The sequence below is a fragment of the Mesorhizobium sp. M6A.T.Cr.TU.016.01.1.1 genome (assembly GCF_003952585.1).
GTDB lineage: Bacteria > Pseudomonadota > Alphaproteobacteria > Rhizobiales > Rhizobiaceae > Mesorhizobium > Mesorhizobium mediterraneum.
Genome location: NZ_CP034452.1, coordinates 3,077,538 through 3,133,029, shown reverse-complemented (window position 1 = coordinate 3,133,029; position 55,492 = coordinate 3,077,538). Strand labels below are relative to the sequence as shown.

General features: G+C 62.7%; 56 protein-coding genes and 1 pseudogene (1 of these 57 running past the window's edge). 25 read left to right on the top strand and 32 right to left on the bottom strand.

Going from position 1 to position 55,492, the window contains the following annotated elements:
• The 5 genes from EJ075_RS15140 to EJ075_RS15120 all read left to right on the top strand — a co-directional run.
• On the top strand, positions 1-397 hold the end of the coding sequence (locus EJ075_RS15140) for a methylated-DNA--[protein]-cysteine S-methyltransferase (protein WP_126104891.1). 482 nt of this gene lie to the left of the window's left edge; 397 of the gene's 879 nt are visible here — the last part of the coding sequence; its start codon lies off the left edge, out of view; it ends in the stop codon at positions 395-397.
• A 159-nt stretch (positions 398-556) separates the two neighbouring features.
• Positions 557-1,465, top strand: a complete 909-nt coding sequence (locus tag EJ075_RS15135; protein WP_126104890.1) for a ribokinase — start codon at positions 557-559, stop codon at positions 1,463-1,465.
• Positions 1,466-1,474: 9 nt separating this feature from the next.
• Positions 1,475-2,923 carry an amidase gene (locus tag EJ075_RS15130; RefSeq protein WP_126104889.1) on the top strand — a complete coding sequence of 483 codons (1,449 nt, stop codon included), beginning with the start codon at positions 1,475-1,477 and terminating at the stop codon, positions 2,921-2,923.
• 109 nt (positions 2,924-3,032) lie between these two features.
• Positions 3,033-3,647 (top strand): LysE family translocator, encoded by a 615-nt coding sequence (locus EJ075_RS15125; RefSeq protein ID WP_126104888.1) that lies wholly within the window; start codon positions 3,033-3,035, stop codon positions 3,645-3,647.
• Positions 3,648-3,754: 107 nt separating this feature from the next.
• A complete protein-coding gene (locus EJ075_RS15120) occupies positions 3,755-4,072 on the top strand; it encodes a hypothetical protein (protein WP_245458157.1) in 318 nt (105 codons plus the stop codon).
• 491 nt (positions 4,073-4,563) lie between these two features.
• Here the strand turns inward: EJ075_RS15120 and EJ075_RS15110 are convergent, their stop codons facing one another.
• Entirely contained in the window at positions 4,564-5,505 is a 942-nt protein-coding gene (locus EJ075_RS15110) for a nucleoside hydrolase (protein ID WP_126104885.1), read from the bottom strand.
• A gap of 143 nt (positions 5,506-5,648) precedes the next feature.
• Between EJ075_RS15110 and EJ075_RS15105 the strand changes: the two genes are divergently transcribed.
• Entirely contained in the window at positions 5,649-6,074 is a 426-nt protein-coding gene (locus EJ075_RS15105) for an Hsp20 family protein (protein WP_023797450.1), read from the top strand.
• A gap of 63 nt (positions 6,075-6,137) precedes the next feature.
• Positions 6,138-6,395, top strand: coding sequence for a DUF1150 family protein (locus EJ075_RS15100; protein WP_095488403.1), 258 nt, complete (start codon positions 6,138-6,140; stop codon positions 6,393-6,395).
• Between the two features lie 82 nt (positions 6,396-6,477).
• On the opposite strand, the gene ptsN is transcribed toward EJ075_RS15100, so the two are convergent.
• From ptsN to lptC, 6 genes are all read right to left on the bottom strand, one after another.
• A complete protein-coding gene (ptsN, locus tag EJ075_RS15095) occupies positions 6,478-6,942 on the bottom strand; it encodes a PTS IIA-like nitrogen regulatory protein PtsN (protein WP_095488401.1) in 465 nt (154 codons plus the stop codon).
• Between the two features lie 250 nt (positions 6,943-7,192).
• Positions 7,193-7,777, bottom strand: a complete 585-nt coding sequence (gene raiA, locus EJ075_RS15090) for a ribosome-associated translation inhibitor RaiA (RefSeq protein WP_095488399.1) — start codon at positions 7,775-7,777, stop codon at positions 7,193-7,195.
• A gap of 268 nt (positions 7,778-8,045) precedes the next feature.
• On the bottom strand, positions 8,046-9,572 hold the full coding sequence (gene rpoN / locus EJ075_RS15085) for an RNA polymerase factor sigma-54 (protein WP_126104884.1): 1,527 nt from the start codon (positions 9,570-9,572) through the stop codon (positions 8,046-8,048).
• Positions 9,573-9,762: 190 nt separating this feature from the next.
• Entirely contained in the window at positions 9,763-10,581 is an 819-nt protein-coding gene (gene lptB, locus EJ075_RS15080) for an LPS export ABC transporter ATP-binding protein (protein WP_095488396.1), read from the bottom strand.
• Complete coding sequence (locus EJ075_RS15075) at positions 10,581-11,189, bottom strand: LptA/OstA family protein (protein WP_095488394.1); 609 nt, start codon at positions 11,187-11,189, stop codon at positions 10,581-10,583. Before EJ075_RS15075 ends, lptB begins: the two co-directional genes overlap by 1 nt.
• Complete coding sequence (lptC, locus tag EJ075_RS15070; protein ID WP_095488392.1) at positions 11,176-11,889, bottom strand: LPS export ABC transporter periplasmic protein LptC; 714 nt, start codon at positions 11,887-11,889, stop codon at positions 11,176-11,178. Before lptC ends, EJ075_RS15075 begins: the two co-directional genes overlap by 14 nt.
• Before the next feature lie 318 nt (positions 11,890-12,207).
• Here lptC and sppA point away from each other — a divergent pair, with 318 nt between their 5' ends.
• From sppA to EJ075_RS15015, 11 genes are all read left to right on the top strand, one after another.
• Entirely contained in the window at positions 12,208-13,161 is a 954-nt protein-coding gene (gene sppA / locus EJ075_RS15065; RefSeq protein ID WP_095488475.1) for a signal peptide peptidase SppA, read from the top strand.
• A 69-nt stretch (positions 13,162-13,230) separates the two neighbouring features.
• Entirely contained in the window at positions 13,231-13,515 is a 285-nt protein-coding gene (locus tag EJ075_RS15060) for an integration host factor subunit beta (RefSeq protein ID WP_023797441.1), read from the top strand.
• Between the two features lie 80 nt (positions 13,516-13,595).
• The gene (locus EJ075_RS15055) at positions 13,596-13,928 is read left to right on the top strand and encodes a lipopolysaccharide assembly protein LapA domain-containing protein (protein ID WP_126104883.1); all 333 of its coding nucleotides are present in this window, start codon (positions 13,596-13,598) and stop codon (positions 13,926-13,928) included.
• 136 nt (positions 13,929-14,064) lie between these two features.
• Positions 14,065-15,045 (top strand): ornithine cyclodeaminase family protein, encoded by a 981-nt coding sequence (locus EJ075_RS15050; RefSeq protein ID WP_126104882.1) that lies wholly within the window; start codon positions 14,065-14,067, stop codon positions 15,043-15,045.
• Between the two features lie 208 nt (positions 15,046-15,253).
• A complete protein-coding gene (locus tag EJ075_RS15045; protein ID WP_126104881.1) occupies positions 15,254-15,736 on the top strand; it encodes a DUF1772 domain-containing protein in 483 nt (160 codons plus the stop codon).
• Between the two features lie 89 nt (positions 15,737-15,825).
• Complete coding sequence (locus EJ075_RS15040; RefSeq protein ID WP_126104880.1) at positions 15,826-16,869, top strand: class I SAM-dependent rRNA methyltransferase; 1,044 nt, start codon at positions 15,826-15,828, stop codon at positions 16,867-16,869.
• Between the two features lie 2 nt (positions 16,870-16,871).
• Entirely contained in the window at positions 16,872-17,729 is an 858-nt protein-coding gene (locus tag EJ075_RS15035) for an RNA methyltransferase (protein WP_126104879.1), read from the top strand.
• Between the two features lie 8 nt (positions 17,730-17,737).
• Positions 17,738-18,238 carry a signal peptidase II gene (gene lspA, locus EJ075_RS15030; RefSeq protein WP_126104878.1) on the top strand — a complete coding sequence of 167 codons (501 nt, stop codon included), beginning with the start codon at positions 17,738-17,740 and terminating at the stop codon, positions 18,236-18,238.
• 52 nt (positions 18,239-18,290) lie between these two features.
• Positions 18,291-19,280, top strand: coding sequence for an MDR family oxidoreductase (locus EJ075_RS15025; protein ID WP_126104877.1), 990 nt, complete (start codon positions 18,291-18,293; stop codon positions 19,278-19,280).
• A 110-nt stretch (positions 19,281-19,390) separates the two neighbouring features.
• Positions 19,391-21,679, top strand: a complete 2,289-nt coding sequence (locus EJ075_RS15020; RefSeq protein ID WP_126104876.1) for a PAS domain-containing hybrid sensor histidine kinase/response regulator — start codon at positions 19,391-19,393, stop codon at positions 21,677-21,679.
• Positions 21,680-21,856: 177 nt separating this feature from the next.
• Positions 21,857-22,732 (top strand): GNAT family N-acetyltransferase, encoded by an 876-nt coding sequence (locus tag EJ075_RS15015; RefSeq protein WP_164547281.1) that lies wholly within the window; start codon positions 21,857-21,859, stop codon positions 22,730-22,732.
• 134 nt (positions 22,733-22,866) lie between these two features.
• Here the strand turns inward: EJ075_RS15015 and grpE are convergent, their stop codons facing one another.
• Positions 22,867-23,502 carry a nucleotide exchange factor GrpE gene (grpE, locus tag EJ075_RS15010; protein ID WP_095488372.1) on the bottom strand — a complete coding sequence of 212 codons (636 nt, stop codon included), beginning with the start codon at positions 23,500-23,502 and terminating at the stop codon, positions 22,867-22,869.
• 238 nt (positions 23,503-23,740) lie between these two features.
• On the opposite strand from grpE, the gene EJ075_RS15005 reads away from it, so the two are divergent.
• Together EJ075_RS15005 and EJ075_RS15000 are read left to right on the top strand one after the other, a co-directional pair.
• A complete protein-coding gene (locus EJ075_RS15005; protein ID WP_095488370.1) occupies positions 23,741-23,977 on the top strand; it encodes a hypothetical protein in 237 nt (78 codons plus the stop codon).
• Positions 23,978-24,125: 148 nt separating this feature from the next.
• Complete coding sequence (locus tag EJ075_RS15000) at positions 24,126-25,148, top strand: fatty acid desaturase (protein WP_095488368.1); 1,023 nt, start codon at positions 24,126-24,128, stop codon at positions 25,146-25,148.
• A gap of 202 nt (positions 25,149-25,350) precedes the next feature.
• Here EJ075_RS15000 and EJ075_RS14995 read toward each other — a convergent pair whose 3' ends face one another.
• From EJ075_RS14995 to cysG, 5 genes are all read right to left on the bottom strand, one after another.
• The gene (locus EJ075_RS14995) at positions 25,351-25,887 is read right to left on the bottom strand and encodes a DUF934 domain-containing protein (protein ID WP_126104875.1); all 537 of its coding nucleotides are present in this window, start codon (positions 25,885-25,887) and stop codon (positions 25,351-25,353) included.
• Between the two features lie 187 nt (positions 25,888-26,074).
• Complete coding sequence (locus EJ075_RS14990) at positions 26,075-26,839, bottom strand: phosphoadenylyl-sulfate reductase (RefSeq protein ID WP_126104874.1); 765 nt, start codon at positions 26,837-26,839, stop codon at positions 26,075-26,077.
• The gene (locus EJ075_RS14985; protein WP_126104873.1) at positions 26,814-28,484 is read right to left on the bottom strand and encodes a nitrite/sulfite reductase; all 1,671 of its coding nucleotides are present in this window, start codon (positions 28,482-28,484) and stop codon (positions 26,814-26,816) included. Before EJ075_RS14985 ends, EJ075_RS14990 begins: the two co-directional genes overlap by 26 nt.
• A gap of 46 nt (positions 28,485-28,530) precedes the next feature.
• Positions 28,531-28,836 carry a DUF2849 domain-containing protein gene (locus tag EJ075_RS14980; RefSeq protein WP_095488360.1) on the bottom strand — a complete coding sequence of 102 codons (306 nt, stop codon included), beginning with the start codon at positions 28,834-28,836 and terminating at the stop codon, positions 28,531-28,533.
• Complete coding sequence (gene cysG / locus EJ075_RS14975) at positions 28,833-30,287, bottom strand: siroheme synthase CysG (RefSeq protein WP_126104872.1); 1,455 nt, start codon at positions 30,285-30,287, stop codon at positions 28,833-28,835. The genes EJ075_RS14980 and cysG overlap by 4 nt, the downstream gene beginning before the upstream one ends.
• Before the next feature lie 439 nt (positions 30,288-30,726).
• Here cysG and EJ075_RS14970 point away from each other — a divergent pair, with 439 nt between their 5' ends.
• Positions 30,727-31,176 carry a host attachment family protein gene (locus EJ075_RS14970; RefSeq protein ID WP_095488474.1) on the top strand — a complete coding sequence of 150 codons (450 nt, stop codon included), beginning with the start codon at positions 30,727-30,729 and terminating at the stop codon, positions 31,174-31,176.
• 9 nt (positions 31,177-31,185) lie between these two features.
• Here the strand turns inward: EJ075_RS14970 and EJ075_RS14965 are convergent, their stop codons facing one another.
• Complete coding sequence (locus EJ075_RS14965) at positions 31,186-31,377, bottom strand: hypothetical protein (RefSeq protein WP_126104871.1); 192 nt, start codon at positions 31,375-31,377, stop codon at positions 31,186-31,188.
• Between the two features lie 5 nt (positions 31,378-31,382).
• Between EJ075_RS14965 and ybaL the strand changes: the two genes are divergently transcribed.
• Positions 31,383-33,161 carry a YbaL family putative K(+) efflux transporter gene (ybaL, locus tag EJ075_RS14960; protein ID WP_126104870.1) on the top strand — a complete coding sequence of 593 codons (1,779 nt, stop codon included), beginning with the start codon at positions 31,383-31,385 and terminating at the stop codon, positions 33,159-33,161.
• 96 nt (positions 33,162-33,257) lie between these two features.
• Here the strand turns inward: ybaL and EJ075_RS14955 are convergent, their stop codons facing one another.
• Positions 33,258-34,067 (bottom strand): helix-turn-helix transcriptional regulator, encoded by an 810-nt coding sequence (locus EJ075_RS14955; protein ID WP_126104869.1) that lies wholly within the window; start codon positions 34,065-34,067, stop codon positions 33,258-33,260.
• A 243-nt stretch (positions 34,068-34,310) separates the two neighbouring features.
• On the opposite strand from EJ075_RS14955, the gene EJ075_RS14950 reads away from it, so the two are divergent.
• Positions 34,311-35,231: a zinc-binding dehydrogenase gene (locus EJ075_RS14950; protein WP_095488350.1), complete on the top strand. Its 921-nt coding sequence runs from the start codon at positions 34,311-34,313 to the stop codon at positions 35,229-35,231.
• A 20-nt stretch (positions 35,232-35,251) separates the two neighbouring features.
• Here EJ075_RS14950 and EJ075_RS14945 read toward each other — a convergent pair whose 3' ends face one another.
• The 9 genes from EJ075_RS14945 to EJ075_RS14905 all read right to left on the bottom strand — a co-directional run bounded on the left by EJ075_RS14945 (position 35,252) and on the right by EJ075_RS14905 (position 43,432).
• Complete coding sequence (locus tag EJ075_RS14945; protein ID WP_027153080.1) at positions 35,252-36,004, bottom strand: SDR family oxidoreductase; 753 nt, start codon at positions 36,002-36,004, stop codon at positions 35,252-35,254.
• A 103-nt stretch (positions 36,005-36,107) separates the two neighbouring features.
• Entirely contained in the window at positions 36,108-38,363 is a 2,256-nt protein-coding gene (locus tag EJ075_RS14940; RefSeq protein ID WP_095488348.1) for a transglycosylase domain-containing protein, read from the bottom strand.
• A gap of 453 nt (positions 38,364-38,816) precedes the next feature.
• Entirely contained in the window at positions 38,817-39,206 is a 390-nt protein-coding gene (locus tag EJ075_RS14935) for a hypothetical protein (RefSeq protein WP_095488347.1), read from the bottom strand.
• 198 nt (positions 39,207-39,404) lie between these two features.
• On the bottom strand, positions 39,405-40,469 hold the full coding sequence (locus tag EJ075_RS14930; protein WP_245458156.1) for a hypothetical protein: 1,065 nt from the start codon (positions 40,467-40,469) through the stop codon (positions 39,405-39,407).
• A gap of 9 nt (positions 40,470-40,478) precedes the next feature.
• Entirely contained in the window at positions 40,479-40,625 is a 147-nt protein-coding gene (locus EJ075_RS14925; RefSeq protein ID WP_126104868.1) for a hypothetical protein, read from the bottom strand.
• Positions 40,626-40,651: 26 nt separating this feature from the next.
• Positions 40,652-40,906, bottom strand: coding sequence for a GlsB/YeaQ/YmgE family stress response membrane protein (locus EJ075_RS14920; RefSeq protein WP_126104867.1), 255 nt, complete (start codon positions 40,904-40,906; stop codon positions 40,652-40,654).
• Positions 40,907-41,011: 105 nt separating this feature from the next.
• Complete coding sequence (locus EJ075_RS14915) at positions 41,012-41,257, bottom strand: hypothetical protein (RefSeq protein ID WP_126104866.1); 246 nt, start codon at positions 41,255-41,257, stop codon at positions 41,012-41,014.
• A gap of 52 nt (positions 41,258-41,309) precedes the next feature.
• On the bottom strand, positions 41,310-41,930 hold the full coding sequence (locus tag EJ075_RS14910; RefSeq protein ID WP_126104865.1) for a ribonuclease D: 621 nt from the start codon (positions 41,928-41,930) through the stop codon (positions 41,310-41,312).
• Positions 41,931-42,046: 116 nt separating this feature from the next.
• A complete protein-coding gene (locus EJ075_RS14905; protein ID WP_126104864.1) occupies positions 42,047-43,432 on the bottom strand; it encodes a M20/M25/M40 family metallo-hydrolase in 1,386 nt (461 codons plus the stop codon).
• Between the two features lie 403 nt (positions 43,433-43,835).
• On the opposite strand from EJ075_RS14905, the gene polA reads away from it, so the two are divergent.
• On the top strand, positions 43,836-46,802 hold the full coding sequence (polA, locus tag EJ075_RS14900; protein ID WP_126104863.1) for a DNA polymerase I: 2,967 nt from the start codon (positions 43,836-43,838) through the stop codon (positions 46,800-46,802).
• 32 nt (positions 46,803-46,834) lie between these two features.
• Positions 46,835-46,995, top strand: a pseudogene (locus EJ075_RS34125) (precorrin-3B synthase); the annotation flags it as partial.
• A gap of 31 nt (positions 46,996-47,026) precedes the next feature.
• Here the strand turns inward: EJ075_RS34125 and EJ075_RS14895 are convergent.
• The 8 genes from EJ075_RS14895 to EJ075_RS14860 all read right to left on the bottom strand — a co-directional run bounded on the left by EJ075_RS14895 (position 47,027) and on the right by EJ075_RS14860 (position 55,176).
• On the bottom strand, positions 47,027-47,431 hold the full coding sequence (locus EJ075_RS14895) for a Fur family transcriptional regulator (RefSeq protein WP_023675234.1): 405 nt from the start codon (positions 47,429-47,431) through the stop codon (positions 47,027-47,029).
• Between the two features lie 264 nt (positions 47,432-47,695).
• The gene (mgrA, locus tag EJ075_RS14890) at positions 47,696-48,742 is read right to left on the bottom strand and encodes an L-glyceraldehyde 3-phosphate reductase (RefSeq protein ID WP_126104862.1); all 1,047 of its coding nucleotides are present in this window, start codon (positions 48,740-48,742) and stop codon (positions 47,696-47,698) included.
• Between the two features lie 149 nt (positions 48,743-48,891).
• A complete protein-coding gene (locus EJ075_RS14885; RefSeq protein WP_126104861.1) occupies positions 48,892-50,055 on the bottom strand; it encodes a Gfo/Idh/MocA family oxidoreductase in 1,164 nt (387 codons plus the stop codon).
• An 11-nt stretch (positions 50,056-50,066) separates the two neighbouring features.
• Positions 50,067-50,813, bottom strand: a complete 747-nt coding sequence (locus EJ075_RS14880; RefSeq protein ID WP_126104860.1) for a sugar phosphate isomerase/epimerase — start codon at positions 50,811-50,813, stop codon at positions 50,067-50,069.
• A gap of 67 nt (positions 50,814-50,880) precedes the next feature.
• The gene (locus EJ075_RS14875) at positions 50,881-51,990 is read right to left on the bottom strand and encodes an ABC transporter ATP-binding protein (protein ID WP_126104859.1); all 1,110 of its coding nucleotides are present in this window, start codon (positions 51,988-51,990) and stop codon (positions 50,881-50,883) included.
• Positions 51,991-52,001: 11 nt separating this feature from the next.
• Positions 52,002-52,937: a carbohydrate ABC transporter permease gene (locus EJ075_RS14870; RefSeq protein ID WP_126104858.1), complete on the bottom strand. Its 936-nt coding sequence runs from the start codon at positions 52,935-52,937 to the stop codon at positions 52,002-52,004.
• Positions 52,930-53,823, bottom strand: a complete 894-nt coding sequence (locus EJ075_RS14865) for a sugar ABC transporter permease (protein WP_126104857.1) — start codon at positions 53,821-53,823, stop codon at positions 52,930-52,932. The genes EJ075_RS14870 and EJ075_RS14865 overlap by 8 nt, the downstream gene beginning before the upstream one ends.
• A 114-nt stretch (positions 53,824-53,937) precedes the next feature.
• Positions 53,938-55,176, bottom strand: a complete 1,239-nt coding sequence (locus EJ075_RS14860; RefSeq protein WP_126104856.1) for an ABC transporter substrate-binding protein — start codon at positions 55,174-55,176, stop codon at positions 53,938-53,940.
• Between the last annotated feature and the right edge of the window lie 316 nt (positions 55,177-55,492).

The following is a 55,492-nucleotide window of genomic DNA, read 5'->3' as shown; positions in this document are numbered from 1 at the left end:
CTTCGCCGACATGTCCAGCCGCTGGCCGAACGCAAACTATGTCGAGGACATGGCTGCGACCGCGCCCTATGCCGCGCGCATCTTCGATCCGGCGCTGTGGCGCGCCGACCAGCCGCTGCGCGTCGTCATGATCGGCACCGACTTCCAGGTTCGCGTCTGGGAAGCCCTGCTGCGCATCCCGATGGGCAAGGCCTGCACCTATTCCTCGATCGCCGCCCGCATCGGCGCACCGAGCGCCAGCCGGGCGGTGGGTGCCGCAGTCGGCGCCAATCCGATGTCGTTTGTGGTGCCGTGTCACCGGGCTCTCGGCAAGTCCGGCGCGCTCACCGGCTACCACTGGGGCCTGACTCGCAAACGCGCCATCCTTGGCTGGGAAGCGGGACAGGTCGCGCCTTGAAATAGTTCACGGCCTCGTGCGCTGATACCCGAACAGACCTTGCGACACCGGCGAGACGCTTTCGCCGGTGTTTTTCGTTAACCCGCGAAATGACTGCCCGCTCTGGAAAGCAGCTGTCTTCCGGGCTAGCTTCCCGCGCAGTCAGCAGGGAGGCACCACTTGATAATCGTTGTCGGCTCGATCAACCTCGACCTTATCGCCAATGTCGACCGCTTGCCCGCACCTGGCGAGACGGTTCGGGGTTCCGGATTCACCACCGCTCCCGGCGGCAAGGGCGCCAACCAGGCGCTGGCTGCCGCACGCGCCGGCGCCAAGGTGCGCATGGTCGGCGCGGTCGGCAAGGACAACTTCGCCACTGAAGCCCTGGCTCTGTTAAGAGAGGGCAAGATCGACCTGTCCGGTGTCGGTGAAACATTCGCCTCGACCGGCACGGCATTGATCATGGTCGCCGACGACGGCGAGAACGTCATTGCCGTGGTGCCGGGCGCCAATGATTCGGTCGTGACGGGCGATCTTTCCAAGGCTTTCATGAAAAAGGGCGATGTCGTGCTCTTCCAGCAGGAGATCCCGCTGCACACCGTCGATGCCGCACTGGACGCGGCACGGGCGGCAGGCGCGATCACCGTGCTCAACACGGCACCCTTCCGTGCAGAGGCGACCGCCTTCCTCGGCAAGGCCGACTATGTCGTCGCCAACGAAACCGAATTCGATCTCTATGGCGAGGCGCTGTCGCTGAGCGGTCGCGATCGCCCGGCGCGGATGCGCGATTACGCCGGGAAGACCGGCCGCACAATCGTCGTCACGCTCGGCGGTGACGGCGTTCTGGCTGCCACGCCAGCCGATCTTCTGATGGTTCCGGCGCTGAAGATCACTCCGGTCGACACGGTCGGCGCCGGCGACACGTTTTGCGGCTATTTCGCCGCCGGCCTGTCGTCCGGCCTGCTGCTCGAACAGGCGCTCGCCCGTGCTGCAGCCGCTGGTTCGCTCGCTTGCCTGAAGCCCGGCGCCCAGCCGTCGATCCCGCAGGCGAAGGAAGTCGACGCGGCGCTACAAAAATCCGCCAGCTAGGTGAGAGCCATGCGTCCTGCCACGAAACACGCCGCGCCGCCTGCCGGCGATATCTGCCGCCGGTCCGCCGTGGACCTTGCCGCCGCGATCCGGCGCCGGCGTCTGTCCGTGCGCGAGGTGGTGACGGCATTCCTCGACCGGATCGAAGCAGTGAACCCGCTGGTCAACGCCATCGTCTCGCTGCGGGACCGTGCCGACATCTTGCGCGAGGCCGACCAGGCGGACGCGCATCTGGCGCATGCAGGGCATACCGGACCCCTGTTCGGCCTGCCGATTGCCATCAAGGATCTCGCACAGACCAAGGGCCTCAGGACCAGCTTCGGCTCGCCGATCTTCGCCGATTTCGTGCCGCAAGAGGATGACTTCTTCGTCGAACGCGTCCGCAAGGCCGGCGCCATCATCATCGGCAAGACCAACGTTCCCGAATTCGGCCTTGGCTCCAACACCTACAACGCCGTGTTCGGCCCGACGCTTAACGCTTTCGACCCGGCCTTGACCGCCGGCGGTTCGAGCGGCGGCGCGGCGGTCGCGCTGGCGCTCGACATGGTGCCTGTCGCCGACGGCAGCGACTTTGGCGGCTCGCTGCGCAACCCGGCGGCTTACAACAATGTCTTTGGCTTTCGCCCGTCGCAAGGACTGGTCCCGGCGGGCCCGGACCTCGACGTCTTTCACGCACAGATGGGCGTCGAAGGGCCGATGGGCCGCAGCGTGCGCGACATGGCGCTGCTGCTAGACGAGCAGGCCGGCTACGACCCTCGCGCGCCGCTCTCACATCACAAGCACGGCTCGTTCCTCGAAGGGCTGCAAACGGCGGCGGCCGGCGGCCGCATCGCCTGGTTCGGCGATCTTGGCGGCCATCTGCTGGTTGAACCCGGCATCCTTGATCTTTGCGAGGCCGCTCTCGGCCGCTTCGCCGAAATATCCTTTCAGACCGAAGCGCTGGTGCCGGATTTCGACTTCGAAGCCCTATGGCAGGCCTTTGTGACGCTGCGCCAGGCGAGCGGCGGTTGTGCGCTCAAGGCGCATTACGACGATCCCCTGAAACGCAGACTTCTGAAGCCGGAGGCCGTGTGGGAGGTGGAACATGCGCTGCGCCTCACGGCGCCGCAGATCCACGCTGCCACGGTGAGGCGCTCGTCGTGGCACAAAACCCTGCTGTCGCTCTTCGACCGCTTCGACCTCATTGCGCTGCCGACCGCGCAGGTCTTCCCCTTCGAAGTCTCCACCCACTGGCCGACACAAGTGGCCGGGCGTGCCATGGACAGCTATCACCGCTGGATGCAGGTTTCAGCGCTCGCCACGCTGGGCGGCTGCCCTGCGGTCAACGTACCGGCGGGCTTCGATGCCAGAGGCAGGCCGATGGGCATGCAATTGATCGGGCGGCCGCGCGGCGACATGGCCGTGCTGAGAGCAGCAGCGGCCTATGAGACGACGCTGCCGTGGCAGGCCGGGGCCTAAATCCAGGTCAAGGCTGCCAACGACATATGTTCCCGGCTTGCACCGGCGTTGCTGTCATGCATTGATCACGGTCGGCCGCGTCGCAAGCCGGATATTGTCGAGGAAAACCATGTCGCTGGAACTCTACGCCACCTATGTCGTTGCCTGCATCGTCATTATCCTGGTGCCTGGACCGACGGTCACGCTGATCATCGCCAACAGCATCCGCCACGGCTCCCGCGCCGGCCTCGCCAACGTCGCCGGCACCCAGGCCGGGCTGGCCATCATGATCGCCATTGTCGGCATCGGATTGACTTCGCTGATCGCGGGCATGGGCCATTGGTTCGAGTGGGTCAGGCTGATCGGTGCCGCCTATCTGATCTGGATGGGCGTGCAGATGTTCCGCTCCAAGGGCAAGCTGAACGCCGACGGATCGGCGAAGACACCGCGCGGCGGCTTCTTCCTGCAGGGCCTGCTGGTGGCGATCAGCAATCCCAAGACGCTGGTATTCTTCGGCGCCTTCTTTCCGCAGTTCATCGCCCCTGAAGGCAATTACGCGCTGCAGATCGGCGTCATGGGTCTCACTGCCATGATCTTCGCCGCCGTGTCGGATTCGACCTACGCGCTGGCCGCCGGTCGTGCCGGACGCCTGCTCTCGGCCGGCCGCGTCAAGCTGCTGTCGAGGATCAGCGGCAGCTTCCTGGTCGGCGGCGGCCTGTGGCTGGCATTTTCAAAGGCGAAGTAACAGCCGCGAGCCCGGCGTCACGAACAGTAATATCGCCGGAGCAAAAAGGCTGATTGAAAGTCAGCCTTCGTGCCACCACATGAATCTGCACTGAGGGATTCATGTCTATGCCGTGGACTTATGCGGATTTGAAAAGGAACGCGTTTGGCGTAATCCTGCTCATCACTTTGTTCGCGGTGATGGTTCCGTCGGCTCTGAACAAATGGGCGAATGACGCAAGCCCGATCCGGTCGGTTGACCCGATCGACGCTACGATCAAAAGTGTTCAGTGGGGCAAAGGACGCGGCGCTGTTTATGTACTTTTTCTCGAAAACGGTTCGCCGGTTCTTATCGATGACGATCGTCCGCACCTGATCGGCTCGCGCGTCAGCATTGAACGCGTCACGCGCGACAACGGTTCGATCTCCTACCGGTTTACAAGTTGAGCAGCGGCCTGTGGCTGGCGTTTTCAAAGGCGAAGTAAGCGCCACCCTTCCTTTCGGAGAAAGATGCTATTGAAGAAGGCATTTACTGTACCCAAATATAGTGGATGGGTCCAACGAGGCTTTCTCTTAGAAATCGGCTGCTTCTACTTCAAGAGGAGTTTCGCGACAAAATAGTTGGCGTAACTTTCTTTTGCGCGCTCGTTCTTATGGCCGCTATACCGTTTCTGACAAGGCCGAACAGCCCGATTGTTGATACCCAACGTGTGAAAGGCGTCGTCCAAAGCACTAGGACGACGCCTATAAATCCGAAACTTTCGATCGGCCGGGGATTTCGTTATAGATATGAAATCCGTCTCTACGACCGCGATGCACCGGTATTTGTCGATGGTGAGGTTGGGAGGCCCCATATGATTGGTTCGGAAGTTTCGATCGAGCGACAGCATCGCGAGACCGGCACCGAAACATACCAATTGCTCAATGAGTGAGCGGCCCTAAAGCCGCCCCAGCCTTTCCAGCAGCAGCGCGAAAAACGCATCATGGTCGATGTCGCGCATCACCATGGCGTTCTTCGGCTGCTTGGTCACGCCCCACCAGTCGATCACGGTCATACCCATGGTAAGCTCGGAGGCGGTTTCCACGGTGACGTTGCAGTCGCGGCCCCCGAACAGTTCCGGCTTCAACAGATAGGCGATGACGCAAGGGTCATGCAGCGGGCCGCCATCGGTGCCGTATTTCTCCTCGTCGAAGCGCTCGAAGAATTCCAGCATCTCCGCCGTGGCCGTGCCGACCCTTGTGCCGAGCTTGCGAAAGGCCTGGGTGCGCTTGGCCGTGGTCAGCGCCTTATGGGTGACGTCGAGCGGCATCATGACGATCGGGATGCCGGATTTGAACACGACATCGGCGGCATGCGGGTCGACATAGATGTTGAATTCGGCGGTCGGGGTGACATTGCCGCCTTCGAAGAAGCCGCCGCCCATCAGCACGATTTCCTTGATGCGCGGCGCGATCTTCGGCTCGCGGATCAGCGCCAGCGCGATGTTGGTGAGCGGTCCGAGCGCGCAGAGCGTGATCGCGCCGCTCTCTTCCTTCATCAGCGTCTCGACGATGAAATCGACCGCATACTGGTCCTGCAGCTTCATTGTCGGCTCGAGCAATTGCGGCCCGTTGAGGCCGGTCTCGCCATGCACCTCCTCGGCGGTGACGAGTTCGCGCGCCAGCGGCCGGATGGCGCCGGCATAGACCTTGATGTCAGGCCTGCCGGCCAGTTCGCAGATCTTGCGTGCATTCTTTTCGGTGAGCCTCAGCGGCACGTTGCCGGCAACGGCGGTCATACCGACGATCTCCAGCTCGGCGCTGCCAAGCGCCAGCAATATGGCGACGGCATCATCCTGGCCGGGATCCGTGTCGATGATGATCTTGCGGGATTGGGACATTTCAATTCCTTGTTTGGGGAGTCTTTTTGGGCGGGGCTTTCGACGGCTTGAACTTGACCGCGGGGCGGACCATATCAAGACCATCGGGAAAAATGCCATCCGGGTTTTTCCGCTTTATGTCGCTCTTGAGAGGACAGTGTAACATGAGCCGAATGACGCCTTTCTCCAGCCCGCTTCTTCTGGGTTTCGACGCCATGGAAAAGACCCTGGAACGTCTGGCGAAGTCGGGTGACAGCTACCCTCCCTATAACATCGAGCGCCTCAGCGGTGCCGACGGCAAGGCCGAAAGGCTGCGTATCACGCTCGCTGTCGCTGGTTTCGCCGAAAACGATCTCGATGTGACCACGGAGGAGAACCAGTTGGTCGTGCGCGGCCGTCAGAACGACGATACCGAGCGCGAATTTCTTCATCGCGGCATTGCCGCGCGCCAGTTCCAGCGCTGTTTCGTGCTGGCCGACGGCATGCGGGTGATCGCGGCGGAGCTGAAGAACGGCCTTTTGTCGATCGATCTCGATCGGCCCGAGTCCGAACGGCTGGTACGGAAAATAAACATATCGGTGAAAGACTGATCTTCACCGATGGCTCTCATGCGAGGCGGCCTTGAGCGGCGTCCTCGCGCCAAGGAGGCTTAAATGACCAGAACTGACGAAAATCTCATCATGACCAGCGGCGAATTCGCCCATCTCGGCGAAGGCACGGTCGCCTATCTCAGGAAAGTGTCGAGCGACGATCTGCGCGGCCGTTTCCCGGGCCTCGGCGAAATCGCGCCCGGCCTGGAACTGTGGGCCCTGTTTGCCGCCAATGGCCAGCCGATCCTGCTTTCGGACGCTCGCGACCGGGCGCTGGCCGGCGCCCTGGAAAACGACCTGACCCCCGTCGCCATCCACTAAATTAACAATACGGCACAGCGATCTGGTTGGAACGGACAGGGCCGCCCACGGCGGCCCTTCAACGGATCTGATCAAAAAAAGCTCAGGCCGCGTGCGAGGCCTGTGTATCCGATAAAAGCGCGTGGATCGCTGCGGCGTCGCGGGTGCCCCTGATCTTGGCTACGGTGTCGGCGTCGCGCAGCACCCGCGCGATACGCGACAGCGCCTTGAGGTGATCGGCGCCGGCGCCTTCGGGCGCCAAAAGCAGAAACACCAGATCGACCGGCTGGTCGTCCAGCGCCTCGAAATCGACCGGCGTCTCCAGCCGTGCGAAAACGCCGGCGATCCGCTTCACCCCGGCCAGCTTGCCATGCGGAATCGCGATGCCGTTGCCGACACCGGTCGAGCCCAGCCGTTCACGCTGCAGGATGGTGTCGAACACCTCCCGTTCCGGAATGCCGGAAATCGCCGCCGCCCTTTCGGACAGCATTTGCAGCAGTTGCTTCTTGGAGTTCGCCTTCAACGCCGGCAAAATCGCCGGAACGTTGATAAGATCGCTCAGATCCATACTTGAAATCCCTTGTTCGCCTGCCGTCGCCAGTCCTCACTCTCGCGTGCGGCTGGCTGCTTATCCCAGTGCGGCCTTGGTCGTCATCTCTGTGCGACCCTGGGCCGTCATCTCTGTGCGACCCTGGGCCGTCATCTCTGTGCGACCCTGGGTCGTCATCTCTGTGCGACCCTGGGCCGTCATCTCTGTGCGACCCTGGGTCGTCATCTCGTGCGACCCTGGGTCGTCATCTCTGTGCGACCCTGGGTCGTCATCCCTGCGCGACTTTGGTCGTAGATGGGTCGATCCAGCCGATATTTCCGTCCGGCCGACGATAGACGATATTGAGATGCTCGTTTCCGGCATTGCGAAAGACGAGGACCGGGGTGTCCTTGGTGTCGAGCTCGATCACGGCTGACGCCACCGACATGGTCCGCAGCGTCATGGTTGATTCGGCAACGATGGCTGGCGCGAAATTCTCCGGTATTTCCTCATCGTCGTCGGCAAGCGGCGCCATCACCGTATAGGCGATGTCGGTGAGCTCGCCATTGGCATTGCCTAAATTATGTGACTTCAGCCGACGCTTGTAGCGCCGAAGGCGGGTTTCAAGGCGATCCGCCGAGGCCTCGAAAGCGAGCGTCGGGTCTTGGGCTTCACCGGTCGCCTGCAGCGAAGCGCCGGAATCCAGCCGGATCATGCAATCGGCCGTGTAGCGCGACCCCGATTTGACGACTACGATTTGACCTGAAAAGCCCCGATCGAAATATTTCCCGATCACTTCCCCGACACGGTCGTTGATGCGCGTACGGAACGCATCGCCGATATCCATGTGTTTTCCTGATATGCGCAGTGTCATCTGAAAACTGACCTTCCTTGCTCAGGCTTCAAACTGTCCCGAGTTTATACCCGTGATCTGTGCGCACAAGCTTTGCGGCGTCACTTGCGCCGATTTTAAATCCGAACTTTCCGGTTGATCACAAGCCGCCTTCTTTGACCGTCCCGTGGCCAACGTCGTGACGGACCATCCGCATGCGGGCAGTAGCCCGTCTCATGCGGGCGGGCTTCTAGCCACTTCGTTGCGGCTTGTCAATGAAGCGCAAAAGCTGTGGAAATTCCGTCGGAGATCACCGCCCGGCGCTGGCCAAGGCGCGTTTTTCACGCCGCCTCTGCACCGACGAGGGAATATTCATGCCCTCCCGATACTTGGCGACCGTGCGCCTGGCGATATCGACGCCGCTTTCCCGCAACATATCCACAATCGCGTCGTCGGAAAGCACGTCGACGGTTTTCTCCTCGTCGATCAACTGCTTGATGCGGTCGCGCACCGCCTCCGACGAATGCGCCTCGCCGCCACCCGACGAAGCGATCGAGGCGGTGAAGAAATAGCGCAGTTCGAACACGCCGCGCGGCGTCAGCATGTATTTATTGGCGGTGACCCGGCTGACCGTCGATTCGTGCATGCCGATGGCGTCGGCCACCGTGCGCAGATTGAGCGGCTTCAGGTGACGCACGCCGTGGACGAGGAAAGCGTCCTGCTGGCGCACGATTTCCGAGGCGACCTTGAGGATGGTCTTCGCCCGCTGGTCGAGGCTGCGCGTCAGCCAGTTGGCGTTCTGCAGGCATTCCGCCAGGAAATCCTTTTCCGTCTGGTTCTTCGCATGCGGTGAAACCTGGGCGAAATAGATATGGTCGACCAGGACGCGCGGCAGCGTTTCGGAGTTGAGTTCGATCACCCAGCTCCCGTCATTGGCCGCCCGCACTTCGACATCGGCGACGATCGCGTCGCTGGCGCCGCCCGAAAACGCCATCCCCGGGCGCGGGTCGAGCGCACGTATCTCGGCCAGCATGTCGAGGAGATCCTCCTCGTCGACCCCACAAATCCGTTTCAGGGTCTGGAAATCGCGCCGCGCCAGGAGCTCGAGATTGGCAATCAAAGCCTTCATCGCCGGGTCGAGCCGGTCGCGCACGGCGAGCTGCAGCGACAGGCATTCGGCGAGGTCGCGGGCAAAGATGCCGGCCGGCTCGAACGTTTGGCAGACAGCGAGCGCATTCGTCACTGCTGTTTTGTCGGTGCCGAGACGGGCGGCGATCTCGGCCATGTCGGCGCGCATATAGCCGGCCTCGTCGAGGCCATCGGCCAGTTCGCTGGCGATCAGTCGTGCTGCCGGGTCAGCGAAGGCAAGCGCGACCTGTTCGCCGACATGCTCGCGCTGCGTGATGGCGGCGGCCGCCATGTCTGCGACGTCGAAGCCGTCGGACGAGGACGCGGAACCATTGCCGGAGGCCGACTTCCATTGGGCCGTCAGGTCGGGACCGAGCCGCTCGCTGGTGCCGGGGTCATCGGGAAACAGGTTTTCCAGCGAAGTATCGAGCTTTTCCGAGATCGCCTCGGCACTCCACGCCGTTTCCGTCTCGAACCAGTCGCCGCCGGGGGCCGTTTCCGGCGCGACGTCGACCTTCTGCGCCTGGTCGCTTACGGCATCGTCCTGCGGCTCGGCGCGCTCGAGCAGAGGATTGCGCTCGATCTCGTCGTCGATGAAGCGTTCCAGCTCGATGTGGGTGAACTGCAGCAGCCGTATCGACTGCATGAGTTGCGGCGTCATCACCAGCGACTGGGACTGTCGTAGCTGTAGTTTTGCCGCCAACGCCATGGTTCGGTTTCAAACGCCCTGTCTACGCATCCGGACTGCCGGAAGGAGTTGGGCATAGAAACTGGCCCGGCTTTTGCTTGTCAAGGCGATGGCGATCAAAACTCGCCTATCGTCGCGTTATTCGGACGAGAAATCGGAGAAAAAGGCCTGTCTCGCGTCAAAAAACGCGTTTGGACAGAAATATTCACGCTTAGAGTGTAAATCCCTCACCGAGATAAAGCCTCCGCACATCCGGGTTTGCGACCACTTCGTCGGCCCGACCATGGGTCAACACCTGGCCGGCATGGATAATGTAGGCGCGGTCGATCAGGCCGAGCGTCTCGCGGACATTGTGATCGGTGATGAGCACGCCGATGCCCCGCGCCGTCAGATGGCGCACGAGTTGCTGGATATCGGCGACGGCGATCGGATCGATGCCGGCGAAAGGTTCGTCGAGCAGCATGTATGCGGGTCGGGTCGCCAGTGCGCGCGCGATTTCTAGGCGCCGCCGCTCGCCGCCGGAAAGCGACAGCGACGGGGCCTTGCGCAGATGGCTGATGTGAAACTCCTCGAGCAATTCGTCGAGACTGCGTTCGCGCTCCTTGCGGCTCTTTTCGACCACTTCGAGCACGGCACGGATGTTTTGCTCGACGGTCAGGCCGCGAAAGATCGACGCTTCCTGCGGAAGGTAGCCGATGCCGAGGCGGGCACGGCGGTACATCGGCATCGAGGTGACATCGAAGCCGTCGATTTCGATCGTGCCTTCGTCGACCGGCACCAGGCCGGTGACCATGTAGAAGCAGGTCGTCTTGCCGGCGCCGTTGGGGCCGAGCAACCCGACCGCCTCACCGGCGCGCACGCCGATCGTCACGCCGCTGACGACTTTGCGGCCCTTGTAGCTCTTGGTCAGGCCCTTCGCGATCAAGGTTCCCTTGAACTTTACCGTGTCGACAGTGACCGTGGCCGGCGCCGCAAGTTTGCCGGCGGCGCGTCCTGAGAGACGCGCCATCAGCGATGCTACGTCGGCCATCAGGGCTTCGCCGCTCCCGACTTCGGCGGCGTGATCGACATCATGACGCGGCCCCCGCAGGCGTCGACCTGGGCCAGGCCGCTCTTCATCTGCACGGTGAGCTTGCAGCCGACCAGCACATTGTCGCCTTGCGAAAGCACGACCTTGCTGCCTGAAAGCACCAGCACTTCCGTCTTCATGTCGAAAGTGCCGCGGTCGCCGGTGGCGACTTGGTCATCCGATTTGATATAGACCTTGTTGGCGACCTCCAGGCGGTCGATGTTGGCCGAGCCGGTCATCGCGGCACCGGCGGCCTCCGTGCCCTTGGCGGCAGCGCCGGCATCCTTGACGTAATAGACCGTCATCTTGCCGGCCTTGAGCACGGTCGGACCCTGGACGACGCTTACATTGCCTGTAAACACGGCGACGCTATCCGCCTGGCGAACCTCGAGCTTGTCGCTTTCGATCTGGATGGGCTTGTCGCCGGACAGTTTGAGGCCCGACAGCTGGCTGGTGGCCTTGGACTGCGCCAGAGCCGGCGTCATCCCCAAGCCCAGCCCCAAAACCAGCGCTAGGGCCGGCAACGCCGAAGCCGCGGCCACAAGCCGTGCCGAACTACTGAACCGCATTGGATGCTCCGCTCATTGCCTCTGCCGCCTTCAAGCTGGCGGGATCGATGTTGACACGCACTCTGTTCTCGAAAACCACGATCTTGCCGTTGTCCTGGATCGACATCGAATCTGCGGTAATCCGCGACCCGCCACGGCTGACGTCGACCGGATCACTCGTCTTCATAGTGCCTTTGCCCATGTCGAGAAAGACCGATTTGAACTTTGCCTCCAAGCCGTCGGTGGTGGTTATGGTGACATCGCTGGTCAGGCTCATCGTGTTGCCATCGCGATTGTAGGTGCCGCGCGAGGCATTGACGGCCGCCACATTGTCGGCCGAGATCGGCAGCTTGGCGTCGATGCCCTCCAGATCGATGATGCCTTGCTTGCTCACGTCCTGTATGGCGCGCAAGGCGGTCATGGAATAGGGCAGTTTCTGCTTGGTGAACCCGTTGAGCTTGGGGTTGGCCATCACTAGCTTGCCATCGGCGAAGGCGCTGCCGTCGGCCTGGACCTGGATCGAGACAGGCGCCGCGAGATACGAATAGACCGGGAAGGCGACCGCGATCACGGCAGCGACCAGCGGCACCGCCAGCTTCAAGATACGCACGCGGCGCGAATGGCGCTGGGCAATGCCGAAGGCGTCGACCCGCGTCGGGCCTACGTTCGGGGGGGCCAACTCCGTCTCGGTGTTGGTCGGTTCGATCGGTCGCGCTAACATAACTGCTTTCTTTTAAACCCCTGCCGCCAAGCACCCTATAGGTGGGATGCCGGCGCCCTCAAGCAAGCACAAGCGGAGGAAAACCGCAAAAGTGTGACGGTTGCTGTGGCACAAACGAAAATGAAACCGCCACAACTTGCACGTCATACCAGATACAGCGGGACAGCGTTAGGGCCTGTGGATTGGTCTTGATGTCACTTGAAACGCCGGCTCGCGAACGTCGACACCCTGTCCTTGGAGCGAACTCGTCAGGAATCGGTAGCCGGGCGCGGATGGTTGCTTTAAAAGCATCTGCTCCCACCGACTATGAGGCTGACCATGGCACTGAGAGCCGACGACCTGATCGACCGCCGCCGCTTGCGCCGCAAGCTGACATTCTGGCGCGTCGCAGCGCTTGTTGTCGCAGCGGCCGGGCTGATTGCCCTTTCGACCTGGATCTACGGTGACGACTTCACCGGCACGGCGGTCGACCACATCGCCAAGGTCAAGATCGAGGGCACCATCACCGAAGACGAAGACCTGATCAAACGGCTGGATGACATCCGTCAATCATCGAGGGTGAAAGCTGTGATCCTGTCGATCGATTCACCGGGCGGCACCACCGTCGGGGGCGAATCGATTTACGAGGAAGTGCGCAAGCTGGCCGCCGAGAAGCCGGTCGTGGCCGAAGTCGGCACGCTGGCCGCATCGGCGGGCTATATGATCGCCACCGGAGCCGATCATATCGTCGCGCGCAAATCGTCGATCGTCGGCTCGATCGGCGTGCTGATCCAGTATCCGGACGTCAGCGGCCTTATGGACAAGCTCGGCATCAAGCTCGAGGAAGTGAAATCGTCGCCGTTGAAAGCCTCGCCATCGCCCTTCAAGCCGACCAATGATGACGAGCGCACAATGGTCCGCAAGCTCATCCTGGACAGCTACGACTGGTTCGTCGGCATCGTCGCCGAACGCCGCAACATGACCAAGCCGGAGGCGCTGGCGCTGGCCGACGGCTCGATCTTCACCGGCCGGCAGGCTCTTGCCAATAAATTGATCGATGCGGTCGGCGGCGAGACCGAAGCGATCGACTGGCTCGCAACCAAGGGCGTCGACGCCAAGCTCAAGGTGGTGGAGTGGAAGGATACCGAAAGCGGCGGCTTCCTGTTCTCCAAGGCGATGGCGCGAACTATCGGCAGTGCGCTCGGCCTGCCCGACTATGGCGGCGACATCATTCACGAACTTGGCGCCGACCGCTTGTTTCTTGACGGTCTCGTTTCCGTCTGGCACCCTTGAGACGAGTGAAAAAGCAAATAAAATCATCCTCATAATTTTGACCACAATGTTTTCACGGGGAGCCTTCTCATGATCAAATCCGAACTTGTGCAGATCATCGCCACACGCAACCCGCACCTTTTTCTGCGCGACGTCGAAAACATTGTCGGCGCGATTTTCGACGAGATCACCGACGCGCTTGCCGAAGGCAACCGGGTCGAGCTGCGCGGTTTCGGCGCTTTCTCAGTGAAAAACCGCCCCGCCCGCACCGGCCGCAATCCGCGCACCGGCGAATCCGTCGAGGTCGAGGAGAAATGGGTGCCGTTCTTCAAGACCGGCAAGGAATTGCGTGAAAGGCTGAACAGCGGCAAATAGGCGCCGCGCGGGCTCATGCGCCATGCCGGCCTTTCAGCAGAGTCGGCCCTCGGTAGAGCCCGCCTTCGACAGGAAAATCCATGTTCAATCGCTTCATGCTCATCGTGGTCTTCGTGCCGCTGGCCGTCATCCTGATTGCGCTGGCGGTCGCCAACCGCGATCCGGTTGCCTTCACCCTGGACCCGTTCAACCCCGGCAATCCGGCGCTGACGATGACACTGCCGCTTTTCATCTTCCTGTTCCTGGCTCTCGCCATCGGCATGGTCGTCGGCAGCCTGGCGACCTGGGTCAAGCAGGGCCGCTATCGCAAGCTGGCGCGCCAGCGCGGTGTCGAAGCCGAGAACCTGCGCCAGGCGGTCAGCCGCGCACCGGCTGCACCACAGGGCCCGGCCTTGCCGAAGCCGACGAGCTGAGCCAATGACGCGCCGCGTCTTTTTTGGACGCGCAAAGGGCGCTGTGCCATTTTGGTTTACGCATGATCCTTTCCGAAAAATCGGTTCCGATTTTCGAGATCATGCCGAGGCGCATTTCTCTCTACGGAGTTTCCCCATGCTGACCATTTCGGCGGCCGAGGTCGATCATGCACTGACGTTTCCCGGACTGGTCGAGACGCTGCGCGCGGCCTTTCGCGATGGCGCGGTGCAACCGGTCAGGCATCATCATACGGTCGAACGGCCCGACGGCGCGGCTTCGACCCTTCTGTTGATGCCGGCCTGGACCGACTTCAATGCGGCCGGCACTTCGGCAGGCGGCCATATCGGCGTCAAGATCGTCACGGTGTCGCCCGACAACAACGCCGTAGGCAAACCGGCGGTGATGGGGCTTTACCTCCTGCTCGACGGCGCGACGGGCGAGCCCGAAGCCATGATCGATGGCCAGCGGCTGACGCAGTGGCGCACGGCCTGCGCCTCGGCGCTGGCCGCCTCCTATCTGGCCCGCGAGGACGCTTCACGGCTGCTGGTGGTCGGCGCCGGCGCGCTGTCGCCGTTCCTCGCCAAGGCGCATTCGGCGGTGCGGCCAATCACGACGATCCGCATCTGGAACCGCACGCCGGCCAATGCCGAAAAGGTCGCGGCGAAATTGCGCGCCGAGGGTTTTGCGGCCACCGCCGCGAGCGATCTCGACGCCGAACTCGGCCAGGCCGACATCGTTTCGTCGGCGACGATCACGACCACGCCGCTGATCAAGGGCGCGCTGTTGAAGCCGGGAACCCATGTCGATCTGGTCGGCGGCTTCACGCCTGATATGCGCGAGAGCGACGACGATGCGATTGCGCGTGCCCGCGTCTATGTCGATACCCGGGCCGGCGCCACCAAGGAGGCGGGCGACATCGTCCAACCACTGGCCTCGGGCGTGCTGAAGGCGCAAGCCATCGTCGCCGATCTGCATGAACTGGCGCGCGGCCAGAAGAAGGGCCGGCAGAGCCCCGGTGAGATCACGCTGTTCAAATCGGTCGGCGCGGCCCTTGAAGACCTCGCCGCCGGCATTGCCGTGTACAAGGCGCTCAAGAGTAGGGGAGTAGGGGAGTAGGGGAGTAGGGGAGTAGGGGAGTAGGGGAGTAGGGGAGTAGGGGAGTAGGGGAGTAGGGGAGTAGGGAGCCATACCAACCGTACGGCTTCGTGCTAGTCATACTTTCCCTATTCCATTACTCGCTTATTCCCTTATTCCCCTACTCCCCTACTCCCCTACTCCCGTTCGGACGGGAACGTCTCCGGCGTCACGCCGTTGTTCGGACGTTATGGAGATACGCGGGTTCCTGTTGTTCTGGTCCATCTTGGCCGCTGTCGTCGCGGCGCTCAGCCTTGGACCATCCTTCGCCCATGTCCTGGAATCGGCTCCTCGACTGAAGTGGCCGCCTTCTCTCTGGCGCGAGACGACTGTCTTCAACGCCCAGTTCCAGCTGTTTGCCGTGATTGGCGCGCCACTTGACGTGGCAGCGATCGCCTGCCCGGCACTTCTCGCATGGATGCTGCGCAACGACCGTCCGGCGTTCTGGTTCGCCTTGGCCGCCGCCGTGCTCTTTGCTGTGTCTCTTGCGACGTGGTCCGCTCTCGTCAAACCGGCGAACGATGTTTTAGCCACCTGGGTGCCTGGACCGATCCCGGAAAACTTCGAAGCGATCCGGCTGCGCTGGGAAACCGGCCATATAGTCGTCGCCGGCTTTAAGGCCGTCGGTTTCGTATCGTTGGTTATCGCCCTGCTTTGGATCAAGCGCGGCTGATCGTTTCGGAAATCTCCAGCGACCGCGTTTGTTGCACCGGTGAATGTGCTGTGGCAGAAGCGGGCCAAGTCGCCCCGGAGATGCTCTTTTTGAAACCTTTTCGCGACAAACGCCGCGACAGCCGCTCGCATCACCCCGCAAAGGGCGGGGCGGAACAGCCGCGCGGAACCGGCACAAAACCGGACGACCGGTCTGTTCCGAAGCCCACGCCGCGCGTCCTTTCGCGCCGCGACGGCGCCCTGCCGGTCGAACACCTGCCGCTGATCCTCGAAGTGGCGCCCAACGCCGATTATGCGCTGCTCGACAGCGGCGCCGGGCAAAAGCTCGAGCAGTACGGGCCCTATCGCATCGTCCGGCCCGAAGGCCAGGCGATCTGGCAAAAAGCGTTGCCGGCCAAGGACTGGGACCGCGTCGACGCCATTTTCACCGGCGACACCGACGAGGAAGGCATCGGCCGCTGGCGCTTCCCGAGGACGCCGCTCGGCGAGACGTGGCCGATGAAGCATGACGGCATCGATTATCTCGGCCGCTTCACCTCGTTTCGCCATGTCGGCGTGTTCCCCGAGCAGGCCTCGCACTGGGACCACATGGCCGGGCTGATCGCGGCGGCGAAGCGACCGGTCAAGGTGCTGAATCTGTTCGGCTATACCGGCCTTGCCTCACTGGTGGCGGCGCGTGCCGGCGCCGAGGTGACCCATGTCGATGCGTCCAAGAAGGCGATCGGCTGGGCCAGGGAGAACCAGGAGATCGCGGGCCTGTCGCAAAAGCCGATCCGCTGGATCGTCGACGATGCCATGAAATTCGCTGAGCGAGAGGAGCGCCGCGGCAGCCGCTACGACATCGTCCTGTTCGATCCGCCCGCCTATGGCCGTGGCCCCAAGGGCGAGGTCTGGCAGTTGTTCGAGGATCTGCCTGATCTGACCGACCTCTGCCGCTCGATCCTGACGCCGAAGCCGATTGCTGTGGTGCTGACCGCCTATTCGATCCGCGCTTCCTTCTTCGCCATCCATGCCTTGATGCGCGACACTTTCGCAGGCATGGGCGGCACGGTCGAATCCGGCGAGCTGATCATCCGCGAGAAATCCGCCGGCCGGGCGCTGTCGACCTCGCTGTTCTCGCGCTGGGTGGCCTGACAATGAGCGAGCGGCATGCAGGCGCGCCCGGACAGGTGAAAGAGGTCACCAGCCTCGCCAACCCGCTGGTCAAGGACATCAAGGCGCTGGCGCTGAAGAAATTCCGCGACCAGCAGAACGCCTTCATGGCCGAGGGGCTGAAGCTGGTCATCGACGCGCTCGACCTCGGCTGGGCGATCCGGACGCTGGTCTTCGCCAAGGCCGGACGCGGCAATGCGGCAGTCGAAAAGGTCGCGGCGCGCACGGTCGCCGCCGGCGGCACCGTGCTCGAAGTTTCGGAAAAAGTGCTCGTCGCCATCACCCGTCGCGACAACCCGCAAATGGTGGTCGGCGTCTTTTCGCAGAAGTTCCTGCCGCTGAAAGACATCCACGCTCAAGACAGCGATGTCTGGGTGGCGCTCGATCGCGTGCGCGATCCCGGCAATCTCGGCACCGTCATCCGCACCGTCGATGCCGTCGGCGCCAAGGGCATCATCCTGGTCGGCGAGACCACCGATCCTTTTTCCGTCGAAACCGTGCGCGCCACCATGGGCTCGATCTTCGCGGTGCCGGTCGCCAAGGCGACGCCGGAAACCTTCCTCGCGTGGCGAAAAAGCTTTCCTGGCCTCGTTGCCGGCACGCATCTGAAGGGTGCCGTTGACTACCGTTCGGTCGATTTTTCCAAAGGCCCGGTGCTGCTGATGATGGGCAACGAACAGCAGGGCCTGCCCGACAGCCTGGCCGAAAGCTGCGACAGGTTGCTGCGGATTCCACAGGCCGGCCGGGCCGATTCGCTCAATCTGGCGGTGGCCACCGGCGTCATGCTGTTCGAGATCCGGCGCGGCGCGCTGAAACTTGCCACGGAGGACGCCAAACCGTGACATCCCAAATGGTGACATCCCAAACGGCAAAATCGTGGTTCCCCTACGTCCTGCTGGTCGCCGCCGCGGTAGCGCTCGACCAGTGGGTGAAATACCTGGTCGAGACCGGTCTCGCCTTTCAGGAAAAGGTCGATCTTGTGCCATTCCTGGCATTGTATCGCACCTACAACACCGGCATTGCCTTCTCGATGTTTTCGTCCTTCGGCGACACTGGCCTGGTGGTCATCGCCACTTTCGTCGTCGCTTTCGTGCTCTATCTCGCGGCCCGCACTCCGCCCGGCCACGTGCTGACCCGCATCGGCTTTGCGCTGATCGTCGGCGGCGCGCTCGGCAATCTGTACGACCGCGCTACCTATGGTCACGTGATCGACTACATCCTGTTCCACACCCCGGTATGGTCCTTCGCCATCTTCAACCTCGCCGACGCCTTCATCGCGGTCGGCGCGGTGCTGGTCGTCTTCGACGAACTCATCGGTTGGCGGCGCGAGGCCAAGGCCTCAAACGATTGACCTGGCCTTCCGTCGCCATACAGTGCCCATTCGAAAAGCCCGAGGAGAAGACATGCCCGAAACCTTCAAAGCCATCCTCGTTTCGCGCGACGCCGAGAAGAAACAGTCGGTCGCGGTGACCGACCTCACCGAAGCCGACCTGATGGAAGGCGATGTCACCGTCGCCGTCGAGGCGACGACGGTGAACTACAAGGACGGCCTCGCCATATCAGGCAAGGCGCCGGTGATCCGCCGTTGGCCGCTGGTGCCGGGCATCGATTTCGCCGGCACCGTCATCTCGTCTTCCCATGCCGACTGGCGCAAGGGGGACAAGGTCATATTGAACGGCTGGGGCGTCGGCGAAACGCATTTTGGCGCCTATGCCGATCGCGCCCGTGTCAAGGGCGACTGGCTGGTGCCGCTGCCTCAGGGCATGAGCCCCCATGATGCCATGGCGATCGGCACCGCCGGCTACACCGCCATGCTTTGCGTCATCGCTCTGGAACGGCACGGAATCGTGCCCGATCGCGGCCCGGTGGTGGTGACGGGCGCGGCCGGCGGCGTCGGCTCGGTCGCGGTCTCGATCCTGTCCAGCCTCGGCTATCACGTTATCGCCTCGACCGGCCGCAGCGCTGAAAGCCCCTATCTGATCGACCTGGGTGCTGCGGAAGTGATTTCGCGCGAAGAGCTTGCCCAGCCGGCAAAGCCGCTCGCCAAGGAACGCTGGGCCGGCGGCGTCGATGCGGTCGGCAGTCATACGCTGGCCAACGTCCTTTCGATGACCTCCTATGGCGGCGCCGTCGCCGCCTGCGGCCTGGCCGGCGGCATGGATCTGCCGGCGAGCGTCGCCCCGTTCATCCTGCGCGGCGTTTGTCTGCTCGGCATCGATTCGGTGATGGCGCCAAAAGCGGTCCGCATGGAGGCGTGGCGCCGCATCGGCACGGACCTCGACCTCCAGAAACTCGCCAGCCTGTCCACGACCATTGGCTTCGACGGCATCATCGACGCCGCGCACGACATTGTCGACGGCAAGATCCGTGGCCGCGTGGTGGTGGACATGTGAGTTCCGTCGTCTGCCGTTTTTGCAAGAAAGGAGGGCAAAAACCGCGCGACCGATAAAATTCGAACGAACGGCCGCAATTTTCCATAATCTCTGTCTGGCAAGGATTTCGCATGGTCACGGAATCCGGCATCAGAGAAACGGAGAGCGCCGAAAGCGTCGATGGGATCGGCCCGGAGGCGCCAAGGCGGCAGCATATTGCAGCGCCGCCACTAGCGCCCGAACTGCCCGCTGCCAATCGTGAAGGCCTGCCGTTCCTGACGCTCGTCGCCATCGTCGTGCTGGCAGGCCTGTCGCATCTGACCGGAGCGCCGATCTTCATCACCGTCGGGCTTTTGGCGACTGGCATGGCCGGTCTTGCCGTGCATTTGCGTGCCAGGCGCACGGATCGTCGCGCCGTTGCCCTCCTTGGCGAGACCGCAGCTCGCAGCCGCGCCGAGGTCGAGACCCTGGCCGACCGCATGTGGGAGATGCAGGAGAGCGAGGAACGCTTTCGCGGGCTGATCGACGCGCTTGGCGATCTCGTCGTCCACCGCGACCGTGACGGCCACATCGTCTATGCCAACAAGGTTTTCGCCGATCTTGTCGGAAGCGACCAGCGCGACCTTGCCGGCAGGACTCTGGCCGAGCTCGGCATCGACGTCGGCATCGTTCCCGATGCCGCCTTTTCCGACCACGAATGCCTGAGTTCCACCGACGTCGCCATTAACATGCCGAGCGGCCCGCGCTGGTTCTCATGGATCGAACTGTCCGTGCGCGACAAGGAGAGCGGCGCCGTCTCGCATCGCGCCATCGCCCGCGACATTACCGCCCGCAAGCACGCAGAATCGTCGCTGATCACCGCCCGTGAGCGAGCCGAATATGCGAGCCAGGCCAAATCGCGCTTCCTCGCCACCGTCAGCCACGAGATCCGCACGCCGATGAACGGCATCATGGGCATGGCCAGGCTGCTGGCGGACACCAATCTCTCGCCTGAACAACGGACCTATGTCGGCGCCGTATCGACCTCGGCCAGCGCGCTGCTGGCGCTGATCGAGGATCTGCTCGACTATTCCAAGATCGAGGCTGGCCGCTTCGATCCCGAACCGCAGCCAATGTCCGTGCGCGAGATCGCCGACAACATCATCGAACTCCTAGCGGCGCGCGCCTTCGCCAAGAATATCGGCGTTGGCTGCCATGTCGAGCCCGACGTGCCGCAAATGATATCAGCCGATCCGGGAAGAGTCAGGCAGGTGCTGCTCAACCTGATCGGCAATGCCATCAAGTTCACCGACAGCGGCGGCGTGCTGGTGACCGTCGCCCGTGCCCGCACCGAAACCACCGATCGCATACGCTTCAGCGTCACCGACACCGGTCCCGGCCTCAGCGAGGACGACCTGGAGCGCATTTTCGAGGAATTCGAACAGGTCGATGGCTCGTCAACCCGCGCGCATGGTGGCGCCGGTCTCGGTCTTGCCATCTCCAAGCGCCTGGTGACCGCCATGGGCGGCACGATTTCGGTGTCGAGCCGGCTCGGCCAAGGTTCCGAATTCGTTTTCGAAATCCCCGTAATATCGGCCATCGAAGCACCGCAGATGCGCCAGAATGCGCTGTCTGGCCGGCGCGCCGTGATCCTGTCGAAGAACGCCATCGAGGCCGACGCCATCGCTCGCACCATCCGCGCCAATGGCGGCATGGTCGATCTGGCCGCGACCGCCGCCCAGGCAGAACCCTTCGCCGAAGGCTGCGACGTGCTTCTGGTCGACGCGGCCATGGAGGACAGTGACGGCAGGTTGCTCAAGCGCCTTCGCCAGAGCGGCTTTGCCGATTGCGAGGCGATCACGCTGATCGCACCGACCGATCGCGGCATGTTGGGCGAGTTCCGCGCCAGCGGCTACTCCACCTTCCTGGCAAGGCCGGTGCGTGGCGAGACGTTGCTGCGCGTGCTTTTGACCAGCAGCGTACCCGCCCTCACCCAGCCACAGGCGGAAAAGCGCGGCGCGCCATCCGTCCGCGCCATTGCCGGCCGCCGGCAGGGCCTGTCCGTGCTGATCGCCGAGGACAACGACATCAACGCCATGCTTGCCCGGGCCACGCTGCTGAAGGCCGGGCACCGCGTGAAAGTGGTCGGCAACGGCAAGGCCGCCGTCGAGGCCGTCACTGGCACCAGCCACAAGCACCGCTTCGACGTGGTGCTGATGGACCTGCACATGCCTGTCATGGACGGGCTGGACGCCATCGCCGCAATCCGCCGCCACGAGGAGGAAACCGCCGTGCCGCCGGTTCCGATCATGGTGCTGTCGGCGGATAGTCAGGAAAAGACCCGCCACGCCGTGCTTGCCCATGGCGCCAGCGGCTTCGTCACCAAGCCGCTCGACCCCGACGCGCTTGTCCATGCGGTCGAAGGCCAGGTGGCGGCGTGATCCGCCGAGCTGTCCTACCAAGTTTCCCGGCGTAACATAGCCGGTTGAAGGATTACCCAGCCGACGAAGTATTGCCGGCAACGCCGTATCACGGTACTGTCACAATCCTGTTGCACCTACACCGTATCCCCGTGCCAAGAGGGATGGCTCGAAGGAGAATCACTCGTGCATACAGTTATGCCGGAATGTGACGCTCGGCCGAACGCCAGCGGTGCTTTGCTCACCGGGCGGAACGTCGATGCCGTCATAAAAGGCGAAGCGCTCGGCCGCATAGGCAACCTCGAAGTGCGGCTCGCCCGCAACGAGGCCGAGGTCGCTGCCGCGCAGGAAGTGCGCTACCGGGTTTTCTACGACGAGCTTGGCGCCAGGAAGAACCTGTTCCAGGCGCAGGACCGCCGCGATGCTGATCATTTCGATCCGCTTTGTGATCATTTGCTCGTCTTCGACACCTCGCTGTCGGGTCCCGAGCACCGCCGCATTGTCGGCACGTACCGCCTGCTGCGGCAGGAAATCGCGGCAGCGGCCGGCGGCTTCTATTCCGAGGGCGAATTCGAGCTGACCAATCTTATCGCCCGTCACCCCGGCCAGCGTTTCCTCGAGCTCGGCCGCTCCTGCGTCTTGCCGGAATACCGCTCGAAGCGCACCATCGAGGCGCTCTGGCAAGGCATTTGGGCCTATATCAACCATTACGGCATCGGCGTGATGACCGGTTGCGCCTCTTTCCAAGGCACCGTGCCGGCGGCGCACGCCGAAGCGCTGACCTATCTCGCCAATCATTGCCGGACGAACTCGGCCTGGGACGTGCGCGCGGTCGCCGGCCGCTACTGTTCCATGGATTTAATGCCGATCGAGGCGGTCAACGCCAAGGCCGCGATCGCGGCTATGCCACCGCTGGTCAAGGGCTATCTGCGCGTCGGAGCGCGCATCGGCGACGGCTGCGTCATCGACCGCGAATTCTCGACGGTCGACGTGTTCGTGGTGATGCCGGTCAAGGAGATCGGCGCCCGCTACGTCAGCTATTATGGCGGGGAAGCCCAGCGCTTCGCGGCCTGAGTAGGGCAGTAGGAGAATAAGGCAGTAGGGGAGTAGGGGAGAGAAGGCAACGGCCGGAGTAGGCAATTGCTCTACTTTGCCGTGCGTAGCGTTATTCCTACTCCCGTACTGCCCTATTCCCCTACTCCCCTAATTTAAGCATCCTTCTCAGCCTGCTCATTCACCGGCCCTGGCTCGACCGGCGCTTCACCAGCCACATGCTTGGGGCCTCCCTTGGCAACGCCGACCATGGCCGGCCGCAACACCCGCTCACCGATCGAATAGCCTGGCTGCACGACTTGGACCACCGTGTTGGCCGGCACCTCTGGATTGGGCACCTCGAACATCGCCTGGTGGAAATTCGGGTCGAATTTCTCGCCTTCCGGCTCGAGCTTCTTCACGCCGTGCCGCTCCAGCGCCGACAGCATGGCGCGCTCGGTGAGCTCGACGCCCTCGATCAGCGCCTTGAAGCCGGCATCGCCCGACGCCTTGGTCTCAGCTGGGATCGCGTCCAGCGCGCGACGCAGATTGTCCGATACCGACAGCATGTCACGGGCGAAATTGGCAACGGCATAGGCACGCGCGTCGTGCACGTCGCGGGCGGTACGGCGGCGCAGATTCTCCATCTCGGCCGCGACGCGGAGCGCGCGGTCCTTCAACTCGTCGTTTTCCTTCAACAGCCGCACAAGCGCTTCGTAGTCGCCGTCGACGCTGCCTTCCGTGTGTTCGGTGGCAGCCCCGACCGTCTCGGCTTCATCGGGCGCGCGTTCGTCTTTTGCCTGGTCGCTCATCGCCGTTTCCCGTCATTTCGAATGATGTGGATTTTGTGCCCGATATCGAGGTTTGGCGGCCAAAAATCAAGGGGCAAGCGATACTGGAGAGGCCGCTCGCGCTTTGACGACGCATCATGAAGACCTTTCGATATTAATTCAAATTTTACTGTAACCGCTGGCTTTGCTTGCCAAGATGCTGCGATGGGGGAACCATTCGTCTGCTGGAAGAGTTTCGAAGCCGACACAGGATTTTGAGATGACGACCCGCAACAACGGCGACCGCAACAAGAATGGCGACCGCAACAATGATGAAAGACGTGAAAGGCTCGCGGCCGGCATCAGGCGCCAGTTCGGCACCGAGGCAACGATGGGCTTTCTGCGTGCGTTGCCGGCGTTTCGGATGGAGAACGATATTCCCGATCGTTTTAAGGAATTGCTCGACCGCCTGGACGGTATCGAGAGCAGCGTAGCCGCCGGTGGCCGCCGGCGGTAGACGAGCACATTCGCCTGTCGTCGCGTGCCGTCGGAACCAAGCATGCCCTTCCACATTGCAGCCTCTTGCGTGTCGCGCGACAATTACGCGCAGTAACTTGGCGTGATCCCTGCCTTGCGGCGACGGTATGGTCCGTCTATGCTTCCTGATGAACATGATTTCCCCCGAAGCTGTGGCGAACAGCAAACGTGCCTGGTTGAAGATCCTGGCGCGCTACAAGACGCCTGACAGGCGGCGCAGCGCCGTCGAACTTGCCATCACACTTATCCCCTTTGCCACGCTGTGGGCCCTGTCCACGGCTGCCTATGCCCATGGTCATTGGTGGGGTCTGATCCTCATCCTACCGGCCGCCGGCTTTCTGGTGCGGATCTTCATGATCCAGCATGATTGCGGCCACGGCTCCTTCTTCGCCAACCGCACTGCCGACGACTGGATCGGCCGCGGGCTGGGCATCCTGACCTTGACCCCCTACGATTGCTGGCGACGCGCCCACGCAACCCATCACGCCAGCGCCGGCAATCTCGATGAGCGCGGCACGGGCGACATCAGGACGCTGACTGTTGCCGAATACCGGCAAATGTCCTGGCGGGGCCGCCTTGCCTATCGTCTCTATCGCCATCCGCTGGTCATGTTCGGCCTCGGCCCGATTTGGCTTTTCATCTTTGAGCAGCGACTGCCGGTCGGCATGATGCGAGGCGGCCTCACGCCCTGGGTCTCCTCAATGGCCACCAATGTGGCCATCGCGGTTGCCGCCGCTGCCCTCATTTGGTTCGTCGGCCTCGAAGCGTTCCTGGTTGTCCATTTGCCCATCGTCGTCCTCGCCGGTTCCGCCGGCATCTGGCTGTTCTACGTTCAGCACCAGTTCGAAGAGACCGAGTGGGCGAAGGATTCCGAATGGGAATTCCAGCATGCGGCGCTGCACGGCTCGTCCTACTATGACCTGCCGCCGGTGCTGAACTGGTTCACCGGCAATATCGGCGTCCATCACGTGCATCACCTCTCCGCCAAGGTGCCGTGCTACCGGCTCCAGGAGGTCCTGAGGGACTATCCGGAACTGCGCGAAATCGGCCGCGTCACGCTTCTCGACAGCCTGCGCTGCGTCAAGCTCGCACTGTGGGACGAGAGCCGCAGCAAGCTGGTGTCGTTTCGCGAAGCGCGGATGACTGCATAAAACGCGCAGCCGCACCTAGAGCAATTCCAGGAAAAGTGCGTAGCGGTTTTCCGTCCGGAATTGCGTAAAAATAAATACTTAGAGCGGTTCGGCGATTCTATCAAAAGCTGAACCGCTCTAAGTGCGGCGGTTTCCCAAGAGCCGACTCAAGCCGCTTTGCGTTCGTCGCGCGTCAGGATCTCGCCGTGGCCGGCGCAGGCGATCAGTCGGCGCGCACGCGCCGCCAGGAATATTTGGGGCCTTTGGCCTCCGGCTTCTCGGTCGGCTGATAGTGCAGAGGCAGGCCGCCAGTGCGGCCGGCCTCGAGCCTTTTCAAGAGCACCGGATGCGACACCTCGAACTCATCGAAGCCGAGGCGCAGCATATGCGGTAGCTGATCGACCAGAACCTGCCCGGTGGCGCGGACCGCGCCCTCGAAACGGTGGCGGCTGCGCAGCAATTCGCCCTTGGAGAAAGACCGGCCGTCACTGAAAGCCGGGAAGGCCAACGCCACCAGCGATGTCTGGTCGAGCAGGTCGGCGATCTTTTCGAGCTGGTCGCCGGGCTGAAGCAGCACGCCGATGCGTTCCTTCGCCGACCGGCGCACCACCGGGTCGAGGTCGAGAAACACCTGCAGCGGCAGGATGAAGCGGCCATTGCCGGACAGTGCGTCGGCGCTCTCGGCATGGCTCCACTCGTCCTCGCTAAAACCTGTCGGGGTCCAGAGGCGGGTGGCGCTTTCCGCTATCGATTCACTCATCGAGAAATTCCCAAGTCCACAAAATTCTAAAGTTCAAAACGCCCGAGGGTGTGTTGAGATTCAGGTCAGGCCGAGCCGAGAATGGTGGCTTCCGAGAACCGGAGCGGAGCGTACTTTGGGTACGTGAGCACCGGAAGCGCAGGAAGCCGCCATTCGCAGGCCGACCTCACCTGAATATCAACATACCCTAAAGCGACGCGTCGGTCAGTGACTTCTCCAGCCCCGACAGATGGATGCCGCACTCGGTCTTGGCATGCCCTGCCCAGCGGCCGCTGCGCGCGTCCTCACCCGGCTGCACCGGCTGCGTGCACGGGAAGCAGCCGATCGAGAGATAGCCATAGGCGACCAGCGGGTTTTCGCGCAGCGCATGGGCGCGCATGTAGTTGGCCTGGTCAGCGGTCGTCCAATGCGCCAGCGGATTGATGCGGATGCGCGAGCCGACCGCCTCGAACACCGGAAGCGCCGCCCGCGTCGTCGCCTGAAAACGCTTGCGGCCGGTGAACCAGGCGCGGAACGGCTCAACGCCGCGCGCCAGCGGCTCGACCTTGCGGACATCGCAGCAGGCGTCGGTGTCGGTCTCGTTCAGATTGCCGGTCGGATCGATCCGTTCGAGCGCCGCTTCTTCGGGCGTGATCACCCTTATATCGGTCAGCCCGAAATCGGCAACGAGCGCGTCGCGATAGCCGAGCGTCTCCTCGAAGTGCTTGCCGGTGTCGAGGAAGATGATCGGCAGCGTCCGGTCGATCTTGGCGATCATGTGCAGCAGCACGGCTGAATCGGCGCCGAAGGAGGAAACCGCGGCGATTTCACCATGAAAGAATTCCTGGGCCGACCGCTCGATGATCTCCAGCGGCTTCAGATGACCATAGAGCGCATCGAGCCCCGCCGCTTCGGCAGCGATGCCGGCCTCGACGTCGACAATACGATCAAGCGGCCTTGGCTTCGCCAGCATAGAGCGCCTCCTTGAACGGCGCGGGACCGACACGGCGGTAGGCGTCGATGAATTTTTCGTTTCTGTCGAGCCGGAGGCCGAGATAGGTCTCGACGATCTGCTCGATGGCGTCGGTGATTTCTGCCGACGAGAAGCCGCGGCCGATGATCTCGCCGACCGATGTGTTCTCGTCGGCCGAGCCGCCGAGCGTGACCTGATAGAGCTCGGCGCCCTTCTTCTCGACGCCGAGGATGCCGATATGGCCGACATGGTGATGGCCGCAGGCGTTGATGCAGCCGGAAATCTTCAGCTTCAATTCACCGATCTCGCGCTGCCGCTCAAGCGAAGCGAAACGAAGCGAGATTTCCTGTGCCACCGGAATGGAACGCGCCGTGGCCAACGCGCAATAATCGAGGCCAGGGCAGGAGATGATGTCGGTGATCAGGTTTGAATTGGCCGTCGCCAGTCCGATGTCGACCAGAGCGTCATAGACCGCCTTGAGGTCGGCGCGCGCAACATGCGGCAGGATCAGATTCTGCTCGTGGCTGACGCGCAGCTCGTCGAAGGCGTACTTTTCGGCAAGGTCGGCGATCGCTTCCATCTGGCTGTCGGAGGCATCGCCCGGCGCTTCGCCGATGCCCTTGAGCGAGATGGTGACGGCGGCATAATCGGGATGGCGGTGGGTCACCACGTTCTGGTCGAGCCATTCCGAAAAGCTCTTGGAATCGAGGCGGGCAAGCTTGACCGCCTCGTCGCCTTCCGGCCGGTCCGTCAGCGCCGGCGGCGCGAAATAGGCATCGATGGCGCGAATGTCGGCTTCCGGCAGCTTCAGGTCCGCATCCTTCAGCTCCTGCCATTCGGCCTCGACCTGGCGGGTGATCTCCTCGACACCGGTCTCGTGGACGAGGATCTTGATGCGCGCCTTGTATTTGTTGTCGCGGCGGCCGTAGAGGTTGTAAACGCGCAGGATCGCTGTGCAGTAGGACAGAAGGTCGGCCTCGGGCAGGAAGTCGCGGATTTTCTTGGCGATCATCGGCGTGCGACCCTGGCCACCGCCGACATAGACGGCGAAACCGAGTTCGCCGGCCGCGTTCTTCTTCAAATGCAGGCCGATGTCATGCGTCTGGATGGCGGCGCGGTCGCGCTCGGCGCCGGTCACCGCGATCTTGAATTTTCTCGGCAGGAACGAGAACTCCGGATGAACCGACGACCATTGGCGCAGGATTTCCGCATAGGGGCGCGGATCGGCGACTTCGTCGGCGGCTGCGCCGGCGAAGTGGTCGGCGGTGACGTTGCGGATGCAATTGCCACTGGTCTGGATGGCATGCATCTCGACGCTGGCCAGATCGGCCAGGATCGCCGGAATGTCCGACAACGCCGGCCAGTTGAACTGGATGTTCTGGCGCGTCGTGAAATGGCCGTAGCCCTTGTCGTATTTGCGGGCGATATGGCCGAGCATGCGCAGCTGGTTGCTGTTCAGCGTGCCGTAAGGCACCGCGATGCGCAGCATGTAGGCGTGCAATTGCAGGTAGACGCCATTCATCAACCTCAGCGGCCGGAACTGATCCTCGGTGATTTCACCGGCAAGCCGCCGCGCGACCTGGTCGCTGAACTCGGCGACGCGGGCCTGGACGAAATCGTGATCGAACTCATCGTAACGGTACATGTCTGGTCTTTCCGGGCGCGTCCGCCCGTTTCATCAATGTGGTCGTTTACGCCGCCCGAGCGGCTTCCGGGCGCGCCTGCTTGCCCAGGTCGTTGCGGTTGGTCGGGCCGGCGGCGCGGATCTTTTCACGCAGCCGGACCGGCTCGACCACGCCATTGGCGACGGTCACGTCGATCAGATTGACGTCGACCACTTCGTTGTTGGCATAGGCCGTGGCGCCGATCGCCTCCAGCCGGTCTTCAGCCCCCTTGTCATGGGCGACGTCGGCATGGTCGATGGTCTCGGCCCAGCCGCCATTGGCGTACCAGACGGCTTCGCCATCGGCGAGGCGGTTTGCGGTCAGAACTTTCATCGTTCAGCTCCTTCGGCGGCCGTTTGGGCCGCGCCTTCATGCCTGTGTGCCGCGAGCGGCTCGGAACGTTCAAAGTTGGCGCCGGCGACCGCATCGCCGATGATCGTCATGACCGGGCCGGTAAGATCGGCGCGGACCTCCAGCGACGGCAGGTCGGCGAGCGTGCCGTGGAAACGGCGGCGGTTGGCAAGGCTGGCATTCTCGACCACGGCGACCGCCGTGTCCGGTGACAGTCCGGCCTCGATCAGCCGGCCGGCAACTTCGGCCGCGACCGAGCGGCCCATATAGACGGCGACCGTGGCGCCGGAAATGGCGAGCTTTGCCCAGTCGGGCAACGAATTTCCCTTGAGGTCGTGGCCGGTGGTGAACACCATCGATGACGACACGCCGCGCAGCGTCAGCGGCAACTCGAAATCAGCGGCGGCGGCGAAGGCCGCGGTGACGCCCGGAACCACCTCATAGGCGACGCCGGCATCGCGCAGCGCTGCCATTTCCTCGCCCGCCCGCCCGAACACCAGCGGATCACCGGACTTCAGCCGCACGACGCGCTTGCCGTCGCGGCCGAGCTCGATCAGCAGCGCGTTGATCTCGGCCTGGCTCTTGGTGTGGCAGCCCTTGCGTTTGCCCACCGGCAGACGCTCGGCGTCGCGACGGCCCATGGCGACGATCGCCTCCGGCACCAGCGCATCATGGACGATGACGTCGGCTTCCATCAGCAGGCGGTGAGCGCGCAGCGTCAGCAGGTCTTCGGCGCCCGGACCAGCCCCCACCAAGGCAACACGGCCCGATGCCGGCGCATTCGAAAGCAACAGATCGACGGCGGCATCATGCGCCTGCGAAAGCTGGCCGGCCGCCATGGCGCGGGCCGGCGAGCCGCCGAAAAAGTCGCTCCAGAAGCGGCGGCGGGCATTGCCTTTCGGCAGCAATCTCTCGGCGGTACCGCGCAACGAGGCAGCAAGCGAAGCAAGCGGCCCGAGCGACGGCGACAGCATGCGGTCGATGCGGCTGCGCAGCATTTGGGCAAGCACCGGGCCAGCCCCTTCCGTGCCGATGGCAATGGCGACAGGCGCGCGGTTGACCAGCGCCGGGGTGAAGAAATCGCACAGCTCAGGCCGGTCGACGGCATTGACCGGAATGCCCAGCCGGCGCGCATCCTCGGCAACGCGACGGTCGAGCGCCTCATTGCCGCTGGCGGCAAACACCATCACCGCGCCTTCGAGATGCGCGGCATCATAGGCAGCAGCGATGTGAATGGCTGCGCCATTTGTGGCGATGAAGGCCAGCAACTCAGGCTCGGCGGCATCGCTGACGATGCGCAGCACCGCGCTCGACTGGCCGATCAGCCGGGCCTTGGCCAGAGCCTCCTCGCCGCCGCCGACGATGGCCACGGCTTCGCCCTCGACCCGCATGAAGACGGGAAAGGCGTTGAGCTTGGGTGTGGCCTGCGGCATGGCGAGTGGAATCCTGAATACGCTGTCAGTTCTACGCGCGGGAGCGAAAAAGCAGAAGGAAAGCACTCGCGCATCGCTTCGTGCGAAGCAATCGCTTTTCTGCAAGCACCAAAGGCAGGAGAAAAAAATTCCACACCCACGAATGGAGCGGATCCAAGCCGCTGTTGCGGGCCTTGATCTGCGGCCGTTCTAGCGGCAAGCGAGGTGTATCGCAAAACAATTTTTTCTAAATTCTACCAATCTAGTAGATTAAAGCCGACACGCGCAGAACACCGTCATCCTCGTTGGTCGGCTTGCTCGCTCGCTGTTGTTGTCGTCATCGGAACATTCCTGCCTCGACGCGCGTTTGCCCTGCGAATCCGAGCCTGGCTGTTCAGCTGCGGCAATGGCTCCAGAGAAGGGCCTAGAAACCATGAAAAACAGGAAAAAGGAGCGCTCCGTGAACAACCTCAAGCTGAAACGCGGACTGTGGATCGTGGTGGCCGACGGCGAGAAGGCGCTGTTCCTCGAGAACCGTGGCGACACCCAATATCCCGACCTCCAGGTCGTGCAGGAGATGGAGCAGGCAAATCCGGCGACGCGAGAGCAGGGTTCGGACCGCCCCGGCCGCTACAGCGACGGCCCTTCCGTCCACCGCAGCGCAGTCGAGGACACTGACTGGCATCGCCTCGGCAAGGAGCGTTTCGCCGACGAAATTGCCGAGCGGCTGTACAAGCTTGCGCACCGCGGCGCCTTCAAGGAAATGGTGCTGATCGCACCGCCGCAGGTGCTGGGCGACATGCGCCGAAAACTGCACAAGGAAGTTGCCGAGAAGATCACAGTGGAAATTCCGAAGACGCTGACCAACCACACCATCGTCGACATCGAGAACCTGCTGCAGGCGGCCTGATCGCAGGCATCAGCCGCGCAAGCCTTCTCCTTTTTGCAGCAACCATTGCCAGCCTCGAGGCGGCTTGCCTTCTGCCATTCTTGTCATCGATTTCATGGCATTATGGGTTGCCTCGCGGCCGCCCGAGCCCCCATATTGCCAAAGCGGCGGCTTTTTTTGGCGGCGCATATCCGACATCGTGATTTTTGAAAGGCGCTCCATAGACCATGCCGCATGACACGCCCCTTATCGCCACCATCGTCGCCGGTCTGGGGCTGGCTTTCGTCTTCGGCGCAATCGCCAATCGCTTCCGCATCCCACCGCTGGTCGGTTACCTCATCGCCGGCGTTCTGGTCGGGCCGAACACGCCGGGCTTCGTCGCCGATGCCGGCCTCGCCAATGAACTCGCCGAAATCGGCGTGATCCTGTTGATGTTCGGCGTCGGCCTGCATTTCTCGTTGAAGGATTTGTTGTCGGTCCGCGCCATCGCCGTGCCCGGCGCCATCGTGCAGATCGGCTTCGCGACAGCGCTTGGCGCCGGTCTTGCCTGGCTGCTCGGCTGGTCGATCGGCGCCGGACTGGTATTCGGCCTGGCTTTGTCGGTCGCCTCGACGGTGGTGCTGTTGCGTGCCTTGCAGGAACGGCGGCTGATCGAGACGGAGCGCGGCCGCATCGCCGTCGGCTGGCTGATTGTCGAGGACCTGGCGATGGTGCTGGCGCTGGTGCTCTTGCCGGCGTTGGCTGGCGTGCTGGGCGGCCAGCAGCAAGTGGAGGCCCATAGCAGCCTGCTGTCGCTGCCGGCCAGCTACGGCATCTGGGGCGTCGTTGGCGTCACGCTGGCCAAGGTCGCGGCCTTTGTCGTCGTTATGCTGGTGGTCGGCCGCCGGGTCATCCCCTGGATCCTGCACTACGTCGCCCATACCGGGTCGCGTGAATTGTTCCGGCTGGCGGTGCTTGCCATCGCGCTCGGCGTCGCCTTTGGCGCGGCCAAGCTATTCGGCGTGTCGCTGGCGCTGGGCGCTTTCTTTGCTGGGATGATCATGAGCGAATCCGAACTCAGCCATCGGGCGGCCGAGGAATCGCTGCCGCTGCGCGACGCTTTTTCCGTGCTGTTCTTCGTTTCGGTCGGCATGCTGTTCGACCCGTTCAGCCTGATCAGCAATGGCTGGCCGGTCCTGGCGACACTGGCCATCATCGTCATCGGCAAATCGCTGGCGGCCTTCGTCATCGTCGTCGCCTTCCGCTATCCGATACCGACCGCGCTGATGATTTCGGCAAGCCTTGCCCAGATCGGCGAATTCTCGTTCATCCTGGCCGAGCTTGGCGTCGGGCTGAAGCTGCTGCCCGAACAAGGACGCGACCTCATCCTCGCCGGCGCTATCCTGTCGATCGTTCTCAACCCGCTGATGTTCCTTGCCATCGACTGGATGAAACCGTGGCTGGAAAGGCGCGCCGGCAAGACGGCGCCGCTCGACGAGGCAAAGCCGATTGGCCCCGCGACGGAGCCAGGCCAGTTGGCTTCGGTTGCGGCACCGGTGAAAGAGGACGGGCCGCCGCCCAGGACAGCGCTTACCGGCCATTCAATCCTGGTCGGCTATGGCCGCGTCGGCAGCCTCGTCGGCGCATCATTGAAGGAGGCCGCCCTGCCCTTCCTCGTCATCGAGGATGCCGACAAGACGCTGGCGAAGCTCAGGGACGACGGCATCGAAACCGTGTCCGGCAACGCCGCGAACAACGAGGTGTTCGCCGCTGCCAATCCCGAGGGCGCGAAGCGGCTGATCCTCGCCATCCCCAATGCCTTCGAGGCGGGACAGATCGTGCTGCGCGCACGCGCCGCCAACCCGAAGATCAACGTCATCGCCCGCGCCCACTCCGATGCCGAGGTCGAGCATCTCAAAGGGCTCGGTGCCGACACGGTGATCATGGGCGAGCGCGAGATCGCCCGTGGTATCGTCGAAGTGGTGCTTGGCCGCAAGCCAGAGGCGGCTGAGCCGTCCGCTGCCTGAGTCGATCCTGCACGATCATGCGTACTGGTCGCCACCGGCCGATGGCCGGCGGAAGATCGCACAGTCGATCTGAACCGTCCGCCCGCAGCGAGTTGATCACGCCACGAATGCAGAGCCACCATTTTGAGTGATACTGCCGAGGTATTTTGCCGGCGGCTTCCCAAGCGCCTTCTTGAACATGGTGATGAAGGCCGTGACGGAACCATAGCCGAGATCACCCGAGACCTGCTGGACGCTGGCACCGGAGGCCAGTTCTCGAATTGCGACGATCAAGTGCAATTGCTGGCGCCAGCGCCCGAAGCTCAGCCCTGTCTCCTTAACCACGAGGCGAGCGAGACTGCTCTCGCTGAGCGCGACGCGGTTGGCCCATTCCGCCAATGTGCTACGATCGGCAGGGTCTTGCGCCAACGCTTCGGCGATCCTCCTCAAGCGTGGCTCGGATGAAATCGGCAGATGCAGCCGCTGGACAGGCATACGCGGCAGTTCGGTAAGCAGGGTCTTGGTCAAAAGCTCATCCCTCGCGCGGTCTTCCTGCACGCCATCGGACAGCTCGATGATCAGTTCGCGGAGCAGCGGCGAGATCGAAAGGGTGCAGCACCGGTCCGGCAGATCGGCGGCTTCCGGCTCAACGTACACGAAAAAAATCAGGGCGTTGGCCGTCGCAACATTGCTGTGCTCCATGTCGCCGGGAATCCAGACCCCGCAATGAGGCGGGACCATCCATAGGCCGCTTGGAACGTGGCACGTGACGCCGCCTCCGAGCGCGAAGACGAGTTGGCCTTTGCGGTGCCGATGGACGGGCACCTCCGCTCTGGTTTCGGTGACGTCAACGCGCACCGCAATCGCCGGCGCGAGCACATCATCCACATCGAGATCGGGCCAGGGCCAGCGAAGAGGCTGTCTCATGATTGACGGCTTTTAGCGATTAAACGCCATGATAGCTAAATTCTTTAACCGGGAAAGTCGATAGGCTTCGGTTTGCGCCCCCCGGTCAAAAATATGGCAGGCAGCAGTTGATCGCGTTGACGCTGCGCGCGCGCCCATCGCCGGCATGACTTGCGATCTCGATGAGTATTCTGAGTGGGCCAGCTTGCCGTGCTTTCCAGGAGGAAGCTGGCGTCCACAAACCAGTAAGAAGGTACGATCCCCATGCTCGCCCTAGTCACGTCTCCCGACAGCGCCACCGGGCTGAGGTTCGCCGAGTCCGAGGAACCTCAGCCCCTCGCGAACGAGGCGCTTGTCTCGGTCCACGCAACCTCGTTGAACCGCGGCGAGCTGCGCCTGCTCACCATACGTCCGAACGGCTGGATACCCGGCCAGGACATCGTTGGGGTTGTCGAACGGGCAGCAGCCGATGGCTCCGGGCCAGCCGTGGGCAACCGGGTTGCGGCTTTGGTCGACCAGGCCGGCTGGGCCGAACGTGTTGCCGTTTCAACCGATCGTCTCGCCGTCCTGCCGGATGGAGTCAGCTTCGTTTCCGCAGCCACGCTTCCGGTCGCGGGCACGACGGCGCTAAGGACTTTGCGCCATGGCGGCGACCTGGCCGGCCAGCAGATCCTAATCACCGGCGCAAGCGGCGCGGTCGGTCGTTTCCAGATCCAGATCGCCCGTCAGCAGGGCGCGTCTGTGACCGCGATCGCCGCCGCCCGGCATGCTGACGATCTCCGCGGCCTTGGAGCCGAGCAAGTTGTCGAGTCGATCGAATTGGCTGAGGGGCCGTTTTCGCTGATCACTGAGTCAGTCGGCGGTGAAAGCCTCGCACACGCGATCGAACGTGTCACACCTGGCGGGATCATCGTCATGTTCGGTTCGAGCAGCGGCGAACTCACATCAGTTGGATTCCGTCAGTTCGTTCCGGGTCACGAGGGGGCGAGGCTTCAGACTTTCGCCTACTACGCCTCTGGCCCGGGCATTGGCGCGGACATCGCCTCGCTGCTCGCTCTGGTCGCGGCTGGCCGGCTAGAAACCCGCGTGGCCTTGACCGTGCAGTGGACAGACATCGCCCAAACCCTGGACGCACTGCGACGGCGCAGCATTAGCGGCAAGGCTGTTCTCACCATAACCGGATGAGCAGTCCTTAGCCTCAAGTCTCACACGTGCTGGCCGCCATTGATGTGGATTTCCGAGCCCGTCACATAGGAAGCCTGCTGCGAGCACAGGAAGAAGATGATGTCGGCGACTTCTGCCGTGGTGCCCAGCCGCCGCAGCGGAATCGTCTCGACGATCTTTTCGGTGCCCGGCGACAGGATCGCCGTGTCGATCTCGCCGGGTGCAATGGCGTTGACGCGGATGCCGTGCGGGCCGAAATCATGCGCCATTTCGCGCGTCAGCGAGCCGAGCGCGGCCTTCGACGTCGCATAGGCGGTGCCGGCGAAGGGATGCACGCGGGTGCCGGCGATCGAGGTGACGTTGACGATCGAGCCTTTGGCCGATGCCAATTCCCTAAACAATCCTCGCGCCAGCATGATCGGCGCGAAGAAATTGACCTGGAATACGTCGCGCCAGACATGCATCGGCGTGTCGATCGAATTCATGCGGCTGTTGCCGTCCTTGAGCTTCGGCGAGATGCCGGCATTGTTGACCAACGCATGAAGCTGGCCGCCATGCGCCTCCAGCCGATGGCGGATTTCCGAGATCGCGATGCCGACATCCTCCTGGTCGGCGAGATCGACCTTGATGTGGTCTTCCGGACCGGCCGGCCACGGGCAGTCCTCGGCAAAGGCCTGGCGCGAGCAGGTGATGACGCGCCAGCCTTCGCGCGAAAAGCGCTTGACCGTGGCATGGCCGATGCCGCGGCTGGCGCCGGTCAGCACGATTGTCTTTCTGGTGTCGGTTTCGGCCATTCGCGATCTCTCTAGGGCGACGTGCGTCCCTTTGGACGCACAAAGTACGCTCTAGCACTTTTAACCCGGAGATGTAGCGGAACACGGCAGCGATGACGAGGGGTCAGCCGCCGGTGAGGATGTCGAGGATCGAGGTCTGCCGCTTCTTGACCGGGCCGCCGACATCGCCCGGCGGCACCGGGCGCTTGATCGATGCGGTGGCGCTGTCACCGCCCGGGATGCCGAAGCCGCCGCCATCGATCGTTTCGGCGGGACGCACAGCGCGAGGCGATGACGCTTTTTGGGCGGACGGCGCGGATTGGCCAACCGAAGCGGACGGCACCGGCGCCGGTTGCGCCGTGTTGGACGGTATTTCGTCCTGCACGATCGTATCCGCAGGCGTCGACCGCCAAGTTCCAGGCAGCGGCCGCACCGGCACGCCTTCATGCGCAGCGACCATGAACTCATGCCAGGCCTGCGCCGGCAGCGCGCCGCCGGTGACCTTCTTCATCGGGCTGCCATCGTCATTGCCGAACCAGACGCCGGTGGTGAGATTGGCGGTATAGCCGATGAACCAGGCATCGCGCGAATTCTGGCTGGTGCCGGTCTTGCCGGCTGCCGGCCAGGCAAAGGCCGCCTTCCTGGCAGTGCCGATTTCGACCGTGCCGGTCATCATCGAGTTCATCATACCGACGATCTCGGGCTTGACGACGCGCGGGGCGCCGCCGCCATTGTTGTCGTAGAGCACCTTGCCGCCGGTTGTCGTCACGCGGCGGATGAAATGGACCTCCGGCCGGTAGCCGCCATTGGCGAAGGGGACATAGGCCGACGTCAATTCCAGCGGCGTCACTTCAGATGTGCCGAGCGCGATCGAGGTGTTGGCCGTGAGGTCGGACTGGATGCCCATGCGATGCGCCGCCTCGACCACGGCGTCAGGTCCGACTTCCATGGTCAGCTGGGCGGCCACCGAGTTCAGCGACTTCGCCAGCGCCGTCGCCAGCGTCACCTTGCCGAAATACTTGCCGCCGTAATTGGTTGGCGTCCATTTGCCTATTCTGATCGGCGCGTCATTGCGCACGCTGTCGGGCGTGCGGCCGGCCTCCAGTGCCGCCATGTAAACAAAGGGCTTGAACGCCGAGCCCGGCTGGCGGCGCGCCTCCGAGGCACGGTCGAACTGGCTGGTCGAATAATCATAGCCGCCGACCATGGCACGCACCGCGCCGGAATTGTCGATCGACACCAGCACACCCTGGCTGGCATTGAGCTTCTTGCCGCTCCCGTCGATCAGCCGGCGGATCGATTGTTCGGCGAGCTTCTGCAGCGTGAGGTCGACGGTGGTGTCGACTATGATGTCGCTGCGCACATCGCCGATCAGGTCGGGCAGTTCTTCCACGATTGTGTCGGCGACATAGTTTTCCGAGCCCGTCCAGTAGGATGCCACCCGCGTCGCTGGTGCGCTCATCGCCGTGGTCAGTTCCTTGGCGCTGATCTTGCCTTCGTCGCGCATGGCGGCAAGAACGAGCTGCGAGCGCTGCTCGGCCGCCTTCGGGTCACGCGCCGGAGACAGTCGCGACGGCGCCTTCAACAGGCCAGCGAGAAGTGCGGCCTCGGGCAGCGTGACATCGCGCGCGCTCTTGCCGAAATAGCGGCGCGAGGCCGCTTCGACACCATAGGCGCCGGAGCCGAAATAGACCCGGTTGAGATACATTTCGAGGATCTGGTCCTTGGTGTGCTTGTGCTCGAGCCACAGCGCCAAAAGCACTTCCTGCACCTTGCGTTCCAGCGTGCGATCGGGTGTCAGGAACAGGTTCTTCGCCAATTGCTGGGTCAGCGTCGAGCCGCCCTGCGAAAAACGCCCGCCGACAACGTTGGCCACCATGGCTCTGGACAGACCAATCGGATCGATGCCCAAATGCGAATAGAAGCGGCGATCTTCGATGGCGATGACAGCCTCGGGAATATAGGTCGACATTTCATGCAGGCCGACGGCTTCGCCGCCGCTCATGCCGCGATTGGCGAGCAGCTTTCCATCGACGGAGACGATCCTGATATTGGGCGCGCGGTCGGGAATGGCCCAGGTGGTGGCCGCCGGCATTTTAGCACCGTAGTAGACGACGATGCCGGCAGTCGCGATCCCGCCCCAGATGGCCAGCACGAAGCACCAGTAGAACAACCGGCCGAGCACGCCGAACAGACCGCGCCGGCTTTTGCCGCGTCCGCGACGCGACGATTTTGTCTTGGCCGATTGGCGCTTTGCAGAGGTCTTCCGGTTGCTCGGCACGACGCGATCCTCCTCGCTCACCGAAAAACCGGCCGAGGATTTCGCCCGTGGCGGTCCCTCGAAGCTGGGTTCGATGCGGCTGTCTCTGCGGTTCGCCATGCGCTGTGCTGTCTATCCCGATGCCTATCGCATCGGCCCGAAATCGGAATCGATTTTCGGAAAGCACGATGCGAAGCTTCAAGAGCGTACTCTGTGCGTCCGAACGGTCGCACGTCGCTCCATGGCGTCCGGGGTGGAGAGTAGATGCGGCGATTTAAGGGCGGGTTAAATGGTTCAAAGTTAATTCAATGCGTTATGCATGTCACCGCTGCGTTTCTTGCTTCTGGCGGTCTGCAACAACGGAATCCCTGGCGAGACGGCGGCGCCTTCTCGCATTCGGCGTCAACTGCTCAGCCACCGTCGTTCGGCGGGAACCGCTCATAGCAAGGTAGCCGTAATTTATGCCGTCATTAGAGCGCGACCGGTAAAGTGGGTTTACATTCGATCGCGCTCTAAACAATTGAATCTGCATATGACTTGTCACCAAAGTCATTCACCTTGGTGGATCATCCGTTAGTCGATCGCATCACGAACGCAAAGCGCTGCCCGGGATGATTGCATCGTCTCGCCCACATGGCAGTAGCAGACGATTTCGTGGAGCTGATCGTCGGTCAGTTCGAAGAAACGCTTTGCTTCGCCATAAGTGTCGTCTTTCAACCCCTCATCGCGCAGAATCGGATCGTCGAAGGCAACCGATATTGGCGAGCCTTCGCCACGCATTACGTCGCGCTCGGGCGACGAACGATATTCGGTCCCGGTAAGTGCGGTAAGGAGCCGATTGGGCTGCCGTTCGAGAAGTTTTGACCAACGTTCGAGACGCTGGGTTCGGTCCATTCCAGGAGGTGTTGGGTCTCTGTGTACCTTTGCCACCGTATGCAGTTGGTCCAGTGTTTGGTGCCTCATGGCAACCTCCTAAAAGTAGGTGGGTTGGCCCCAAAACTCCCTGTGCCAAGATCATACCGCGGATGTGTCGATACGTCACTCTCATTCGATATTCGGCCTGGCTTTTCTCTCCGGGCGCATCGAAGGATGGAGCGGCCCTGCCTTGGCGTCAATTTTTGGTCTCGTCGGCAATAGCGGCAACAAAACCAATGACTTGCATTAACTGGGCTCACACTTCGGTGGTCGACCGGTTATCGATGTCAGCGAGAAGAAGGCCAGCGTCTGCTCTTCGCAGGTCACCGCCACAACGCTGTTCGAGCGATCGATGTCGAGACCCTTCGGGCCGCCTTCTTCGACACTGGCCCTGCCGCGCCCGAAAGTCTCGTCGTCAAGGACGGCAACAGAGCGGGAGGGCGTGCGGCTGCCGCTCCAGCCCGCGTCGCGATCGTACACGTGAAGCAGTGGGCTGCCTGCATCGGCGACAAGGATCTGCCGGTCATCGCCCGTAAAACGCAGGCCATGCGGGTAATTGGCGTTCTGCAGGATTCCGGCGGGTTCGGTATCCGGCCCCAGCCGCGCGGACATGTTGTAGAGCTTCACATCGTTGGTGCCGTGGCTGCTGACGGCGATCCATTGGCCATCATGACTGAGCGCAATGCCATCGGGTATGTTCAGGCCGCGCTTCAGAAGCGCCTGGTTCTTCCACGCGCGGTAGCCCCACCGGTCGACGACATGCCGCGTGACCCGGTCTCTGTAATTGTTGCAGACCAGGAGGCTGACCCGGCCACGCGACTCATGCCTGGCCGCGACCGACCCTGGTGTTTTCAGCTTGCAAAACAGCCCGCCCTTGATCTCGCGAATGGATACAATGTGGCACTGGCGGCCGGCTGGCTCTCCCGAGGGCAGGGCAAATATCGCAACCAGCCCATCACGATTGGCAATCACCAGGGTTCGGTCATCGATGAAATCGAGACCATGGACCTCGCCCATGCTTTCCGACGTCAGCTCCATGAAATCATGGACGGTGACTCGTGGGCCGCTCGGCGCCGCTTCGACGTCGACCCGCAGGATCAGACAGCGCTCTCGCGTATATCCAGCAATTGCCAGCAATCGATTGTCCGGCGAAAAGCGCAGGTCTTCCGTGCGTCCGATGGTCGAGAGCGCGGCTCGTACAGCCTCGCTGGCTTTGAAGTCGATTCGGGATATCACCTGAGAGCCTGGCCTGAAGGGCGAGAACGATGGACAGGATGGGGATAGGTCATCGGCACCCTTGCGCGGCAGCACCCGACACGCTCAGTTCTCCTGGATCGAAATACCCTTCTCGTCGATCTTGAGTTCCACGCCCTTCGGCCTGGTTTGCTCGCGATAGACATAGACGCCGAGCGCGATGACCACGACGACGAGCGCGCCGATGATGAGATAGAGCATGTTCTGTTTCATGGCGCGCCCTTGATGTGCTTCGAGGATCAGGCCTGCTTCACCAGTTTGATCAGCACGAGCAGGATGACCGCGCCGATCGTGGCGTGGACGATGGAGGCAAATATGCCACCGCCTATGGCGAACCCCAGCCTTGGGAAGAGCCAGCCAGCGATAAAGGCACCGACAATGCCGACGGCGATATTGCCGACAAGGCCGAGGCCGAAACCCTTGACCATCAGGCCGGCGAGCCAGCCGGCGATCGCACCGATGACGATGAAGACAAGCAGGCTCTCAGTGCCCATTGCAGATCCCTCCTGAGCGAACGGTCGTGGAGCAGAAAGCTCCGAATCGACCCCCGATTGCAACAGGCCCAAACTATTGGAAACGAGACGGCCCCGCCAGCGGCGTCATTCGTCGTCGTCCCCAGATGCAGGCCGCCAGCTGATCGGCTCGATCTTCCTTTGCGTATGACCGTCCGTATAGGCCCACCAGCCGGTGTCGTTCTCGTCCCAGTCGCCGCCGGCCGCTTTCAGCCGGTCGAGCGACCGGTACTGCGCGATGGATTCGTTCATCACGCCGTCGCTGTCCTTCCAGTAGACGGTGACCTTGGAACCATCCTTGGGTGCCGTTTCGATTGGTTTCCGGGCAGCCATTTCATCCTCTCCGTGGACCGACAGAACGTCGCGGCGAACATCTGGTTCCACCTTAGCTGTGGGCGAAGATGTCTGCCTCATCCCAGCCCATCAGGTCGAGTTTCGCACGCGTCGGCAGGAAGCGGAAGCAGGCCTCGGCCTCCTTGGTCCGGTTGTCGCGCGCCAACCGGGCCGTCAGCACATCGCGCAGCTGGTGCAGATAGAGCACGTCGGAGGCTGCGTATTCGAGTTGTTCGGGAGACAGCGTCTCCGCCGCCCAGTCCGACGATTGCTGCGCCTTCGATAGGCTGACGCCGAGAAGCTCAAAGCAGATGTCCTTCAGCCCGTGCCGGTCGGTGTAGGTTCGGGTAAGCCGCGAGGCGATCTTGGTGCAGAACACCGGCTCCGGCATGACGCCGAAGGCATTGTAGAGCACGGCGAGATCGAAACGGCCGAAATGAAAGAGCTTGGTTATGCTGCGATTCCTGAGCAGGCTGACGAGGTTTGGCGCCTTTTTCTGGCCGGGCGCGATCTGGATGACGTCGGCGGAACCGTCGCCCGGCGAGATCTGCACCACGCAAAGCCGGTCGCGATGCGGATTGAGCCCCAGCGTCTCCGTGTCGATAGCGACCGCCCCGACGTCGTAGTGCAAGAGCCCGGGCAGGTCGTTCTTATGGAAGCGGATATCGCTCATCGTATTCTCCGGTCGCAGCCCGTGCGGTGATTTGTGCGCCAACCGGACGCACGTCGCTCTAGCCGTCCTCGCCGCGATCCGATGAAAAATCAACAGAAAGTTGAATTCTTGCCCTGTCAGCGTGTCAGCGTATCGAGAATGCGTGCCCAGGAGCGTTGTCCCTTGTGGAAGGAACTCATCTCGTACTTCTCGTTCGGCGAATGGATGCGGTCATCGTCGAGCCCGAAACCGACCAGCAAGGACTCGATGCCGAGATAGGTCTGGAAATCGCCGACCACCGGGATCGAGCCGCCGCTTCCCGTCGTCACCGCCGGCTTCGGCCATTCGTCGGACAGCGCGTCCTTGGCCTTGGCGAGAAACGGCGAGTCGTAGGAAAGCTGGATCGCCGGCGAGCCCCCATGCGGGTGGAAATCGACTGAGCAGTCGGCCGGGATGCGCTCCCTGACGAAGGCCTGAAAAGCGGCGCGGATCCTTTCCGGGTCTTGCTTGTGGACGAGGCGGAAGGACACTTTTGCCGAGGCTTCCGCCGCGATCACCGTTTTGAACCCCTTGCCGGTATAGCCGCCGGTAATGCCGTTGAACTCGGCCGTCGGTCGCGCCCAGGTGAGCTCGAGCACCGAGCGGCCCTTTTCGCCAGACGGGATCGACAGTCCGACAGGCCCAAGGAATGTCTCGGCGGTCTCGCCGAGCGTCTCCCATGACTTCAGGATCTGCGAAGGGGTCTCCTCGACACCGTCATAGAACCCCGGAATGGTGACATGGCCGTCCTTGTCGTGGATGTCGGCCAGGATCCTGGCCAGGACGCGAATTGGATTGGCGGCAGCACCGCCATAGAGACCGGAATGCAAGTCGCGGTCGGCGGCTTTCACCGTGATCTCCTCGCCGACCAGCCCCCGCAGCGCGACGCAGATCGACGGCGTATTGCGGTCCCACATGCCGGTGTCGCAGACAAGCGCGAAGTCGGCCTTGAGCTCGGCGGCGTTTGCTTCGAGGAACGGCTTCAGCGAGGGCGAGCCTGACTCCTCCTCGCCCTCGAACAGGATCGTGATGCGGCATGGCAGCCCGCCATGCACCTGCTTCCAGGCGCGGCAAGCCTCGACGAAGGTCATCAATTGCCCCTTGTCGTCGGCCGAGCCACGTCCCGTGATCACCTGATGGCCGGGCTCGATCTCCTTCACCGAAGGTGCGAACGGATCGCTTTCCCAGAGCTCGATCGGGTCGACCGGCTGCACGTCGTAATGGCCGTAGAACAGGACATGCGGCGCGCCGGCCGGCCCGTCATGATGCGCCACCACCATCGGGTGGCCTGGCGTGTCACGCACGCTGGCATCGAACCCGATCAGCTTGAGTTCCGCCACCAGCCATTCCGCCGCCTTGCGGCAGTCGGCGGCGTAGGCCGGATCGGTGGAGATCGACTTGATCCTGAGCAGGCCGAACAGGCGCTCCAGGCTCTCGTCGAGGTTTTTGTCGAGGCGGTCTAGGACGGGGGAAACTGCGGACATTTTATCAGCCTTTCGATTCTGAGCGGCAACCCTAAAGCTGCGAGGCAGAAACGAAAAGCCGGCGGTCGTTGGACCACGGGCGTCGAAAGGTAAAAAAAATGCCGCCGTGGTGGAGGGGGAACCACGGCGGCCTTTACTCGAAACGATGCGGCAGCCCGGAGAGGGGGGATAGGCTGCCGCAAGTGTCCGGGATAGGCGGGGGACGGGCCTTGCTCCGGACTTCGGCGAAAAATGCCGATGGCGTTTATCTGTGTCTCCGAACGTGGCGATTCAAGGGCACGAAGATTACACTTTTGTAACATACCCGTGATCCGATCGACTTGTCAGGGATGTTGCGGGAACCGGTGGTTGAGGCCGCCTTTGGCATGGACCACGGCGCTGCGCCGCGCTATCCCTTCGTCCCATGAAAAAAGGCGATCATCTCTTCCTTGTCGACGGCTCCGGCTACATCTTCCGTGCCTATCACGCACTGCCGCCACTGACCCGCAAATCCGACGGGCTGCCGACCAGTGCCGTGCTCGGCTTCTGCAACATGGTGTGGAAGCTGACGCAGGACGCCCGCAACACCGATGTCGGCGTGGTGCCGACGCATTTCGCCGTCATCTTCGACTATTCGTCGAAAACCTTCCGCAACGATCTCTACCCCGAATACAAGGCCAACCGCTCGGCGCCGCCGGAGGATTTGATCCCGCAATTCGGCCTGATCCGCCAGGCGACCAGGGCCTTCAACCTGCCTTGCATCGAGATGGAAGGCTTCGAGGCCGACGACCTGATCGCCACCTATTGCCGGCTTGCCTGCGAAGCCGGCGCCGACACCACCATCATCTCCTCCGACAAGGACCTGATGCAGCTGGTCGGCGCAACGGTCGGCATGTACGACCCGATGAAGGACCGCCAGATCGGCATTCCCGAAGTCGTCGAGAAATGGGGCGTGCCGCCCGAAAAGATGATCGACCTGCAGGCGCTGACCGGCGATTCGGTCGACAATGTTCCGGGCGTGCCCGGCATCGGGCCGAAGACGGCGGCGCAATTGCTCGAGCAGTTCGGCGACCTCGACGGGCTGCTGGCGCGCGCCGGCGAGATCAAGCAGGACAAGCGTCGCGAATCGATCATCGCCAATGCCGACAAGGCGCGCATCTCGCGTGAACTGGTGACGCTGAAGAACGACGTGCCGGGGATCGGTGGGCTCGATGATTTCGTGTTGCACCCGCCCGACGGGCCAAAGCTGATCGGCTTCCTCAAGACGATGGAATTCTCCTCGCTGACCCGCCGCGTGGCGGAAGCGACCGGAACGGATGCGGCTGATGTCAAGGCCGTTCCCGTCATTATCGAGCGCGCCGACACCGCGCATGGTCCCGATGTCGGGTTTGGAGTGCCGGCAGCCGCCGAAAGCGCGGCAGGCGCAGTGACAGACGAAGCCGGGGAAGCGGTGCCGGCCACCGTCAAGGTGGAACCCAAGGAAGGCGACACCCCTTCGCTTCTCTCGGCGCTTCGCTTCGAGGACGCCACCGCCAGCAAGATCGACACCAGCGCCTACGTCACCATCCGCGACACAGCAGCGCTGAAGGCGTGGGTGGCCGAGGCGATGGAGACCGGCATCGTCGCCTTCGACAGCGAGACCACCTCAGCTGACCCAATGCAGGCCGAGCTGATCGGCCTCTCCATGGCCACCGCGCCCGGTCGCGCCGCCTATGTGCCGCTCGCCCACAAAAGCGGCAACGGCGACCTGCTCGGCGGCGGAGTGGTCGAAAACCAGATTCCGATCCGTGAGGCGCTTGGCATTCTGAAGCCGCTGCTGGAGGACAGGTCGGTTCTCAAGATCGTTCAGGAGCTGAAATACGACCTCGTCGTCATGAGCCGCCACGGCATCGATATCGCCCCCTTCGACGACACCATGCTGATTTCCTACGTGCTTGATGCAGGCACGTCCGGCGGCCACAGCATGGCGGCTCTCTCGGAAAAATGGCTCGGCCACTCGACCATTCCGCTCAAGGAACTGGCCGGCTCGGGAAGGAGCTTCGTCGGCTTCGACCAGGTCGATATCGACAAGGCAACGGCCTATGCCGCCGAGCACGCCGATGTGACGCTCAGGCTCTGGCGGGTGCTGAAACCACGGCTTGCCGCCAAGGGCCTCGTCTCGGTCTACGAGCGGCTGGAACGGCCGCTGGTGCCGGTGCTGGCAAGGATGGAGCAGCGCGGCATCTCCGTCGACCGGCAGATCCTGTCGCGGCTCTCCGGCGAACTGGCACAGGGCGCCGCGCGGCTGGAGGATGAAATCTACCAGCTCGTCGGCGAGCGCATCAATATCGGCTCGCCGAAACAGCTCGGCGACATCTTGTTCGGCAGGATGGGCCTGCCCGGCGGCTCCAAGACCAAGACCGGCCAGTGGTCGACCTCGGCGCAGCTCCTGGAAGACCTCGCCGCCGAAGGCCACGAGCTGCCGCGCAAGATCGTCGACTGGCGCCAGCTGACCAAACTAAAATCGACCTATACCGATGCGCTGCCCGGTTTCGTCCATCCCGATACGAAGCGCGTCCACACCTCCTACGCCCTTGCCGCGACGACGACCGGCCGGCTGTCGTCCTCCGATCCCAATTTGCAGAACATTCCGGTACGCACGGTCGAGGGGCGGAAGATCAGGACGGCTTTCATCGCCGACAAGGGCAACAAGCTGGTTTCCGCCGACTACAGCCAGATCGAGCTGCGTGTGCTCGCCCATGTCGCCGAGATCCCGCAGCTCAAGCAGGCGTTTGCCGACGGCGCCGACATCCACGCCATCACCGCGTCGGAGATGTTCAACGTGCCGGTCGAGGGCATGCCCTCGGAAATACGCCGCCGCGCCAAGGCGATCAATTTTGGCATCATCTACGGAATTTCCGCCTTTGGCCTGGCCAACCAGCTCTCGATCCCGCGCGAGGAGGCGGGCGCCTACATCAAGAAATATTTCGAGCGCTTCCCCGGCATCCGCGACTATATCGACGCAACCAAGGCCTATGCCCGCGAGCACGGCTTCGTCGAAACGATCTTCGGCCGCCGCATCCATTATCCGGAGATACGGTCGTCGAACCCTTCAATCCGTGCCTTCAACGAGCGCGCCTCGATCAACGCACGCCTGCAGGGCACCGCCGCCGACATCATCCGCCGCGCCATGATACGTATGGACGACGCGCTGGAAAAGGCGAAGCTTTCCGCCCGCATGCTGCTGCAAGTGCATGACGAGCTGGTCTTCGAGACGGTGGAAGCGGAGGTCGAGGCGACGATCCCCGTCGTGCGCCATGTGATGGAGAACGCCGCGATGCCGGCGGTCTCGATGTCGGTGCCGCTGCATGTCGACGCCCGCGCCGCCAACAATTGGGAAGAGGCGCATTAGCGGCCCAACAACTGGATACGCCGCGATCCTTCGCGCCCCCCTCTGTCCTGCCGGACATCTCCCCCTCAAGGGGGGAGATTGGCAGCTGCAGCGCCGCATCCAATCCTGCAACGCTGGCGATTGGCGAAGGCCGAAATGACAGCCGATCTCCCCCCTTGAGGGGGAGATGTCCGGCAGGACAGAGGGGGGTGCTGTCCCGCCAGCATCAATAGGTTAGTCCAGCCCTAAGCCGCCTCGGCCAGGCATTTCGCACAGGTGCCGCGGAACTCGATCACCGCCTTCTTGGCGGCAAAGCCGGTCGAGCGCACCCATTCGTCGAGCCGGTGTCCGACATCATGGTCGGAAAATTCGGTCACCTGCCCGCAAGTGTCGCAGATTGCAAAGGCGGTCATCGAATGGCTGTGATCGTGCGGCTCGGCGCAGGCGACAAAGGAATTGAGACTTTCGAGCCGGTGCACGAAACCGGACTTCACCAGCGTGTCGAGCGCGCGATAGACCTGCAGCGGTGCGCGGAAGCCCCGCTCGCGAAGCTGGTCGAGCAATGTATAGGCGCTGAGCGGACCGCTGGCGGCCTCGAGTTTCTCGAGCACGCACAACTGGTTTTTCGTCAGCACATCCCTTGCCGCCATGATTCTGTATCCAACCCGTTCGCGCCGCTCGCACGTCATTTCCGCATGCAAGCGGCTTCAATTCTATCCAGATAGCGACGAACGGGCATTTTTGCTACTGTTTCTGTGCCGGCATGGTCCAGAAGTCGGCCAACTCCGGGCAGGCCAATTTCGAAGCAGACATTGGCGGGCCCGAGTAAAAAAAAACGGCGGGAGCAATTCCCGCCGTACCTGTTCGGCTATGCGTTGCCAATCACTTCCGTAGTGGATCACTTCCGTGGTGGATCATTTGCGTGGCGGACCCTGGCGCTCGGCGGAGGCGGCCCACAGATTGATGTCGGCTTCGCGTGCGTAGATGTCGATTTCGGCGAGCTCGGCATCGCTGAAGTCGAGCACCTTCAGCGCGCCGACGCAGTCCTCGACCTGCTCCGGCCGGCTGGCGCCGATCAGCGCCGAGGTCACCCGGCCCTTGCGCAGCACCCAGGCCAGCGCCATCTGCGCCAGCGTCTGCCCGCGTCGGCCGGCAATCGCGTTCAGCGCCTTGATGTTGGCGATGGTCTTGTCGTTGATGAAGGCCGCCTTCAGCGACTTGCCCTGGCTGGCGCGGCTGCCCTGCGGGATACCGCCGAGATATTTGTCGGTCAGCATGCCTTGCGCCAGCGGCGTGAACACGATCGAGCCGACGCCGAGCCCCTCCAGCGTATCGAGCAGACCGTCGTCCTCGACCCAGCGATTGAGCATCGAATAGCTCGGCTGATGGATGACGCAAGGCGTGCCGAGCTGCTTCAATATGTCGGCGGCCTCGCGCGTGCGCTGCGAATTGTAGGAGGAGATGCCGGCATAAAGCGCCTTGCCCGAGCGCACCGCGTGATCGAGCGCACCCATCGTTTCTTCCAGCGGAGTATCGGGGTCGAAGCGGTGCGAATAGAAGATGTCGACATAGTCGAGCCCCATCCGCTTCAGGCTCTGGTCGAGGCTGGCCAGCACATATTTGCGCCCGCCCCATTCGCCGTAGGGTCCGGCCCACATCTCATAGCCGGCCTTGGTCGAGATGATCAGCTCGTCGCGATAGGAGGAGAAATCCGTCCGCAGGATTTCGCCAAAAGCCGTCTCCGCCGAACCGGGCGGCGGGCCGTAATTATTGGCGAGGTCAAAATGCGTGATGCCGAGATCGAAGGCTTTGCGCGCGATCGCCTGCTTGGTCCGATGCGGCGTGTCGTTTCCGAAATTGTGCCAGAGCCCGAGCGAGATCGCCGGCAATTTCAGGCCGGATCGCCCGCAGCGATTGTAGATCATTTTCTCGTAGCGGTTTTCGGCGGGCACATAGGGCATGGGAGATCCTCAAATCAAAAGCGAGCCCGGCAATTGCCACCGCGAAAAAGGGTGAGTCGGCTCTGCCCCTCACCCTTAGCCTCTCCCCGTTTCTAAGGGGAGAGGGGTCGACGGTAAACAGCACGTGTCGCAATCACTGAAGCGCTACCCTATTTCTTCTTCGCCAAGAGCCCTTTCTTCTTTGCCAAGAGCCCTTCCGCATCCTTGACGCCCAGTGCCGCAGGCCGTTCGCAGGTGGTCTGCATGGCAACGAACTTTCCGCTCGCGCCCGACCGCAACATGCCGGTCATCACATCGACGGCATGCAGCGCCAGTTCCATCGAGCATCGATGCGGCCGGCCTTCCGCAATCGCCAGTGCCATGTCGGCGAGACCGGCGGTGCGGTAGTTGGCCATCATGCCATGCGAATGCATCTGGTTGGGCACGCCGAACGGATGCTTCCATTTCGGCAGCTTCTTGACCGGCTTGGCGGCGTCGGTGACGCGAACGTCGCCGCCGAAGAAATTCGGATCCGGCAAGAACACCGTGCCCAACTCGCCGTAGAGCTCCATCGGCGCATGGCCATGGCTCCACACGTCCCAGCTGGTGTTGAGCGTCACCACGGCGCCATTCTCGAACTCCATCACGCCGTGGATCGTCGTCGGCGTTGCGACCAGGATTTTTTCGCCGGCGCGAGGCTTGGACGAGATCGTGCGCTCTGTCTTCGGGATCGAAGCGAAGGCTGCCACCTGCTTCACCGGCCCGATCAGCTGGATCAAATTGGTGATGTAATAGGGTCCGATATCGAGCACCGGACCAGCGCCAGGCTGGAAGAAGAAGTCCGGATTGGGGTGCCAATGCTCCATCCCATGGCTCATCACATGGCATGTGCCGCTGGTGATCTTGCCGAGCTTGCCAGTGTCGATCAGGTTGCGGACAAGCTGATGCGCGCCGCCGAGGAAAGTGTCGGGCGCAGAGCCGATGCGCAGTCCATCTCTCTCCGCCAGCTTCTTCAGGTCGAGCCCTTCCTTGACCGACAGCACGAACGGCTTTTCAGAATAGACGTGCTTGCCGGCCTCGAGGATCTGTTTCGACACCTCGTAGTGCACGGCCGGAACGGTGAGGTTGACGATGATGTCGATGTCGCCGGCCTTGAGCAGCCCTTCGACCGTCTCGGCACGCAGCTTGAACTCCTTCGCCCGCGCCTTGGCCGCATCCATGTTGATATCTGCGCAGGCGCGCATCTCGATGCCGCGAAACAGCGGCGCAAACGAGAAATACGCCTTCGAGATGTTGCCGCAGCCGATGACGCCGACCCCGAGTTTTTTTGCCATGCTGGTTGCTCCTAATAGGTCTTGGCGGCTGCGATCGAGCGGCGGGCGAAGCGCTCGACGTCGTTGGGATTGTCCTGTTCCATGACGTAGTATTTGGCGGCGCTTTTGGCGCGTAGCGCCTTGATCAGGCCGGTCCAGTCGATCGTCCCATGGCCGACATCCGACCAGCCGTCCTCATCGAGGCCCTCGCCGGGCTTGGCGATGTCCTTGACATGGACGGCGGCGATGCGTTTGCCATATTTCTCGATCCAGGGCAGCGGATCGTCGCCGCCGCGCACCACCCAGGCCACGTCCATCTCCCAGCCGATATCGGGCGCTGCCGCCAGGATATGGTCCTGCGGCACCGAGCCGTCGGCAAGCTTCTTGAACTCGAAATCATGGTTGTGCCAGGCAAAGCCGTAGCCGGCTTTCTCAGCCGTCTCGCCGACCTTGGCCAGGCGTGCGCCGAAGCCGCGCCAGCCAGCCGTGTCGGTCGGCCTGCTCTCGGCGACCAAATAGGGGCAGATGAGCAGTGTGATGCCGAGCGCGTCAGCGATGTTGCGCACACCGTCAAAATCCTTCTCGAGCGCATCCATCGAGAAATGACCGGTCGGCATGGTGAGGCCGTTCTTGTCGAGTTCGGCACGAAATGCCTTGGGGTCGTCATAGACGCCGCCGAACCCTTCGACTTGCGCGTAGCCGAGCTCGCCCAGCATCTTGAGCACCCCTTCCCAGGGTTGGAAATTGCGGGCGCTGTAAAGTTGGAATGACCAATTCATCGTCTCTGTCCGTTCTCTGGGGATGGATGTGCTTGAGGTGAAATTCTGGGAATGAGGTTTTGGGGAGTTACAGGCGGATGCCGGTTGCAGCGTCGAACAGCGAAGCGCGCATCGGGTCAAAACCGATGCTCACCGCGTCGGCATTGTTTGGCGTGCGCTCAGAGGTCACCCGCACCGTGAAATTCTGATTTGCGAGCTTCAGCCAGACCAGCGTGTCGGAACCCATGGGCTCGACGACCATGACATTTGACGTGGCTGTGAACGGCCATCCAGTGCCGCTGTTGAACGCGACATGCTCGGGCCGGATACCGAACACGGCCGCCCCCGGCACGGGCTCCTTTTCGAAAGCGTAGGTGGCAAGCGGGATCCGCACATCCTCGACGACGAAGTGCCAGCTGCCATCGTCCTTCTCCAGCCGGCCGTCGAGGAAATTCATCGCCGGCGAGCCGAGGAAGCCGGCGACGAAACGGTTGACCGGGCGATTGTAGATGGTCTGCGGTGCGTCGAGCTGCTGGATCACGCCGCCCTTCATCACCGCGATGCGGTCGGCCAGCGTCATCGCCTCGATCTGGTCGTGAGTGACATAGATCATGGTGTTCTGCAGCTTGCTGTGCAGCAGTTTGATTTCGACACGCAGCTCCGCGCGCAGCTTGGCATCGAGATTGGAAAGCGGCTCATCGAACAGGAAAACGTCTACGTCGCGCACCAGCGCCCGCCCGATGGCCACACGCTGGCGCTGGCCGCCCGACAGCGCCGACGGCTTGCGTTGCAGCAGCGGCTCGATCTGCAGGATTTCTGCGGCCCGCGCGATGCGCTTGGCGATCTCGTCCTTGGCGATGCCGGCGACGCGCAGCCCGAACGACAGGTTCTTCTCCACCGTCATCTGCGGATAGAGCGCATAGGACTGGAACACCATGCCGATGCCACGGTCCTTGGGTTCCTCCCAAGTGACGTTCTTGCCCTTGATGAAGATGCGGCCGTCCGAAACGTCGAGCAGGCCGGCGATGCAGTTGAGCAAGGTCGACTTGCCGCAGCCGGACGGCCCGAGCAGCACGATGAACTCGCCCTCGGCGACATCGATGTTGAGCGTCTCCAGCACCGACACCGCGCCGAAATTCAGCGACAGGTCCTGGATCGAGACGCTGGGATTCTGGATTGAACCAATGGGATTTTCCATTCTTGTCATCATCATCCTTTCACCGCGCCGGCGGCGATGCCACGCACGAAGAGCTTGCCGGAAACGAAATAGACGACGAGCGGTACCAGGCCGGTCAGGATGGTGGCGGCCATGTTGACGTTATATTCCTTCACGCCTTGCACCGAGTTGACGATGTTGTTGAGCTGCACCGTCATCGGATAGGTGTCGGGGCGGGTGTAGACCACACCGAACAGGAAGTCGTTCCAGATGCCAGTCACCTGCAGGATGATAGCGACGACGAAGATCGGCAGCGACATCGGCAGCATGATACGGAAATAGATGCCCCAGAAGCCGGCGCCATCGACGCGCGCCGCCCGGAACAATTCCTCCGGCATGGAAGAAAAATAGTTGCGGAACAACAATGTCAGGATCGGCATGCCGAAGATGGAATGGACGATCACCAGGCCGCTTAGGCTGCCGTAGAGGCCCACTTCGCGCAGGATGATGACGATCGGATAGATCATCACCTGATAGGGGATGAAGGCGCCGACGATCAGGATGACGAAGAAAGTGTCGGCTCCCTTGAAGCGCCAGTTGGCAAGCGCATATCCGTTCACGGAAGCGATCGCGATCGACAGGATGACCGACGGAACGGTGATGCGCACCGAATTCCAGAAGCCGCGCGACAGCCCGTCGCAGTTGAGGCCGGTGCAGGCGCTGGACCAGGCCTTCACCCAAGGCTCAAAGGTGATCTCGAGCGGCGGTGAGAAGATGTTGCCGAGGCGTATCTCCGGCATGCCCTTGAGCGACGTCACCACCATCACATAGAGCGGCAGGAGATAATACAGCGCCACCACGATGAGCGTGCCATAGAGGAAGATATTGCGGCGCGAGAACACATGCCGCGGCTTCGGCCCTCGCGGCCCGGATGCCTCAAGCCCGATAGAGCCCGTGCCGGCAGGCAGGGAAACGGCATGGTCAGACACGCTTCTTGCCTCCGAATTCGAGATAGGCCCACGGCACGATGACGATCACCACTGACAGCAGCATCATGGTCGAGGCGGCGAAGCCCTGGCCCAGGTTCTGGGCGAAGAACATGTAGTCATAGACATATTTGGCCGGCACTTCGGAGGCGATGCCGGGACCGCCGCTGGTCTGCGCGACAACCAGGTCATAGACCTTGACAATACCGGCAGCGATGATGACCAGCGCGGTGATGAAGACCGGGCGCATCATCGGGATGATGATGAAGAGGTAGGTCTTCAAGGTCGGTATCCCATCCACTCGCGCGGCCTTCCAGATATCCTCGTCGATGCCGCGCAGGCCCGCCAGCATCAGGCACATGATGAGCCCCGTGCCTTGCCAGAGCGCGGCGATCAATATGCCGTAGATGACGATGTCGGAATTGTAGAGCGGATCGAAGTTGAAGCTCTCCCAGCCGAGGCCGCGCACCACCCCCTGGATTCCGAACTCCGGATTGAGCAGCCATTGCCAGACAAGACCGGTGACGATGAAGGAGAGCGCGAAGGGGTAGAGGAAGATGGTGCGGAACGTGTCCTCGAAGCGGATCTTCTGGTCGAGCAGCGCCGCCAGCAGGAAGCCGATCACGAGAGAGAACACCAGCGACAGCACGCCGTAGACCAGGAGGTTCTCAATCGAGACCAGCCAACGCGGCGTCGACCACAGTCGATAATACTGATCGAGCCCGACGAAGTTCAGCCGCGGCAGCAGCTTCGAATTGGTGAAGGAATAGAGCACCGTCCACGCGCTGCCGCCGACGAAGATCACCAGTGCGGTGAGGACCATCGGAATAGAGGCAACCTTGGCGTTAAGGTTGCGGAAGAGTTGATTGGGACGTTCGCTCTTGCTCATCTGCACAGCCGGGCTGGATCGGGTAAGGGCGGGAGGGTCAAGGCCGAAGGGTTAGGGCCTTGACCCTGAGCTCCCGGCCCCGCGGCGGGCCGGGAGCGAGCGGTTCGTCGATCGTCAGTCCGCTGAGGCGACGATGTCGGCGAAGCGCTTGTGCGCTTCTTCCACGGTCATGTCCGGCTTCGCGAAGAACTCGGAGAAAAGGTCCTCTTTCTGCTTTTGGGTGTCCTGCGACAGCAGCTGGTCCGTCCAGGGCATCACGCTGCCCTTGGCCAGGATGTCGAGCCCTTTCTTCATGCAGTCGTTCGCGGCCTTGAGGTCGATATCGCCGCGCACCGGCAGCGAGCCCTTCTTGAGATTGAAGGCGACCTGCGTCTTGGGATCGAGCAGCGTTTCGGCCAGCGCTTCCTGCGCCTTGGATTTTTCAGCGTCCTGCAGCAGCGGGAAATAGAAGGCATCGCCGCCGGTGGCGATGACCTCGTTCAGGCCAAGGCCGGGAAGACACGTATAGTCCTTGCCGGCGGTCTGGCCGGCAACCTGGAACTCGCCCTGCGCCCAGTCGCCCATGATCTGGCCGCCGGCCTTGGCGGAGATGACAAGATTGGTGGCCTGGTTCCAGTCCTGCACATTGGTGTTCTTTGCCATCTTGCGGGCATCGTCCGCGGCCTTGAACACCTTGGCGACCTCGGGCCCGGCGGCGAATTCCGCATCCTTGTCGCGATAAACCTTCAAGAAAGTGTCCGTGCCGCCGACCGCCGTGAGCAGCACATCGAAGGCGCCCGAGGATTGCCAGGGCTGCCCGCCGAGCGCGAGCGGTATGATGCCTGCCTTCTCCAGCGCGGGCGCAGCTGCAACATATTCATTCCAATTCTTCGGCACCGGCACACCGGCCTTTTCGAAGGCCGCGTTCGACAGCCACAGCCACTGCCAGGAGTGAATGTTGACCGGCACGCAATAGATCTTGCCGTCGAGGGTGCAGCCGTCGAGCAGGCTCTTCGGCTGCACGATTTCCGCCCACTTGTCCCTGGTGGCGAGATCGGTCAAGTCCCGCATCAGACCGGCCTGCACCAATTCTTCCGCTTGCCGGCCATGGTTGAACTGGGTGGCGCCCATCGGATCGCCGCCGGTGATGCGGCTGATCATGATCGGCCGTGCCGTGCCGCCGGAGCCGGCGATAGCGCCGTCGACCCAATGATTACCTGTCGCGTCGAACGCTTTGGCGAACTCGGCGACCGCCGCCGCTTCGCCGCCCGAAGTCCACCAATGGGTGACTTCCAGATCCGTCGCTGCCGCCGGGCCGGCGAATTGCAGCGCGGTTGTCACCGCCAACGCAGCGGTCATGACTTGGTATCGCATTTCGGCTCCTCCCAGAATCTGAAACGTTACAGATTTTCGATACGGCAATTGCGTTGGGCGTGCAACCCCCGAAATAGGAGCGGCCCGACATTTTTTCGAGCCGCGAACAAATCCGCATGCCAATTGCCTGCCGTTGCGTCGCAGCAAGACAGGTTGCACTGCAAAAAATGACGCTGCACGCATGAAATTCGGCCAAATTCTGTTCCCGCTGGCACGCCCTTGCCAACGTCCAACGACTTTGCCTCGAATGAAACGTCGCGCGTGCAGAGAACCTGCCCCGAACCGCTGCGCGATGGCAAGTGACAATCTGTAACGT

Excerpts from the sequence above, each read along its gene's own strand:
- EJ075_RS15130 (WP_126104889.1), top strand. The coding sequence starts at position 1,475 with ATGCGTCCTGCCACGAAACACGCCGCGCCGCCTGCCGGCGATATCTGC.
- EJ075_RS15125 (WP_126104888.1), top strand. The coding sequence starts at position 3,033 with ATGTCGCTGGAACTCTACGCCACCTATGTCGTTGCCTGCATCGTCATT.
- EJ075_RS15120 (WP_245458157.1), top strand. The coding sequence starts at position 3,755 with ATGCCGTGGACTTATGCGGATTTGAAAAGGAACGCGTTTGGCGTAATC.
- EJ075_RS15110 (WP_126104885.1), bottom strand. The coding sequence starts at position 5,505 with ATGTCCCAATCCCGCAAGATCATCATCGACACGGATCCCGGCCAGGAT.
- EJ075_RS15105 (WP_023797450.1), top strand. The coding sequence starts at position 5,649 with ATGAGCCGAATGACGCCTTTCTCCAGCCCGCTTCTTCTGGGTTTCGAC.
- EJ075_RS15100 (WP_095488403.1), top strand. The coding sequence starts at position 6,138 with ATGACCAGAACTGACGAAAATCTCATCATGACCAGCGGCGAATTCGCC.
- ptsN (WP_095488401.1), bottom strand. The coding sequence starts at position 6,942 with ATGGATCTGAGCGATCTTATCAACGTTCCGGCGATTTTGCCGGCGTTG.
- raiA (WP_095488399.1), bottom strand. The coding sequence starts at position 7,777 with ATGACACTGCGCATATCAGGAAAACACATGGATATCGGCGATGCGTTC.
- rpoN (WP_126104884.1), bottom strand. The coding sequence starts at position 9,572 with ATGGCGTTGGCGGCAAAACTACAGCTACGACAGTCCCAGTCGCTGGTG.
- lptB (WP_095488396.1), bottom strand. The coding sequence starts at position 10,581 with ATGGCCGACGTAGCATCGCTGATGGCGCGTCTCTCAGGACGCGCCGCC.
- EJ075_RS15075 (WP_095488394.1), bottom strand. The coding sequence starts at position 11,189 with ATGCGGTTCAGTAGTTCGGCACGGCTTGTGGCCGCGGCTTCGGCGTTG.
- lptC (WP_095488392.1), bottom strand. The coding sequence starts at position 11,889 with ATGTTAGCGCGACCGATCGAACCGACCAACACCGAGACGGAGTTGGCC.
- sppA (WP_095488475.1), top strand. The coding sequence starts at position 12,208 with ATGGCACTGAGAGCCGACGACCTGATCGACCGCCGCCGCTTGCGCCGC.
- EJ075_RS15060 (WP_023797441.1), top strand. The coding sequence starts at position 13,231 with ATGATCAAATCCGAACTTGTGCAGATCATCGCCACACGCAACCCGCAC.
- EJ075_RS15055 (WP_126104883.1), top strand. The coding sequence starts at position 13,596 with ATGTTCAATCGCTTCATGCTCATCGTGGTCTTCGTGCCGCTGGCCGTC.
- EJ075_RS15050 (WP_126104882.1), top strand. The coding sequence starts at position 14,065 with ATGCTGACCATTTCGGCGGCCGAGGTCGATCATGCACTGACGTTTCCC.
- EJ075_RS15045 (WP_126104881.1), top strand. The coding sequence starts at position 15,254 with ATGGAGATACGCGGGTTCCTGTTGTTCTGGTCCATCTTGGCCGCTGTC.
- EJ075_RS15035 (WP_126104879.1), top strand. The coding sequence starts at position 16,872 with ATGAGCGAGCGGCATGCAGGCGCGCCCGGACAGGTGAAAGAGGTCACC.
- lspA (WP_126104878.1), top strand. The coding sequence starts at position 17,738 with ATGGTGACATCCCAAACGGCAAAATCGTGGTTCCCCTACGTCCTGCTG.
- EJ075_RS15025 (WP_126104877.1), top strand. The coding sequence starts at position 18,291 with ATGCCCGAAACCTTCAAAGCCATCCTCGTTTCGCGCGACGCCGAGAAG.
- EJ075_RS15020 (WP_126104876.1), top strand. The coding sequence starts at position 19,391 with ATGGTCACGGAATCCGGCATCAGAGAAACGGAGAGCGCCGAAAGCGTC.
- EJ075_RS15015 (WP_164547281.1), top strand. The coding sequence starts at position 21,857 with ATGCCGGAATGTGACGCTCGGCCGAACGCCAGCGGTGCTTTGCTCACC.
- grpE (WP_095488372.1), bottom strand. The coding sequence starts at position 23,502 with ATGAGCGACCAGGCAAAAGACGAACGCGCGCCCGATGAAGCCGAGACG.
- EJ075_RS15005 (WP_095488370.1), top strand. The coding sequence starts at position 23,741 with ATGACGACCCGCAACAACGGCGACCGCAACAAGAATGGCGACCGCAAC.
- EJ075_RS15000 (WP_095488368.1), top strand. The coding sequence starts at position 24,126 with ATGAACATGATTTCCCCCGAAGCTGTGGCGAACAGCAAACGTGCCTGG.
- EJ075_RS14995 (WP_126104875.1), bottom strand. The coding sequence starts at position 25,887 with ATGAGTGAATCGATAGCGGAAAGCGCCACCCGCCTCTGGACCCCGACA.
- EJ075_RS14990 (WP_126104874.1), bottom strand. The coding sequence starts at position 26,839 with ATGCTGGCGAAGCCAAGGCCGCTTGATCGTATTGTCGACGTCGAGGCC.
- EJ075_RS14985 (WP_126104873.1), bottom strand. The coding sequence starts at position 28,484 with ATGTACCGTTACGATGAGTTCGATCACGATTTCGTCCAGGCCCGCGTC.
- EJ075_RS14980 (WP_095488360.1), bottom strand. The coding sequence starts at position 28,836 with ATGAAAGTTCTGACCGCAAACCGCCTCGCCGATGGCGAAGCCGTCTGG.
- cysG (WP_126104872.1), bottom strand. The coding sequence starts at position 30,287 with ATGCCGCAGGCCACACCCAAGCTCAACGCCTTTCCCGTCTTCATGCGG.
- EJ075_RS14965 (WP_126104871.1), bottom strand. The coding sequence starts at position 31,377 with ATGGAGCGCCTTTCAAAAATCACGATGTCGGATATGCGCCGCCAAAAA.
- ybaL (WP_126104870.1), top strand. The coding sequence starts at position 31,383 with ATGCCGCATGACACGCCCCTTATCGCCACCATCGTCGCCGGTCTGGGG.
- EJ075_RS14955 (WP_126104869.1), bottom strand. The coding sequence starts at position 34,067 with ATGAGACAGCCTCTTCGCTGGCCCTGGCCCGATCTCGATGTGGATGAT.
- EJ075_RS14950 (WP_095488350.1), top strand. The coding sequence starts at position 34,311 with ATGCTCGCCCTAGTCACGTCTCCCGACAGCGCCACCGGGCTGAGGTTC.
- EJ075_RS14945 (WP_027153080.1), bottom strand. The coding sequence starts at position 36,004 with ATGGCCGAAACCGACACCAGAAAGACAATCGTGCTGACCGGCGCCAGC.
- EJ075_RS14940 (WP_095488348.1), bottom strand. The coding sequence starts at position 38,363 with ATGGCGAACCGCAGAGACAGCCGCATCGAACCCAGCTTCGAGGGACCG.
- EJ075_RS14935 (WP_095488347.1), bottom strand. The coding sequence starts at position 39,206 with ATGAGGCACCAAACACTGGACCAACTGCATACGGTGGCAAAGGTACAC.
- EJ075_RS14925 (WP_126104868.1), bottom strand. The coding sequence starts at position 40,625 with ATGAAACAGAACATGCTCTATCTCATCATCGGCGCGCTCGTCGTCGTG.
- EJ075_RS14920 (WP_126104867.1), bottom strand. The coding sequence starts at position 40,906 with ATGGGCACTGAGAGCCTGCTTGTCTTCATCGTCATCGGTGCGATCGCC.
- EJ075_RS14915 (WP_126104866.1), bottom strand. The coding sequence starts at position 41,257 with ATGGCTGCCCGGAAACCAATCGAAACGGCACCCAAGGATGGTTCCAAG.
- EJ075_RS14910 (WP_126104865.1), bottom strand. The coding sequence starts at position 41,930 with ATGAGCGATATCCGCTTCCATAAGAACGACCTGCCCGGGCTCTTGCAC.
- EJ075_RS14905 (WP_126104864.1), bottom strand. The coding sequence starts at position 43,432 with ATGTCCGCAGTTTCCCCCGTCCTAGACCGCCTCGACAAAAACCTCGAC.
- polA (WP_126104863.1), top strand. The coding sequence starts at position 43,836 with ATGAAAAAAGGCGATCATCTCTTCCTTGTCGACGGCTCCGGCTACATC.
- EJ075_RS14895 (WP_023675234.1), bottom strand. The coding sequence starts at position 47,431 with ATGGCGGCAAGGGATGTGCTGACGAAAAACCAGTTGTGCGTGCTCGAG.
- mgrA (WP_126104862.1), bottom strand. The coding sequence starts at position 48,742 with ATGCCCTATGTGCCCGCCGAAAACCGCTACGAGAAAATGATCTACAAT.
- EJ075_RS14885 (WP_126104861.1), bottom strand. The coding sequence starts at position 50,055 with ATGGCAAAAAAACTCGGGGTCGGCGTCATCGGCTGCGGCAACATCTCG.
- EJ075_RS14880 (WP_126104860.1), bottom strand. The coding sequence starts at position 50,813 with ATGAATTGGTCATTCCAACTTTACAGCGCCCGCAATTTCCAACCCTGG.
- EJ075_RS14875 (WP_126104859.1), bottom strand. The coding sequence starts at position 51,990 with ATGGAAAATCCCATTGGTTCAATCCAGAATCCCAGCGTCTCGATCCAG.
- EJ075_RS14865 (WP_126104857.1), bottom strand. The coding sequence starts at position 53,823 with ATGAGCAAGAGCGAACGTCCCAATCAACTCTTCCGCAACCTTAACGCC.
- EJ075_RS14860 (WP_126104856.1), bottom strand. The coding sequence starts at position 55,176 with ATGCGATACCAAGTCATGACCGCTGCGTTGGCGGTGACAACCGCGCTG.